We start from the raw sequence: 56,898 nt of genomic DNA, 5'->3' as shown, positions 1-56,898 counted from the left end.
ACAGTTCGCCGTCCAAGATGAGCGATGAGATCCGCAGCCTGGCCAACGGCGGCAGCCCGATCAGCCCGATCATCGCGCGCCAGGTGCTGGCACGTTTCCGCCATGCGCCGAGCGCGCCGGTCAGCCCCGCCGGCGCTGCTGCCGAGGCCACCGACACCGCCGAGGCCACCGAGGCCACGCCGTTGCTGTCGCAACGCGAGAAGGAAGTGCTGGACTACATCACCAAGGGCTTCACGGTGCACGAGATCGCCGGCCTGATGCAGCTGTCGCACTTCACCGTGCGCACCTTTGTACGCCGCATCTACAGCAAGCTCAAGGTCACCTCCAAGGCCGAGGCGATTTATGAGGCGCGCACCCATGGCCTGCTGTCCTGATGGCGCGTCCGCCGCGCCTGCTGGGCAATTTACTGCTGCTGTTCTCGCTTGCCGTGCTGCTGGCGGCGGCGTCGCTCTATCTCGACAACGACGGCGGCCACGGCCCGGCCGCCAGCCTGCACCTGACCCAGGCCGGGTGGCAGGAAACCGTCGCCACCGGCTATACGGCGCCGCCGGCCGAGGTCGACAGCGCCAATCTGCCGCCGGCGTGGCAACTGGTGGCATTGCCGTTCAGCCCGTCGATTGCGCTGCTGCGCCAGGCCGCTGCCGGCGCGGGGGCCGGAGCCACCGGCCAAGTGCCGCCCGGCGTTCGCATCAGCTGGCTGAAAGTCGTGGTGGACGGCTTGCCCGTGCAGGCCCGGCTGCTGGCCCTGTACGGCATCCGCGTCAAGACCGACGGCACCATCGCGGTGTATATCAACGGCAAGCTGGCGCACCAGGCGCAGGCGGAGGGGCCGGCCTGGAACAGCACCCGCACGCCGCTGTGGTGCACGCTGGACCAGCATGCCGGCAGCGCGCCGGTGCGCGAGATCCTGCTGCGGCTGGAACACAGCCCGGCCTCGCAGACGGCGCTGTCATCCTTGCGGCTGAGGCCAGCCAATGTGCTGCAGTCGGCCTATCACGTGCGGCTGTGGCTGCAACAGCAGTTGCCGGCCATGCTCAGCGCCGCCTTCATGGCGGTCGGCGTTTTTTCCGTGTTTGTCTGGCTGCGGCGGCCGCAGGAGATTGCCTACCTGCTGTTCTTCAACCTGGCCGTCACCTCCTTCCTGCGCGGCCTGCATTTCTATGTCGACCTGCCGGTCGAGAATGACTGGTTCGCGTGGCTGACCGTCAATTCGCTGTTCTGGCTGGTATTGGCGGTGCACGTCTTCCTGTGTCAGCTGCACCAGCGGCCGCTGGTCTGGCTGACCCGCGCGCTGGTGGCGGTGACGCTGCTGATCGGCGTGCTGACCTTGCCGGTGCTGGCGGTGCTGCCGAATATGCCGACCGTGACGCCGCTGGTCTACCTGATCGCGCCGGTGATGAGCATGATTACCTGCGTGGCCGGCTGGCGCCATTCGCCGGAAGGCCGGCTGGTGGTCTACGGCCTGTTCGCCTGCACCGCCATGGGCATGTCGGACTGGCTGCTGCAAAACAACATCATCAACGCGGAAGGCTGGTATCTGGGGGCGTATGCACCGGCCGTGTGCTTTATCACCTTCGGCGTGCTGATGTACCGCCGCTATGTCGACGCGATTGCCGAGGTCGAGCGCGTCAACGCCGGCCTGGCCGAGCGGCTGACAGCGCGCGAAGCGGAACTGGAAACCAGCCACCAGCGCCTGCGCGAGATCGAACTGCGCCAGACCATCAGCGACGAGCGCCAGCGGCTGATGCAGGACATGCACGACGGCCTCGGTTCCTCGCTGATCAGCGCGATCCGCTCGGTCGAGCGCGGCAACATCAGCGACGAACGCGTTTCTCAAATATTGAAAGATTGTCTGGATGACCTCAAGCTGACTATCGATTCGATGGAGCCGGTCGAGGCCGACCTGCTGCTGTTGCTGGCCACCCTGCGCTTCCGCCTGGAACCACGGCTGGAAGGCACCGGCGTCAAGCTGCTGTGGGAAGTGCGCGAACTGCCGACGCTGCCGTGGCTAAATCCTTCGAGCGCGCTGCACATCCTGCGCATTGTGCAGGAAAGCATCGCCAACATCCTGCGCCACACGCGCGCCACCGAAATCCGCGTTGCCACCACCCACGGCGTCGACGGCGTGCAGGTGCACATCTCCGACAACGGCAGCGGCTTCGACGTGGCGCAAGCGCTGGGCCACGCAGGCGGCCGCGGCCTGCAAAACCAGCGCCGCCGCGCCGCCTCGGTGGACGGCAAGGTCAGTTGGCAATCTAACGACACCGGCACCCTGTTCACCCTGTGGCTGCCACTGGCGCGCGCAGCCTAGCCCTGCGAGGATATATACAGGGGTGCCCAGTCCACAGCCCTGTGGCAAATCTTCTATTTCCGCCACTATTTTTCACTATTTTCATTTGCATTGAACTATTCCGCGAACTGTCGATCTAAATAGAGGAAAACAGTGAAAAATAGAAGGAGAAATAGGATGAAATCCACAGTGAGTCTGCAAATAGACACCGACACCCTGCTCCGCCTGATTTCGCAACTAAAACTGCGCGGCGGCACGCAAGACCTCTCCGAAGTGGTCACCAGCGCCATCGAGCTCTGGCTGCGAGAACAAAGCAAGCTGGCCGCCGGCAACGACCCGGCCAGCGTGCGCGGCTACCAATGGAAAACGCTATTTCTGCCGGACGGCACCGAGCTGCGCTCGTGGAGCTATGGCGAGTACAACTATGCCCGCGTGGTCGGCGACGAAATCATCCACAAAGGCAGATCGGTGTCGCCCAACCAGTTCGCGCAAGCCTTCGCCCGCTCCTTCCGCAACGCCTGGATGGACCTCTACATCAAGCGTCCTGAAGACAAGCAGTTCAAGAATGCTGGCCGGCTGCGTCAGGAACTGGCCGAGCAAGCAGCCCGCCCGGTCGTCGCCATGCCAGCAGCGCCAGACACCCCCATCACCGCATTGCTGGCCGCCTTGCAACAGAAACTGCAAGCGCCGCCACCGCCGGCGGAACCGCCGCCCCGGCCGCGCGACACCACGCCGGGCGAAGGCTGGACCTCGCCCGAGCGGCGCAAGTTCCGCTTCCGCCTGGAAGACGTCGCGTTTGAATAAAAAAAAGCCCGCTACGAGAGCGGGCTAAATCTATTTCCTTGGAGGAGAATAGAGGAGACAGGTGCAATCATGCCTGCGGCCAAACTATTTATCCAATTTATATTACTGATGCCAGAGATTCACACAACGCATAACGCTCAGAACTTCACATCCAGCTTGACGCTGAAGTAGCGGAATACATCACGCGGCGGCACCCAGCTGCTGGCCGATACCTGCGGCGACGTGGCGGTCGGGCCGGCACGGAACGACGACGGACCGCTGGCGTTCGCATTCGGAATATAGAAGCGATCGAACAGATTGTTGACGCGGAAGCTCAGCTTGTACTTGTCCTGCGGATCGCGCACGCCGAAGCCCACATCGGTAATGCTGTACGGATCGTTGACCGAGTTTGGATCGTTGTTGATATTGGTGTAATACTTACTCTGATAGCGCACATTGGCGTTGACAAAGGCCCGCAGCGGCAGCTTCGGCACATTGAACTCATAGGTGGCACCGATATTCAGCTTGATCTTCGGCGTACCCGGGAAGTTCGAATTGTCCAGATTCTGCACGCCAGTGGTCGACCCTGGCGCAATCGGGAAGCAGGCGCTGTTCTGGCCGGCGATCGAACCGTTGGCCGCCAGCTTGGTGCCGCCCACCGCCACATTGGTCGAATCGCTGTAGCACGGACCATTGGCCCACTTCTCGATGGTCGGCAGCGTGAACGCCAGCGCCGCATTCACATTCAGATCCTTGGCCGCCAGCGCGTTGACATCCAGTTCAAAGCCATGGGTGGCGATGTTCGGAATGGAATTGAGCTGGCTGTAGATGGTCGGATCGTTCGGCAGCACGTAGGTCACGTTCTGCTGGTAATTGAAGAAATCCGACTTGAAATACGTGGCCGCGATCGACATGCGATTGTTGAACAGATTGGCCTTGGTGCCCAGCTCGAAGCTCTGGCTGGTTTCCGGACGAATCGGGAACGCCGCCACCGCCTTCAGGCCCGAGGTCACGTCATACGCCTCGCCCTTGTAACCGGTCGACACCTGCGAATACACCATCCATTCCGGCGTCACCTGCTTCTGCAGGCTGACCTTGCCGGTGGTGGCGCGGTCGTTGTTGCCGGTGCTCTGGAACTGGTCGACGCCGACCGGGCCCGGCTTGAACGAGGCCTCGGTCAGCTGGTCGGTGTAGTAATTGCGCTTGTAGTGGTAGCCGGAAATCTCTTCGTTGACGCGCAGGCCGCCCGTCAGCGTCCAGGTCGGCATGAACTCCCACGACGCCTGGCCGAACACCGCCTTGTTGGTGTTGTAGATGTCGGTGTAGTAGTTGGTCGGGCTGGACGGCGAATTGGCGCTGCACACGGTCGGCGCCACGCAATAGCCGCGAATGAAGTGGCGGTAGATTTCGTTATGCGCCAGCCACAGCCCGGCCACGTACTTGACGCTGCCCGAGTCCGGCGACACGTAGCGCAGCTCCTGCGTCTTCGAGCGGATGTCGTAGGTGCCGAACTGGTTGTTGCCCACGGTCGGAATGGTCGAACCGGCGACGGCGATGGTCGGCACGTCGGTAAAGTCCTGGTCGCGGAAGTCGTTGGCCAGGTATTTGCTCCACGACGAGATCGACATCAGCTGCGCATCGTTCGGCAGCGTCCACGACACCTTGAGGCCGACGCCGCGGTCGCTGGAAATCAGGCCGGTCGGGAAATCGCGCCGCACATTGCGGTTATTCGGATCGTTGACGTTGATGCCGGCCAGCACCGAGGTGGCCGGCAGCAGCGGATTGCCGTTCAGGTACACGCCATTCAGGCCGATCGGCGTCGTCACCACATTGCCGGCCGCCGCCGAACCGGTGCGCAGGTTGAAGCCGTTGACGGCGGTGACGCCGCGCGAATTGTCCTGGAAGTTATAGCGCGGCGACAGGTCCACCTGCAGCGTATCGGTCGGATTCCATTGCAGCTTGGCCATGAAGGTCTTGCCGCCCGAGCCGTTGACATCCTTGCCGTCGGTCAGGTTGTGGAAGGTGCCCGGCAGCCGGCTCTTGCCGGCGTACAGGCGCAGCGCGAAGTGCTCGTCCAGCTGGCCGCCGGCCGAGGCGTTGACGCGCCACTCGTTGTCATTGGTCAGATAGGTGCTGGCGCGGTAGACCATCGGGCCGGAAATCGGCTTGGTGACGATGTTGACGGCGCCGGCCACCGCCGACTTGCCGAACAGCGTGCTCTGCGGGCCTTTCAGCACCTCGATGCGCGACACGTCGGCCAGGTCCTTGAAGGCCTGGAACTGGGTGGCGATCGGGATGTCATCGATGATCACGGCCACGTCCGACTCGACGCCGATACCGACCGAGACGGTGCCGATGCCGCGCATGAAGATGGCGTTGTTGGCGGCGGTGGTGCCCGAGTTCAGGGTCAGCGACGGCATCATCGCCACCACGTCCTCGATTTCGCGGATATTGGTGCGCTGGATTTCCTGCTCGCTCATCACCGAAATCGCCATTGGAACGCTTTCCAATTTTTCGACGCGTTTATTTGCGGTAACGACTACAGTCTCCAGGGTGCCGGGTTTGCTAGTCGATTCTTCTTGTTGCGCGTGGGCGTTCAGGGACAGCAAGGCCAGCGCGAGGGCCGACGCCATCGGCGTCAGAAGGATAGGTTTTTTCATCGTCGTCTCCAGCTTTTTGTTTTAGTTAATCGTTTAACTTGCGTGGTGACAAAGATTAAAGCAGGCTTTTACAGATGTCAACACGAAGTCGACACCTGTGAGAAAGCCGCGCAACAGTTTTACGGAAAACGATTACCTCAGCGCTGGAATAATCACTTGTAACGTGCTAGCTCCATCTTGCCGATCTGCGCCCGGTGCACCTCGTCCGGCCCGTCGGCCAGCCGCAGCGAGCGGGCGCTGGCGTATGCGTGGGCCAGGAAGGGATCGGCCATGCCGCCACCGCCCTGCACCTGGATCGCCCAGTCGATCACCTGGCAAGCCATGTTCGGCGCCGCCACCTTGATCATCGCGATTTCCTTGGCAGCCACCTTGTTGCCGACCGTATCCATCATATGGGCCGCATTCAGCACCAGCAGGCGCGCCTGGTCGATCAGGATGCGCGACTCGGCGATGCGCTCCAGCGTCACGCCCTGCTGCGCCACCGGCTTGCCGAACGCCACCCGCGCCAGACTGCGCTGGCACATTTGCTGCAAGGCCCGCTCGGCCAGCCCGATCAGCCGCATGCAGTGGTGAATCCGTCCCGGCCCCAGCCGGCCCTGCGCGATCTCGAAGCCCCTGCCCTCGCCCAGCAACAGATTGCCGGCCGGCACGCGCACATTGTCAAACACCACTTCCGCATGGCCGTGCGGCGCATCGTCAAAGCCGAACACCGGCAGATGGCGCAGGATGGTCAGACCCGGCGCGTCGCGCGGCACCAAAATCATCGACTGCTGCTGGTGCCGGTTTTCATTGTGCGGATCGCTCTTGCCCATGAAGATGAACACCGCGCAGCGCGGATCGTTGGCGCCGGACGACCACCACTTGCGGCCGTTGATCACGTACGCGTCGCCATCGCGCACGATCGAGCTTTCGATGTTGGTCGCGTCCGACGACGCCACCGCCGGCTCGGTCATGCCGAAGCACGAACGGATACGGCCATCCAGCAGCGGCACCAGCCATTGCTGCTGCTGTTCCGGCGTGCCGTAGCGCGCCAGCACTTCCATATTGCCGGTATCCGGCGCCGCGCAGTTGAACACCTCCGGCGCCCAGTGCACGCGGCCCATGATCTCGCACAGCGGCGCGTATTCCAGATTGGTGAGACCGGCGCCATGCTCCGAGTCCGGCAGGAACAGATTCCACAGGCCCGCCGCGCGCGCCTTCAGCTTCAGCTCTTCCATGATCCTGGTCGCCACCCAGGCGTTGCCGGCGGCGCGGTTGGCGTCCACCTCGGCGTGGAACGCATGCTCGTTGGGATAAATATGCTCATCCATGAAAGCGCGCAGACGCGCTTGCAGTTGCTGTACTTTCGGGCTGTAATCGAAATCCATGAAGTCTCCTGGTCGTTATTATCGGTAGGTGATCGCGCCGGGCTGGCCCAGCCATTCCAGATGCGCGTAATTATTCAGATAGCTCAGCGTGAACTGGCCGGGGCGCTGCATCAGCTTGGTGACGGCGCAATTGGCCAGCGTCCAGTTCAGCTCCATCACCTGGAAATCCTGCAAGCCCAGCAGATGCTGCATCAGCGCCGCAATCACACCGCCGGAGGTGAACACCATCGTGGTCTGCTGGCGGCTGTCGGTATCGAGCCGCTCCAGCGCGCGCACGCAGCGGCGGCGGAAAGCCGGCCAGGTCTCGGCGTAGTCGCCGTCATGTGCGCCGCCCATCCAGCGCTGCATAGCGGCGCGGAACACATGCTCCAGCGCGCGCGGCGGATCGACATGGCTGGCCAGCAGCGCCTTGAACGCCGCCGCATCGGCAAACTCCGGACAATGGCGCAGCAGCACCTCCTGATGATCGAACTCGGCGAAGTCGGCATCGGTCGCCCACTCCGTCTCCAGCAGCTGCTTACGCGGCACCATCGACAGACACGTATCGGCCGTCTGCCGATGCCGCACCATGCCGCCGGTAATCACCTTGCTGAAAGTCTGGCGGGTATTCGCATACCACTGTCCCAACAGGCGCGCCTGCTCAAAGCCCAGCTCCGACAATTGATCATAATTGGCCTTGCCGAACGAGGCCTGCCCGTGACGCACCAGAAAAATTTGTCCCATCTCGCCTCCTCCGTCAGACCTGTAGCTTACCGGGCGGCCTATAATTCATCAAATGAATAGAATTAATTGAAATGGATAAATTCCATGCATCTATCAAAAGTCGATCTGAACCTATTCATCGTGCTGGAAGCGATCTATGCGGAAGGCAGCATCACCCGCGCCAGCCTTAAAATGAACCTGACGCAGCCGGCCATCAGCCACGCGCTGAACCGCCTGCGCCAGCTGTTCGACGACCCGCTGTTCGAGCGCCAGGGCCACGTCATGACGCCGACGCCGCTGACCCGCTCCATCATCGACCAGGTGCGGCGCGCGCTGCGCGGCTTTGAAGTCACGCTGAGCGGCGCCGCGCACTTCGACCCCGCCAGCAGTGAGCGCAACTTCTCGCTGGCGGTGCGCGACGTGCTGGAAGCCAGCGTGCTGCCGGGCCTGATGGCCGGCATCTCGGCGGCGGCGCCGTCGGCCACGCTGAACACCCTGCAAGTGAGCCGGCGCGAACTGGAAAGCGAACTGGCGGCTGGCACGCTGGACGCCGCCATCGATGTGCTGCTGCCGCTGCCGAACGACGTGCGGCGCGCGCAGCTGGCCGGCGACCAGACCGTGGTACTGGTGCGGCGCGGCCACCCGCTGGTCAAGCGCCGCGCGCTGACGCTGGACACCTACCTGGAAATGGAACACATCCAGACCAGCTCGCGCCGGCGCGGGCCGGGACTGGAAGATGTCGAGCTGAGCCGGCAAGGCCTGCAACGCAAGATTCGCCTGCGCTGCCAACACTACTTCGCCGCCTGCCGCGTGGTCAGCCAGACCGACCTGGCGCTAACGATGCCCGACCGGCTGGCGCGCATCGTCAACCAGCAATTCACCAACCAGATCCTGCCGTTGCCGCTGACCATGCCGTCGCTGGACGTCTACCTGTACTGGCACGCCAACGTCGACAACGACCCCGCCAACACCTGGCTCCGCGCCCAAATCACCGCCGCCATGCAGGCCGCCGGATAAACGCCGCCGCCAGCGCCGCCAGCAAGGCAATCGCGCCGGACACGTAACCGATATTGCCTGCGCCCCAGGCGGCAATACTGCCGCCGCCAATCAGGGCGCCCAGCGCGATGCCGCCGTTGGCCGCCGACACATTGATGGTGCCGGCCAGCGCCTGCGCTTGCGTCGCCGCCTGCATCACGCGGATCTGGCATACCGGATACAGCGCCGTATTGGCGATGCCCCACACCGCCAGCGCCAGCACAAACCACGCGCCGCCGCCGCCGGCGCCGTCGGCCAACGCCATGCTCGCCACCATGCCGACGGCCAGCACCGCGCAGAATACCGCCGTCGTCGCCAACGGTCGCCGTCCGGCCCACAAGCCGCCGAGCCAGTTGCCCAGCAGGCCCACGGCGCCAAAGCCCATCAGCCACCAGCCGACCCGCCCCGGCGCCACACCGGCCGATTGCTCCAGCATCTCAGCCAGATAGGTATAACCGGTGAACATCGCCGTAAACACCAGCACCGACAAGCCCACGTTGGCCAGGAAGAAGGGGCTTTTCAATATCTGCAACTGATCCGCCATGCGCACCGGCTCGTGCGCGCGCGCCGTCGGCATACACGCCGCCAGCAGCACCGCAATCAACAACGACAACGCCGCCAGCAGCCCGAACGCGCCGCGCCAGCCGATCGCATCTGACGCCAGCGTGCCCAGCGGAATGCCGAACAGCATGGCGCCGGAAATGCGCAGATACACGCGCGATACCGCGCGCCCGCCCTGGCCCGGCGCGGCGATCTGCGCCGCCGTCTCGCTGGCCGTGCCCCAGAACACCGGCAACGCCAGCGCTGGCAACAGCCGCGCCACCGCCAGCACCCAGCCGTTCGGCGCCAGCGCCGCCAAGCCATTCGACGCCGCGAACAACAGCAGAATCGCAATGAACAAGCGCTTGCGCTCGACATTGGCCAGCCACGCCGTCAGAAACGGCCCACACACCATCACCACCACGGCGAACAGCGTCACCAGCTGCCCCGCCGTCGCCACCGCGATATGCAGATCGCGCGCCAGCGCCGGCAGCAAGCCGACAATCAAAAATTCGGTGGTCACAATCACAAACGCGGCGACCGCCAGCAAAACAGAAGTAAACATGGAGCTTGACCCGGTAAAAAACACCGGACATCATAGACAAGAAAAAATTTCCCATGTTGGATGCTTATTCCAGCAAACCATAGAAAAAAATTCCATGAGCGCCACAGAACGCCTGAAGGGCCTTGAAACCTTCGTCGCCGTTGCCGACGCCGGCAGCTTCACCGCCGCCGCCACCCGCCTGCACCTGACCAACTCCGCGGTCGGCAAAGCCATCGCCCGGCTGGAAGACCGGCTGCACAAACAGCTGTTCGACCGCAGCGCGCGCCAGCTGACACTGACCGATGCCGGCGCCACCTTCTACGCCTCGTGCGTGCGCATGCTCGATGAACTGGCGCTGGCCGAACGCGCGCTGTCGGATCAGGACATCCTGCCGGCGGCCGGTTGCGCATCGACCTGCCGGCCACCTTCGGCCGCATGAACGTGCTGGCGCCGCTGCTGGAATTTGCCGCCCGCTACCCGCACATCACGCCGCACATCACCTACACCGATCGCTTTGTCGACGTCATCGAAGACGGCATGGACCTGGTGGTGCGCATCGGCGGCGACGACGCCTGGCCGGCGGCGGTGGGCTACCGCCACCTTGGCAACGAACAACTGATCTTCTGCGCCGCCCCGGCCTTCATCGCCCGCCACGGCGCGCCGCAGCGCGCGGCCGACCTGCCGGCCTACGACGCCATCCTGTACGGCCGCGCCGACGGCAGCACGCAACCGTGGCGCATCCAGGAAGGCGCCGCCCCGCTGGCGCGCCAGCACATCAACGGCCGCATGGTGTTCGGCCAGGCCGAATCGCAAGTGGCCGCCGTGGTCGCAGGACTGGGACTGGCCCAACTGCCCACCTGGCTGGTGGACCAGCAAATCCGCGACGGCAGCCTGGTCAACATCCTGCCGCAGCTGACCACCCAGGGCCTGCCGCTGCACATCCTGTGGCAGCGCAGCCGCGAACACACGCCGAAAGTGCAGGCACTGCGCGCGCATTTCGAAGCGACGCTGTGCATCAATCCACAGGCCTGCATGGCCGTCGCCGCCGGTGGCGTCCCAGCCGTTTAGCTGGAAAAGGCCGGCTGGACGATCACGCTGTCGCGTTGCTTCATCCGTTCATACCAGGCCCGCAAGGCGCGGCACTCAGCGGGAATCTCCAGTTCGACAATGGCAGCGAACACCAGGCCGCCGATCACCGTGATATCGGCCATCGAGAATTCCGCACCCGCGATGAACGGTTGGCGCTGTAGCACGGTATCGAAGTAATGCATGCCCGGATCGCCTTGTCACGCTGACGGAATCCCCATTCCGGATTCTGGTACAGCTCCACCGACGGCCCCAGGCCTGGTGTGCCATGGTGAAAATACACACTGATCGCGTCCAGCAATTCGATTTCGGCGCGCTTGCTCATCATGTGAATCATCCCCTGCTGCAGCGGCGTCGTGCCGGTAAGGCTGGGCGCACCATCGAGCGTATCAAGATATTGCGTGATGGCGGTGCATTCGGCAATCAGCGTCCCATCGTCAAGTTCCAGCACGGGCAGCGTTCCCGAGTAATTCTTTTGCGCGATAAACTCGGGCGTCTTGTGCTCGCCCTTGTATAAATCGACCATCTTGAACCGGACTTGCGCTTGCAGCTTCTTCTCTGCAATGGCAATCCGCACGCGCGTCGGATAGGGGCCGACCGGAAAATCGTACACCGTCATCGAAGTCATGATTACTCCTGAATAAAAATTGATTAAAACGTCGTCCCGCATTACCTACCTAACGTTTGGTAGGTTAACGATAGTGCGTTATACTGCGCGGTGTCAACACTTTTTAGCGGCTGGAGTGACAGTGAAGATTGAAGCGGAAGCAAATTCGCGGGAAAAGATCCTGATGGAAGCAACCAGGATGGCGCAGGCGCATGGCTATAACGGCCTGAACATTCGTGACCTGGCCAGCGCCGTCGGCATCAAGGCCGCCAGCGTGTACCACCATTTCGCCAGCAAGGCCGATCTCGGGGCTGCAGTCGCCAGGCGCTACTGGGAAGACTCGGAAGCCGCGCTGCAGGCGATACGCGAAGAGGTGGGCGACCCGCTGGCATGGCTGCGCCGGTATCCGGACACTTTTCGCAAAGCCCTCGACCGCGACAATCGCATCTGCCTGTGCAGTTTCATGGCGGCGGAAACGGACGATCTTCCCGATCCGATCAAGCTCGAAGTACGCAAATTCGCCGAGGTGAACATCGCCTGGTTGACACAAGTGCTACTCGCCGCTGACAGCGTCCCGAGCGATCAATCCGACATCCGCGCCCAAGCCATTTTTGCCGCCGTCGCAGGCGCGCAGCTGATCGCCCGCAGCCGATGTGACATCGCAGTCTATGATCAACTGATCGCAGGCTATGTAGCGGCTGGCTTGATACCGTCCTAGCAGCGACCTTCAGCAGCCAGATTTATCGCCGGCGGCCAGCGCCCGCACGGCCTTGGCGATGTCGCTGCCGATGCGAGCCACCGCGCGGCGATGGCCGGCCACCAGCGCGTCATAGCCGGCGCCGACCGTCTCCCGCGCCACGCTGCGGCAAGTCAGCACCTGCGTGCTGCCCACCTGCCGCACGCTCCACACCGCGTCGATCAGCGCATACCGCCCCGGCGCCGATTCAAAGCGCTGCACATTGGTGCTGATGCGGTACACCGTCGCCTGCTCCGGCACCGGCGTGCGGAACGCATCGATGGTGCCCAACTCGCCCGACACCGCCAGCGACAGGGCCTGGCCAATCTCCGCCGCCGGCGGCGCCGACCAGCGCTCCTGCTCCAGCAAGTCCATCCGCCCCTCGCCGGTGGTCACCAGCAGCTGGTTGCGCGTCAGCTGCTTCGGCACCGTCACCGCCGGCATCTCGATGTAATACGCCGCGCGCGCCGCCGGCGCCTGCGCCATGCCCAGCCCATTGCTCAAACTGTAGAAGTGCTCCGGCGGCGAACTCGCGCAGCCGCCCAGCACCAGCACCGCAACCATCACCGGGCCAAATACACGCATCATTTCTGATCTCCTTTTTTATCGACCTTACCGCGTATCAGCGCCTCCGGATGCCGTTCCAGATAATCGGCCAGCGCATCGAGCGACTGCATCGTCTGCGTCACCTGCTGCAACGCCTCCCGCAAGTCCGACTGCGCCGGCGAATCCTTCTGCAGCAGCTCGTCGGCCTGGTGGAAGGTCTTGCGCGCCGCCGCCAGCGTGTCCTTCAACTCCGGCACCACCTGCGCATCCAGACGCTTCATCAGCACATCGGCACTCTTCAGCGTATCGCGCAGGTTCTTGCCGATCTCCTCGAACGGCACCTTATCCAGCTTGCGCGCGATGCTGGAAACCTGCGTCTGCAACTCATCCAGGCTGTTAGGCACGGTCGGCAGCTCCACCACCTCCTGGGTGGTGTCGATCTTGGCCGGCGCCGCGTTGGGGAAGAAGTCCAGCGCCACATACAACTGGCCGGTCAGCAGATTCCCGGTGCGCAGCTGGCCGCGCAGGCCGCGCGCCACCATCCGCTCCAGCACCTGCGTGCCGGCCGAACGGTCCTCGTTGGTGCCGACCGTCTGGGCGAAGCTGCGGCCCAGCCGCGCCGGATACATATCCACCGTCACCGGCATGCGGAAGCTCTTCTTCACCGGGTCGAACTCCACGCCCACCGAACGCACCTCGCCCAGCACAATGCCGCGGAAGTCCACCGAAGCGCCGGCCGACAAGCCGCGCAGCGACTGGTCGAAGTACAGCACCGTGGTCACCGCCACGCCATCCGGCTCGCGCAGCGCGCTGGCCTGGTCGGCCGCCAGCAGAAACTCGCTGCCGCCCGGCGCCGCGGCCGACGGCTTCTGGCCGTTGACCGACTCGAACGCAATGCCGCCCACCAGCAGCGCCGCCAGCGACTGCGTGTTGACCTTGAAGCCCGAAGAATCGAGCCGCACATCGACCCCGCTGGCATGCCACCAGCGCGAGTTCTTGCCCACATATTGATCGTACGGCGCGGCGATAAACACGGACATCTTGACGCCGCGTCCCTTCTCATCGAGATCGAAGCCGGTCACCTGCCCGACCTGGATGCGGCGATAGAAAATCGGCGAACCGACATCGATGGAACCGAGCGACTCGCCGTGCAGCACGAACGACGTCCCCTTCTCGTCGCGCGTTACCTGCGGCGGCTTCTCGAGCCCCGTGAACTCGTGCGTGGTTTCTTCCGACTTGCCGGCATCGACGCCGATATAGGAACCGGACAACAGCGTATTCAAACCCGTCACGCCGCTGGCGCCAATGCGCGGCTTGACCACCCAGAAGCGCGTATCGGACGCAGTAAAGCGTTTGGCCTCCTTGGTCATGTCGATCGTCACCAGCACCTTGGACAGATCGCCGTCCAGCTTAATCGTCTTGACCAAACCGATATCGACGTCCTTGTATTTGACCTTGGTCTTGCCCGGCTCCAGCCCGTCGGCGCTGCGGAAGCTGACCGTCACTGTCGGCCCCTGATCGATCACCATGCGCACCACCAGCATCACACCGATGATCGCCGCCAGCAGGGGAATCAGCCAGACCAGCGACGGCATGCGGCTAGGCTTCTCCACTTCAGGCTCGGGCAACGGCGGCTGGCCGTTCTCGTTATCAGACATGCTTCTCTCCGTGTGTATCGATAGGATCCCAGATCAGGCGGGGATCGAACTGCATGGACGCGATCATGGTCAGCACCACCACCGCGCAAAACGCCAGCGCACCGGGACCGGCCGTGATCACCGCCAGCGACTGGAAGCGCACCAGCGCCACCGTCAGCGTAATGACGAAAATATCCAGCATCGACCAGCGCCCCACAAACTCGACGACGCGATACAACGCCGTGCGCTGCAACGGCTGCCAGCGCGAGCGCCGCTGCGTGGTCCACGCCAGCAGCGCCAGCGCGGCCAGCTTCAGCACCGGCACCACAATACTGGCGATAAAAATAATCACCGCCAGCGCCGGCGAACCGCTGGTCCAGAAGTAGACCACGCCGCTGATGATGGTGTCGTCCTCCTTGCCGAACAGCGAATGGGTATACATCACCGGCAGCAGATTGGCCGGAATGTACAGAATCGCCGCGGCCAGCAAAAACGCCCAGGTGCGGCCGACGCTATCCGGATGGCGCCGATGCAGGCGCGCGCCGCAACGCGCACAATACTGGTGCCGCACCGTGTACTTCAGCGACTCCACCAGACCGCAGGCATGGCAGGCCAGCAGCGGCGCGCCCTTGGTCAGCGCCGCGTAGTGAAACGTCTTCTGCGCCACCCGGCGCGGGCCGGGCAAATGCTCGCCGATATTCCACAAAATCTTGGGATCGAACGACACCACGATCGCCAGCATCAGCGTCAGCGCGCCGAAAGCGAACACGCCCGGCTGCACAATTACCTCGGCCAGACTGGTCATCTTGACGATGGTGATCAGGATGCCGATCATCAGCACCTCGGTCATGCCCCAGCGTCGCGCCAGGCCCACCGCGCGCAGCAGATGATCGAAACCGGGCGGCCGCCGGCCCTTGCGCAAGGACAGCGTCACATACAGCAAAGAGCCCAGTTCCACCGCCGGCAGCACCATCGTAAACAGAAACACCACTGCCGCCACCAGTTCCATATGCTCGGTCCACAACACGCGGATCGCGCCCAGCAGCGTGGCGCTGGTGCTGTAACCGCCGACGTCGAGTTGAACGATCGGGAAGAACTGCGCAATCAGAAAAGTGAACACCGCGCCCATGGTGATGGCCGCCATGCGGCTGGCGTCCGAATAGATGCCGCGATACAGGACCGACCGGCAACGCACGCAGCGCGCCTTCTCGCGCGGGCGTACCGGGCGGCGCATGTGCAGCACGCCGCAATCGTGACAACTGATTAAATCGTATCGGTGCACAGGATAGCTGCTCAGTCAATAATGCTCATATCATACGGCAAAGCCCGATCAGCTATGATAGCCTGCCACGCCGATAAAAATAACGGATACCCCATGCCCCGCCGTTGGTCCGCACTCCTGACCACCACGCTCGCCGCCAGCGCCGCCGCGCAGGGGCCGGACACGCTCATCTTCGGCACCACGCATGAAAGCGAGACGGTCGTCTTCGCATACGCGAGCGATTACCTGCAACGGCTGTGCGCAGAAGTCCACCAGCGCTGCGCGCTGCAAAGCCTGCCCGGTCGGCGCAGCGAAGCCATGCTGGGCGACGGCAGCCTCGCCGGAGAAATGGGTCGGGTCAAGGAATATGGCCACAAGCATCCACAATACCTGCGGATCGACGAGCCGTTTGTGCAGACACACACATATGTCTTCACGCCAAGAGGCCAGCCGGTCATCGACAGCTGGGAACAGCTAGCCGCCAGCGCACGCAGCGTCAGCTACAAGCGCGGCATCTACATCTACCAGACCAGGTTGGAAGCGCTGCAACCGCGCCTGCGGCCGCACGACGTGCAAAACGTGCCGGCCTGCCTGGAAATGGTGATCAAGGGCCGCGACCAGGCCTGCGTCTACGATGACGGCAGCCTGAGTGCCGCCTCGCGCGCCATGCTGTCGCAGGGCGGCACCGGCAAACCGCTGGAAGAACTGAGACTATACATCTACATCGGCGCCGACCAGCGCGCGCTGGTTGCCGGCATCAACGCCGCCGCCCGCCGCCTGAAAGCGCAAGGCGTGAAAGAAGAACTACACCGCAAATATTTCGTCAGGTAGCGGCCAGGAAGTCGAACAGCGTGGCGGCGACCACCTTGGTGGCCTTGCGCAGGTCTTCCAGATTGAGGCGCTCGTCCGCCTTCTTGGCGTTGGATTCGGGGACGGAGCGCGGACCGGCGCCGTATAGCACGGCGGGGATGCCGTGCTCACCGTACAGGCGTGCGTCGGCGTACAGCGGCGTGCCTTGCGCCGGGATTTTCTCGCCGATGAAGGTCTCGGCATTCTGCTGGATGCTGGCCACCAGCTTCTCCGTGCCCGACAGCTCGCGCAGCGCATGCGACAGCAGCAGGCGCTTGATCTCCAGCGTGATGCCGGGCACGCCCTGCACCGCTTCCTCGATCAGCGCGCGCACCTGCGCTTCCACCGCCACCGGATCTTCTTCCGGGATCATGCGGCGGTCCATCTTCAGCACCACTTTGCCCGGCACCACGTTGGTGTTGGTGCCGCCGTCGATGCGGCCCACCAGCATGGTCGGCGAGTCGATGCCGGCGATCTTGGACTTGATCTTCTTCAGCTCCGGCAGCTGGTCGTAGATCGCGTTCAGCACGCGCGTGGCCGCCTGCAAGGCATCGTGCCCGGTCTCCGGCATCGCACCGTGGCCCGACTTGCCGTGCACCGTCACCTCCAGTTGCAGACAGGCGTTGTGCGCGGTGACGATGTTGTAGCTAAAGCCCGCCGCGATCACATAATCCGGCTTGGTCAGTTTCTGCTCCAGCAGCCAGCCTGGCCCCAGCAGGCCGCCGAATTCTTCGTCGTAGGTGAAGTGCAGTTCCAGCCCACCCTTGAGCGGCACGCCCAGCGCTTCCAGCGCGCGCACCGCAAAGATGTAGGTCGCGAAGTCGCACTTGGACACCGCCGCCGCGCGGCCGTAGATAAAGCCATCTTCCACCACGCCGCCATACGGCGGATAGGTCCAGTTATCGCCCGGCGGCACCACGTCGCCATGCGCATTCAGCGCCACGGTCGGTCCGCCCGCCGCGTATGGGCGGCGCACGATCAAATTGGTGATGCTCTGCATGCCGTAATCGTGGACCGCCTGTTCCGGCACCACGTGCTTCTCGGCCGTCCAGCCATAGGCCTTGACCAGATCCGCCACCATCTCCGCGTGCGGCGCATTGTTACCGGGCGGCGTATCGGTCGGCACGCGCAGCAGTTGTTGCAGCACGCCGACTTCCTCGTCAAAGTGGGCGTCGATCCATTCGGCCAGCTTTTGCTTGTTCATTGCTTGTTCCTTCATTTTGCACCGGACTCGTACCAGGCCGCGATCTGCGTCCGTTCCGCGTCCGTCATATTGGTCAGGTTAGCCAGCGGCATCGCCTTGGTCTGCACGACCTGTTTGTAGATTTTTTCCGCGTTCTGATGAATCTCGGCGGCGTTATCAAACGCCACGCCCAGCGGTGCGGCCGCAAAGCCGGCCTGCGTTGGATGCGCTGAATGGCACGCCACGCAGCGCTGCGCCACCACCGCCTGCACCGTGGCGAAAGCCGCCGCCGGATCAGCCGCCGGCGCCACCGCCACCGGCTTGGACGGCGCAATCGCCACCGCCACGCCAGCCAGCAACAGCGCGCCAATCGCCGGATAACGCCACTCCACGCGTCCTTTGTGACGCAGGTTGAAGAAGTGGCGAATGAACACGCCGGCCGCCATAATAAAGGCAAGCACCAGCCACGCGCGGTCGTTCCGGTAGGTCATCGCGTAATGGTTGCTGATCATGATGAACAGCACCGGCAGCGTGAAGTAGTTATTGTGCACGCTGCGCTGTTTGGCCTTCTGCCCATGGATCGGGTCCGGCGTGCGGCCGGCCGACATCGCGTCAACCATCTTGCGCTGGCCCGGAATGATCAGCATCAGCACATTGCCGACCATGATGGTGCCGATCAGCGCACCAATGTGAATATACGCCGCGCGTCCACTCAGCACATGCGTCAGTCCATACGCCGTCGCCACGATCAGCACAAAGATCACCACGCCGAACCACAAATCACGCTTGCCCAGCGGGGAGCGACACAGCAGGTCATACACCGTCCACCCGACCACCAGGGTGCCGATGCCGATGCCGACCGCCTGCCAGCTGCTGATGTCAGCAACCGACCTATCGATCATCATCGCCTGGGCGTTGAAGTAGTAGGCAATGGTCAGCAGCGCAATGCCGGACAGCCAGGTGGAATACGCCTCCCACTTAAACCAGTGCAGTTCCTTCGGCAGTTCGGCCGGCGCCACCAGGTACTTTTGCGGATTGTAGAAGCCACCGCCATGCACCGCCCACAACTCGCCCGACACGCCCTTCTTCGCCAGATCCGATCCCGGCGCCGGCGGCCGGATCGAATTGTCCAGCCACACAAAGTAGAACGAGGCGCCTATCCAGGCGATGCCGGTGACGATGTGCAGCCAGCGCACCAGCAGGTTCGCCCACTCAAGGCCATACGGGATCAGATATTCCATGTAATTTTCAAGGTCAAAATGTGGCTAATTTACAGAAGATAAACGGATTTGATTCCGGCTACATGAACATTAGAGTATATTGGACATATCCATTCCCGTATAAACGAAACAAACTCATGTCCGCTTTGCCGCAACACCTGGACCTTCACCTGATCCGCATCCTCTACCTGCTACTGGTCGAGAAAAACGTCTCCCGCGTCGCCCTCAAACTGAATCAGCCGCAGCCCTCCATCTCCGCGTCCTTGCGCAAACTGCGCGAGCTGACCGGCGATCCCCTTTTGGTGCGCGGCGCGCGCGGCATGGTGCCGACCCAGCATGGTGAAAGCCTGCTTGCACCAGCAAAGCGCATTCTCGACGAAACCGAGAACCTGTTCCTCAAGAAGGCACCTTTCGTGCCACAGGACGAAGCGCGCACCTTCCACGTCGCCGCGCCGGATTATCTGGACAGCCTGTTCCTGCCCAATCTGGTGGCACTGCTGCGGCGCGGATCGCCCAATAGCCGCATCAAGATCCACAGTCTGGGCGCCGGTTCCGACTATGTGCGCCTGCTGTCGGACGGCGATATGGACCTGGTCATCGCCAACTGGGACGAACCGCCCGAGCACCTGCACATGTCCAAGCTGTTCGAAGACCCGATCATCTGCGTGATGCGTGCCGACTGCCCGTATGCACTGCGCACGCCGGCCGACAAGATGTCGATGGACGACTACCTCACGCTGCCGCATGTGGCGCCGACCCAGATCCTGCCCGGCTACGTTGGCGTCATCGACGACTACCTGGAGCGTCAGGGCCTGCAACGCAACGTGGTGGTGGAATCGGCCTACTTCGGCCTGATTCCCAACATGCTGGCGCAGACCGATTTGGTGCTGACCACCGGCAGCCAGTTCGTGCGCCACTACGAAAAGCAGATGCCGCTGAAGACCTACAGCGTGCCGGTGCAGTTCCCGCCGATGCGTTTCTACCAGCTGTGGCACGAGCGCGTGCACCAGGCGCCGGAACACAAATGGCTGCGCGAGCAGGTAGGTGCGGCCGCCAAGGCGCTGACGCAGAAGTAAGCGCAGTCATATAAACCGTACCGCATACCGCATATATCGCAGCGCTGCTGGCGCGTTATGATGGAGCCATGATGACCACACTCCCAGATCTGAACAGCTGCGACAGCGCCACCTTCGTCGAACGCCTGCGCGGCATCTACGAGCACTCGCCATGGATACCGGAACGCGCCGCCGCGCGCCGTCCGTTCGCCAACGTCACCGCCTTGAAGCTGGCCTTGCAGGATGTGGTCAGCGCCGCCACGCTGGACGAGCAACTGGGCCTGATCCGCGCCCACCCGGAACTGGCCGGCAAAGCCGCCGTCGCCGGCCAGCTGACGGCGGAATCGACCAGCGAACAGGCCAAATCCGGCCTGCACCTGTGCAGCGCCGAGGAATTCGCCACGCTGCACCAGCTGAACGCCGACTACAACGCCAAATTCGGCTTCCCCTTCATCCTGGCCGTCAAGGGCCCGACCGGACAAGGGCTCACGCGCCAGAGCGTCATCGCCACCTTCGCGCGCCGCCTGAAAAACCAGCGCGCCGACGAAATCGCCGAATGCCTTCGCCAGATCAAACGCATCGCCGAGATTCGCCTCAACGACCTGCTGGCCGTGCAACTGGACTTCGGCCCCGCCATCATGCAGTGGAGCGAAGACCTGGCCGCATGGAGCGATGATGAAAATGCGCTGACCTGCGCCTACATGACGCCCGCCCACCGCCAGACCGCCGCCCAGTTGCTGGAATGGATGCGCGAAGCGGGAATGGATGCGCACATCGACGCCGTTGGCAATGTCGCCGGCGTCTACCGCTCAGATTCGCCCAACGCCAAAACACTGATCACCGGCTCGCACTACGACACCGTGCGCAACGGCGGCAAGTACGACGGCCGCCTCGGCATCCTGCTGCCAATCGCCATCGTCCGGCACCTGCACCAGCGCGGCGAAAAGCTACCCTTCCATCTGGAGGTGATCGGCTTTGCGGAAGAAGAAGGCGTACGTTTCAAGAGCACCTTCCTCGGCAGCACCGCGATCACTGGCCGCTTCGACCTGTCGCTGCTCGACCAGACGGACGCCGACGGCGTCAGCATGCGCGACGCCCTGCTGGCCGCCGGCCACGACGTGGCGCGTATCCCCGACATCGCCCGCAATCCGTCCGACTTGCTCGGCTTTGTGGAAGTCCATATCGAACAAGGGCCAGTGCTGTTGGAGCGCGACCTGCCACTTGGCGTCGTCACCGCCATCGCCGGCAGCTCACGCTACCTGCTCGAGCTCACCGGCCTGGCCAGCCACGCCGGCACCACGCCGATGAACATGCGCAAGGACGCCGCCGCCGCCGCCGCCGAAATCGTGCTGCTGGTCGAACAGCGCTGCGCGCAAGCGCCGTCGCTGGTCGGCACGGTCGGCCAGCTGCAAGTGCCGAATGGCTCGGTCAACGTCATCCCCGGCGCCTGCAAACTATCGCTCGACATCCGCGCCGCCGACGATGCCGTGCGCCTGGCCGCCGTCAAGGACGTCATGGACGGCATCGCCGCTATCTGCGCGCGCCGCCAGATCGAATTCACGCTGCAACCGCTGCTGAACGCCAGCGCCGCGCCGTGCGCGCCACGCTTGATGCAGCAATTCGGCGACGCCATCGAACGCGCCGGCCTGCCGCGCTTCGACCTGCTGTCCGGCGCCGGCCACGATGCGATGGCGATGGCCGCCATCACCGACGTCGCCATGCTGTTCACGCGCTGCGGCAACGGCGGCATCAGCCACAATCCGCTGGAGACAATGACTGCCGACGATGCCGACATCGCCGCCCGCGTACTGCTCGATTTCCTGCGCAGCTATCGCGACTAAGCTGCCGCCTGATCGCGCACATACTGGCGCGGCGAGCAGCCCATCACGCGCTTGAAGGCCGTGCTAAAGGCGCTGTCGGACTCATAGCCCAGCGCCTGCGCAATCACCGACACCGGCTGGCTGGAATGTACAAGCCGGTCGCCGGCCAGCAGCATGCGCCATCGCGTCAGGTATTCCATCGGCGACGCGCCAACGGTCTGCTTGAACTTCAGCGCCAGCGTGGAGCGCGACATGCCGACATGCTGCGCCAGCGTCTCCAGCGTCCAGCGCTGCGCCGGGTCGCTGTGCAGCGCGCCGATGGCGCCGCCGATTTGCGGATCGGCCAGCGCATACAGCCAGCCGACGCCATTGCTCTCCTCTTCCGCCAGCACCAGCCGCAAAGCCTGCACCAGCATCATGTGCGCCATGTGCTGTGCAATCAGCACGCAACCCGGCCGGCGTTCCTTCAACTCCTGCACCAGCTTCTCCAGCGACCAACGCAGCGATTCGCGGTCCGACTCCTTGTGCACGTGCGAGATCGGCGGCAGCGCCTCCAGCAGGATGCTGGTATGGCGGCCGTTGAACACGAAGTGGCCGCCAACCAGCATGCAATCGCCGCCGCCATTGATGACGCCCACACCGGCCTCGCGCCGCCGGCGCAGCAGCTCCAGCGCATCCTGCGGCGGCAGCGACAGATCGCTGGCCAGACGGAACGGCAGGCCGCGCGGCAGCAGAAAGCATTCGCCGGCCTTCAGCAGCACCGGTTCGGCCACGCCCTGCACCGCCAGCCAGCATTGGCCAGAGACCACGGCGTAGCACTTGATGCCCTCATGTTTCTGGAATTGCAGCGACCAGTCACCGCCGGCGTCGAAGCCGCCGGCCATGTAGCTGCGCGGTTTGAGCAGAGAGAGTACGTCTGATAAGGGATCCATGATTCGGACGATCGCAAAGAAAATACGGATTCTATAGCATGGATCGTCCGCCGCGCATCTTCTATCATGCATGCCATCGACACAAGGGAGATGCACATGAAAGTATTCGTCACAGGCGCCACGGGCTGGGTAGGCTCGGCCGTCATTCAGGAACTGCTGGGCGCGGGCCATGAGGTATTGGGACTGGCGCGCAGCGACGACGGTGCCGAGAAGTTGCGCCAGCGCGGCATCGCCGTGCATCGCGGCGAACTATCGGACCTCGACGCACTGGCTGCCGGCGCACGGGCTTGCGATGGCGTGATCCACACCGCCTTCATCCACGACTTCAAGGACTTCAACGCCGCCGGCGAGACTGACCGCCGCGCCATTGAAGCCATGGGTGAAGCGATGGCCGGCAGTGGCAAGCCGCTGATTACCACCTCCGGCAGCGCGCTGCTGCCACATGGCCGCGTAGGCACCGAAAACGACGCACCTGATCCAGCAGGCCCGGCGCAGCACCGTACCGCTTCCGAGCAGCTCACGCTGGCGTTGGCCGCGCGCGGGGTGCGCTCATCGCTGGTACGCCTGCCGCCGTCGGTACACGGCGATGGCGATTACGGCTTCGCGCCAAGACTGGTGGACATCGCCCGCGCCAAAGGCGTATCGGCGTACATCGGCGAAGGCAGCAACCGCTGGCCAGCCGTGCATCGCTTTGATGCGGCGCGGCTTTATCGGCTAGTGCTGGAACATGGCGTGGCTGGCGCGCGCTATCACGCCATCGGCGAACAAGGTGTCGCCACGCGGGAGATTGCGGAGGTGATCGGCAAGGGGCTTGGGGTGCCGGCCGTGAGTCTGGCGGCGGAAGAAGCGCCGGAGCACTTCGGCTTCCTGGCGCGCTTCTTCGGCGCGGACTGCCCGGCGTCCAGCCCGCAAACGCGGGAGCAACTGGGCTGGCAGCCTGCCGGTCCGGGACTTATCGAGGATCTGGCGCAGCACTACTTCCGAGGCTGACCAGCGCCGCCGCCACCCGCTCGATGACCGGCGACCAGCCGCCACCGCGCGGCTGGCGGAACAGGCGCATGGACGGATACCACGGCGTATCGTCGCGGTCCGCCATCCAGCGCCAATCGCAGCGATAGTCGGGCAGCAGCAGCCAGCAAGGCTTGCCCAACGCGCCGGCCAGATGCGCCACCGCCGTGTCCACGCTGATCACCAGATCGAGATTGGCGATCAACGCCGCCGTCTCCGCGAAGTCCTGCAAGCGCGACGCAAGCGGATGCACATACATGCCCACCGGCGGCGTCAATGCTTCGGCTTCGCCTGGGCCCTTTTGCAGGCTGATAAAATTCGCCGCACCAGATGCTGCACCCAGCGGAGCAAGCGCCATCAATGATGGCAGCGAGCGGTCCGCGTCGTTCTCAAAGTTGGCGTTGCCGCGCCATGCCAGGCCTACGCGCAGTCCCTGCTGCGGCAGCGCGTCGCGCCATTGCGCTACCAGTTCCGGCTCCGCGTGCAGATACGGCACGTCGGACGGAATGCTGGCTATCTCGGTGCCAAACAATCCCGGCAAGCGCATCGGCCGCGTCCAATAATCCCAACCACCGGACAGCGCCTCGCCCAGCGCATGCACGCTATCCACGCCCGCCAGCGTGGCGAATAACCGCTGCAAGCCCGGATGACACACCACGTCCACCCGCCTGGCGCCGCGCGCCTTGAGCATCAGTGCGTAACGGCAGAAATGAATCATATCGCCATGCCCCGCCTCCAGCCCAATCACAATCGACTTGCCCTCCAACGGCTCGCTATTCCAGAACGGACAATCAAACGACAACGGGAAATGATCGAACTGCCAGCGCGCTTCCAGCATGCGCCAGCCTTCTTCAAAGCGCGCCTGACGCAGCAGCAGATAACTGAGATTAAACTGCGCCCGCGCATGCTCAGGGTCGAGCGCCAGCGCCTGCCGATAGCAAGCCTCCCCTTCCGGCTCCCGATGTGCACACACCAGCACCGCGCCAAGCTGGCTCCACGCGGTAGGGGAATCCGGCGCCAACTGCACCGCCGTGCGCAATGCCGCTTCCGACTCCGCCAGCCGCTTCTCCTTGAACAGCAGCGCCCCCAGATTCTGATGCAGCTGCGCGTGATCCGGGATCAGCCCAATCGCCTGACGATAATGGAACTCCGCCTCCGCCACCGCACCCTGCTGCTCCTTCAGATACCCCAGATTGGCGCGCGCCGCGACATGCCACGGTTGCAGCGCCAGCGCTTGCAGATAACAAGCCTCAGCGCCGGCGTCGTCGCCGGCGGCCATCATGTGATTGGCATCGAGATAGGCTTGCTGAGGGTCGGTGTGCATGCGACGCAGTATGCCCTCAGCCCGGCCACCGGTCAAACGATGCGGGCGCGCTCCAGCATCGCATGCAACAGCACATTGCAACCGGCTTCCAGATGCTCGGCCTTGGCATCCTCGATCTCATTGTGGCTGATGCCGTCCTTGCAAGGCACGAAGATCATGCCCGCCGGCGCCAGACGCGCGGCGTAGATAGCGTCATGGCCGGCGCCCGACACCACGTCCATGGTCGAATAGCCCAGCTTCGCCGTGGCGTTGCGTACAGCATCCACGCACTCCGGATGGAACGGGCATGGCGGATAATAAGACACGCGCTCGATCTCGATCTTCAGTCCCGACTCGCTGCGCACATTGTCGATAAACGCCAGCATCTCCTCGTGCATGGTGTTCAACAGCTCATCGTTCACATTGCGCAGGTCGATGCTGAATTTGACCTCGCCGGGTATTACGTTGCGGCTGTTCGGGAACACCTGCACCATGCCCACCGTGCCGCGGCCATATGGCGGATAGCGGTTGGCGATGGCGACGACTTCCTGCATGATCCTGGTGGACACTTGCAGCGCATCCTTGCGCAGTCCCATCGGCGTTGGGCCGGCATGGGCTTCCATGCCGGTGACCACGCAGTCGTACCACGACAATCCCATCACCGCCGGCACCACGCCGATCACCTTGTCGGCATCTTCCAGCACCGGCCCTTGTTCGATATGCGTTTCAAAGTAAGCGCCGATCGGATGATCGCCCGGCACCTGCGGGCCTTTGTAGCCGATGCGTTCCAGCTCGTCGCCGACGGTCTTGCCATCGACGTCTTTGGCCGCATACGCCGTCTCCAGCGAGAACGCGCCGCAGAACACGCCGGAACCCATCATCACCGGCACGAAGCGCGAGCCTTCTTCATTGGTCCAGAAAGCCACCTCAATTGGCGCCTCGGTCTTGATCTGCAAATCATTCAGCGTGCGCACCACTTCCAGTCCGGCCAATACGCCATAGTTGCCGTCAAATTTACCGCCGGTCGGCTGGGTGTCGATATGACTGCCGGTCATCACCGGCGGCAGCGCGTTGTTGGTGCCGTCGCGGCGCATGAAGACATTGCCGATCTGGTCGATCGTAATCGACAACCCCGCGTCCTTGGCCCAGCCGACCACCAGATCGCGGCCCTGCTTGTCCAGATCCGTCAACGCCAGGCGCTTGACGCCGCCCTTTTCCGTCGCGCCGATTTTCGCCAGTTCCATTAGCGATGCCCACAGGCGGTCACCATTAATCTTCATATGCTGCTCCTTAACCTTGGCGTGCCGACGTCGCCTTGAACGCCGGACGATTGATATAGCGGCCCGCTCCCTCCACCGCCATCAGCACGCCGCGATGGAACACGACGTTACCGGCAGACAGCGTGGTGCTGGGAATTCCTCGTACAGTGCGGCCTTCAAACACATTGAAGCCGCCCTTGGCGAATTGCGTCAATGCCGAAATGGTGCGCGTTCCCTCCGGGTCCCACACCACCACGTCCGCATCCGCGCCCGGCGCAATCACGCCCTTGCGTGGATAGATATTGAAAATCTGCGCCGTATTGGTCGACGTGATCTTGACGAACTCCGATGGCGTCAGCATGCCGCTGTTGACGCCCGCGTCCCACACCACCGACATGCGATCTTCCACGCCGCCGCAGCCATTCGGAATCTTGGTGAAATCATCCTTGCCCATCGCCTTCTGCTCGGCGCAGAAGGTGCAGTGGTCGGTCGCCGTAGTATGCAGGTTCCCGCCGCGCAGTCCTTGCCACAAGGCCGCCTGATGATGCTTGCTGCGGAACGGAGGACTCATCACGTGGCCCGCAGCGAATTCCTGGTCATCGCTCTGGTACACGCTGTCGTCGATCACCAGATGACCCGCCAGCGCCTCGCCATACACGCGCTGGCCATGCGCGCGGGCGCGGGTGATGGCTTCCAGCGACTCGGCGCACGACACATGCACGATGTAGACTGGTGTATTCATCACGTTGGCAATCGCGATCGCGCGGTTGGCAGCTTCCGCTTCCACCTCCGGTGGCCGCGACAGCGGATGCGAACTTGGCCCGGTCAGGCCGCGCTTGATCAAGTCCTGCTGCAGCTGATACACCAGCTCACCGTTCTCCGCATGCACGGTCGGCATCGCACCCAGCTCCAGGCAGCGGCGGAAGCTCTTTACCAGTGTTTCGTCGTCGGCCATGATGGCGTTCTTGTACGCCATGAAGTGCTTGAAGCTGTTGACGCCATGGTCGCGCACCAGGATCTCCATGTCGCGGTGTACCGTCTCATCCCACCACGTAATCGCGACGTGGAAGGTGTAGTCGCCGGCCGACTTCCTGGCCCACTCGCGCCACTGGTGGTAAGCCTCGATCAGGTTCTGCTTAGGCGCCGGAATCACGAAATCAATGATGCTGGTGGTGCCGCCGGCCAACCCTGCGGCGGTGCCGGTGTAGAAGTCATCCTGCGTCACCGTGCCCATGAACGGCAGGTTCATATGCGTGTGCGGGTCGATCCCACCCGGCATCACATACTGGCCGCCGGCGTCGATCACCTTGGCGCCGGATGGCACTTCCAGATTCTCGCCGACAGCGACGATCTTGTCGCCATCGCACAGCACATCGGCGCGGAAAGCGCGGTCGGCGTTGACGACTGTGCCGCCACGGATGATAGTTTTCATAAAGCGTCTCCTTACGGGTGGGCCGCTGTCCGCACTGCGGACACGGTCTTCCCTTTCATCAGAACCCCATACACCACGGCCGAAATGGCGATGCCAACGAACCATGCATAGGTATAAATCGTTTTAAACGTTTCCGACACACCGGGGAAAGACGCCGGGAACGCCGCGTTGAGAAAGCCAGGAATATTCGGCAACACACCAATCACAAACGCCACCAGCGCCGCCGTATTCCAGCCCTTGCCATACGAGTATTGACCATCTGCGCGATACAGGTCGCCGACATTCAGCTCCGTCTTGCGCACCAAGTAGTAATCGACGATCAGCACACCGGCGATAGGACCGAGCAGCGCCGAGTAGCCAATCAGCCAGGTGAACACATAGCCTTGCGTGGATTCGAGTATCTTCCACGGCATCATGAGAATGGCGATGGCGGCGGTGATGTAGCCGCCGGTTTTGTAGGTGATCTTGTTGGGCGCCAGCGCAGAGAAGTCATACGCCGGGCCAACCAGATTGGCGGCCAGGTTGACCGACACCGTATCGATCAGCAGGATCACCAGCGCCACCAGCACCGCTACGCCAGTCATGCGGCTGGACAGTTCGACCGGGTCCCAGATCGCCTTGCCGTATAAGACCACCGTGGCCGACGTCACGATCACCGCCATCGCCGCCAGCAGGCCCATAGGCACCGGCAGGCCGACGGTCTGGCCGATCACCTGGTCGCGCTGGGTTTTGGCGAAGCGCGTAAAGTCGGGAATATTCAGCGCCAGCGTGGCCCAGAAGCCCACCATCGCCGTCAGCGAAGGCCAGAACGTGGTCCAGAACTGGCCAGCCTTCTTGCCGCCTTCGACAAACTGCGATGGCGCCGACAGCAGGTCGCCAAAGCCGCCGGCCTTGCTGTGCACCCAGCCAAGCAGCACGAAGCAGATGGCGATTTTCAGCGGCGCGGTATAAGTCTCCAGCTTGCGGATCGACTCCATGCCGTGCACGATGTAGTAGAACTGGATGGCCCAGAAAGCCAGGAAGCAAAGCAGCTGCGCAGCATTGATGCCAAGACCAGCGATCTTGCCGCCGCCAACTTCCCCCCCCATCATCACGCCGATCAGCGTGTAGATCATCGAGCCGCCGAACCAGGTCTGGATGCCGTACCATCCGCAAGCGACGATGGCGCGCATCAGCGCCGGCAGCTTGGCGCCGGAAGTGCCGAACGACGCCCGCGCCAGTACCGCATACGGAATGCCGTACTTGGTGCCGGCGTGGCCGATCAGCAGCATCGGCAGCAGCACGATGGCATTGGCCAGGAACACCGTCAGCACCGCCTGGTATCCCGACATGCCGCCTTCGATCAAACTGGCGGACAAGGTGTAAGCCGGAATGCACATCACCATGCCAACCCACAGCGCCGAGAAGTGATACCAGCGCCAGGTACGCTGTGCCGCCGTGGTCGGCGCGAGGTCTTCGTTCCAGAGTTGCGTGCTGCCAGGGGATTCAATGCTCACGAGGCGTTCTCCAAAGGGTTGATGTCTCCGTACACCACTGCAAGTTTCGTACCTTGAGGCTTGCGTTCACCCCGCACTGCGCTCCGCCGGGGTCTGACCCCGCACGGGGTCAGACCCCTTTCTGCTTTGGGGTACGCATGCGCCGCCGTTACGCAGCTTCTACAACCTTTTCCGCGCGCGGATTGCGAGGGTCCTGCGTCCAATTCATGTATGGCTTGCCGGTATCCTGCGGCACCATCGTGATGCAACCCTGCACCGGACAGGTGATCTCGCACAGATTACACCCAACGCACTCCTGTTTGTTTACTTCATACGTGCGCACGCCAGTCACCGCATCGATCAGCTGATTGATCGACTGGTGCGACGTATCTTCGCACGCCACGTAACAGCGGCCGCATTTGATGCAATCGTCCTGGTTGATCTGCGCGATCACCTGATAATTCATGTTCAGGTATTTCCAGTCCGTGGTATTAGGCACCGCCTTGCCAACGAAATCAGCGATGCTCTTGTAGCCCTTCTGATCCATCCAGCGCGACAAGCCGTCCTTCATCTCTTCAACGATACGGAAGCCATGCAGCATCGCCGCCGTGCACACCTGCACGCAGCCCGACCCCAGCGCCATGAACTCCGCCGCATCGCGCCAGTTGCCAATGCCGCCGATGCCGGAAATCGGCAGGCCCGCCGTCTGCGGATCGCGCGCAATCTCGGCAACCATATTCAGCGCAATCGGCTTCACCGCAGAACCGCAGTAACCGCCGTGCGTGCTGGCGCCGCCGACAATCGGAAACGCCACCATCTGATCGAGGTCAAGATGCGTGATCGAGTTGATCGTGTTGATCAGCGAAACCGCATCGGCGCCACCGGCTTTGGCCGCGCGCGCCGGTGCCCGGACGTCGGTGATGTTCGGCGTCAGCTTGACGATCACCGGCAGCCTGGTATTTTGCTTGCACCAGCGCGTGACCATCTCCACGTACTCCGGCACCTGGCCCACCGCCGCTCCCATGCCGCGCTCCGGCATGCCGTGCGGGCAGCCGAAATTCAGTTCGATGCCATCGGCGCCGGTAGCTTCCACCAGCGGCAGGATGTCAGCCCACAGGCGTTCCTCACAAGGCAGCATCAGCGACACGATGATGACGCGGTCCGGCCAGTCCTTCTTCACCTGCGTAATCTCTTCCAGGTTCAGCGCCAGCGAACGGTCGGTAATCAGCTCGATGTTGTTAAAGCCGAGGACTTCGCGGTTCTTGCCGTAATGCGCCGAGTAGCGCGACGACACGTTGACGGCCGCCGGATCTTCACCGAGCGTTTTCCACACCACGCCGCCCCATCCCGCTTCAAATGCGCGCACCACGTTGTAAGCCTTGTCAGTTGGCGGCGCGGAGGCCAGCCAGAACGGATTGATGGATTTGATGCCGCAGAATTCTATGCTCAGGTCAGCCATTATGCAGCCTCTTTCAAACCGTTGATGTCTTGATGGATGGCGTGCGCCGCCAGCTTGCCGTGTTGGACCGCCTGCACCGTCAGATCCTGCCCCGGCGCCACGCAGTCACCGCCGGCGTATATACCCGGCAGGACGGTGCGGAACTGGTCGTCGACATAAATCTTGTCGCCATCGCGCTTCAGCGTTGTCGCCAGCGGATCGCTGATGCTGGCTTCATCCATGCTCTGTCCAATGGCCTTGAAGATGGCGTCAGCCGCAATCTCGAACGTTTCGCCGGTGCCGGCCAGGCGGCCATTCACCACCGCCGTTTTCTCGAAGCGCATGCCGCGCACGCGGCCGGCATCATCCAGCAGCACCTGCTGCGGCTGCGCCCAGGTACGCATGCGGACTTGATTCTCTTTCGCGATATGCTGTTCGTGCTCAGTGGCGCTCATCGCCTCGAAGCCGCGACGATAGACCAGCGTCACTTCATCGGCGCCGAGGCGTTGAATCTGCACCGCCATATCGATCGCCGTGTTACCGGCGCCGATGACGATGGCGCGCGATGGCACCGGCAGCTTGCTCAGGTCATCGGACTGCCGCAGCTCGGCGATGTAATCGACGGCAGCAAGCAGGCCAGGCGCATCCTCTCCGGTCAGGCCCATTTGCTTGCTGGCGCCGAGGCCCAGGCCGAGGAACACCGCATCGTAACTAGCATGCAGATCGCGCAGTTGCACATTGACGCCCAGCGCCTGCCCATGCTTGATGGTGATGCCGCCGATCTCCAACAGGAAATCGACTTCCTTCTGCGCGAAGTTATCGGTCAGCTTGTACTTGGCGATGCCGTATTCATTGAGCCCGCCGGATTTTTCGCGTGCCTCGTAGACCACCACATCATTGCCCAGCATCGCCAGCCGGTGCGCGCACGACAAGCCGGCAGGACCAGCACCCACCACGGCGATCTTTTTGCCGGTGGCGGCGAAGCGCTTGAACGGATGCTCTTCCAGCTGCATATTGTCGATGGCGTAGCGTTGCAGCAGGCCGATTTTCACCGGCTGCCCTTCCGCATCGTGATTGCGCACGCAGGCGTCTTCGCACAGGATTTCGGTCGGACAGACGCGCGAGCAGCTGCCGCCGAGGATGTTCTGTTTGAGGATGCCGACGGCGGCGCCGTTGATATTCTCATCGTGGATGTTACGGATAAAACTGGCGACATCGATCTCCGATGGGCAGATGCGCGTGCATGGAGCATCGTAGCAATACAGGCAGCGCGATGCTTCAATCGCAGCCTGCCGCGCAGTCAGCGCCGGAGCCAGGTCGGTGAAGTGTTTAGCCAATGATTCATTGGCTTCCTTCGATGTCGGCAGATAGCTAATCGATTCGATCATGGTGTCCTCGGTGGAGAATTATTTCATCTGTGGGAATGCAAATTCCGCGCCAGCGCTGGCGGTATTTGGCCAACGCTGCATCACCGCTTTGTGGCGCGTGTAGAAGCGCACGCCTTCCGGACCATAGGCATGATGATCGCCGAACAGACTGCGCTTCCAGCCGCCAAAACTATTGAACGCCATCGGCACCGGCAGCGGTACATTCACGCCCACCATGCCGACCTGAATCTGCCGCACGAATTCGCGTGCCACACCGCCGTCACGCGTGTAGATCGCCACGCCGTTACCATACTCATTGCGATTGATCAGCTCTACCGCCGTGCCGACATCCGGCGCGCGCAGCATGCACAGCACCGGGCCGAAAATCTCTTCCTTGTAAATCGTCATATCCGGCGTAACGTGATCGAACAAGGTGCCGCCGATGAAGAAGCCGTTCTCGCGCCCGACCACTTTGTGATCGCGTCCATCGACCACCAATTTGGCGCCTTGCTCGACGCCCTCCCCAATCAAGCGCTCTATACGCTGCTTAGCGGCGCTGCTGACTACCGGCCCCATTTCGGCATCCGACGCCATGCCGTCGCGCACTTTCAGTGCAGCGGTGCGCTTTGCCAGTGCATCGACAATCTTGTCGCCCGCATCGCCGACGGCGACCACCACGGAAATCGCCATACAGCGTTCGCCGGCCGAGCCGAAGGCGGCGCCCATCAGCGCATCCACCGTCATCTCCATATCCGCATCCGGCATTACCACCATATGGTTCTTTGCGCCACCCAAAGCCTGCACGCGCTTGCCCGCAGCGCAGCCGCGCGAGTAGATGTATTCCGCAATCGGCGTCGAGCCGACAAAGCTGATTGCCTGCACCACAGGATGATCGAGCAGCGCATCGACGGTGACCTTATCGCCCTGCACCACATTGAATACGCCATCCGGCAAACCGGCTTCCTTCAGCAAGCGCGCATGCAGCAGCGATGCCGATGGATCGCGCTCGGAAGGCTTGAGAATAAAGGTGTTCCCGCAAGCCAGCGCCACCGGGAACATCCACATCGGCACCATCACCGGGAAGTTAAAAGGTGTAATGCCCGCCACCACACCCAACGCCTGGCGCATCGACCACGCATCGATGCCGCGTGAAATCTGGTCGGTGAATTCACCCTTCAGCATCTGCGGAATGCCGACCGCAAACTCCACCATCTCGATACCACGCGCCACTTCGCCCTTTGCATCCTCAAAGGTCTTGCCATGCTCGCGCGTGATCATCGCCGCGAATTCGTCCACATGCTGCTGGCACAGTTGCAGGTACTTGAACAGCACCCGCGCGCGCGTCAGCGGTGGCGTGGCGGACCACGAAGGAAATGCCTGCTCGGCGGCGCGAACGGCGGCGTCAACTTCTTCCGCCGTGCCCAGCGCCACCCTGGCTACCGGTTCGCCCAATGCGGGATTGAACACGTCTGCGTGGCGGCCGCTTTGCGTATCGACGGTAACGCCGTTGATGAAATGGGTGATGGTATCCATGATGCTCTTTCAAGTGTGCGGCTTAACCTAGCAGGCTGTCCGCGTCTACGTAGTGATAACCAAGGCCGTGCGCCACCGCTTCATAAGTGACCTTGCCCTGGCAGACATTCAAACCATTCTTCAGATGCGGATTGGCTTTCAGCGCTTTCTGCCAACCCTTGTCGGCCAGCGCTACCGCATGGCCTATCGTTGCGTTGTTCAATGCGAAGGTCGAAGTGCGCGCCACTGCGCCGGGCATATTCGCCACGCAGTAGTGCACCACGCCGTCCACCACATACGTCGGCTGCTCGTGCGTGGTGGCGTGCGACGTTTCAAAACAGCCGCCCTGGTCGATCGCCACATCCACCACCACCGCGCCCTGCTTCATGCGCGCGATCATGGCCTTGGTGACCAGCTTGGGCGCCGCCGCTCCCGGCACCAGCACGCCGCCGATCACCAGGTCCGCATCCAGCACCGCTTCCTCAATCGAGTGCGCATTGGAATACATGGTGGCGACGCGGTTGCCGTACACGAGGTCCAGCTGGCGTAGGCGGTCCACGTTCTTATCGAGGATGGTCACGCGCGCGCCGATGCCCACCGCCATCTGCAAGGCATTGGTGCCGACCACGCCGGCGCCGATGATGGCGATATGGCCTGGCGCCACGCCCGGCACACCGCCTAGCAGCAACCCCATTCCGCCCTTGGATTTCTCCAGATGCGCGGCCCCGGCCTGGATCGACATGCGTCCCGCCACTTCGCTCATCGGCGCCAGCAGCGGCAAGCCGCCGTTAGGACCGGTGATGGTTTCGTACGCGATGCAGACAGCGCCCGACGCCACGAGAGCCTTGGTCTGCTCCGGGTCCGGCGCCAGGTGCAGATAGGTGTACAGAATCTGCCCTTCGCGCAGCATCGCGCATTCCTGCGGTTGCGGTTCCTTCACCTTGACGATCATCTCCGCGCGCGCAAAAATTTCTGCGGCGTCGGCGACGATGGTGGCGCCGGATGCTTCATACATCGCGTCCGTCAGGCCGATGGCCGCGCCGGCGTTTTGTTGTACCAATACTTGATGACCACGCAAAATGAGTTCCTTCACGCTGGCCGGGGTAAGGCCAACGCGGGACTCCTGGTTCTTAATCTCTTTTGGGACGCCAACCAGCATGGTGTTTCTCCTCAGTCCAGGTTTTTAAGTACTTCCCTCAGCTTTCCGAACAACTCATCGATGTGTTTTTTCTCCAGCACCAGCGGTGGCGACAAGGCGATGATGTCGCCCGTCACGCGAATCAAAATGCCGTCCTCGAACGCCTGCTTGAAGGCGGCGAATGCGCGCGCGCCAGGCTTGCCCGCAATCGGCGCCAGCTCAATGCCGGCGATCAGGCCGATGGTGCGGATGTCGATCACGTGCGGCAGGCCTTTCAACGAATGCACGGCGTCGGCCCAGTATTCGGCCATGCCGGCGGCGTGCTCCAGTATCTTCTGCTCCTTGAACACTTCCAGCGTCGCCAGCGAAGCGGCGCAAGCCACCGGGTGGCCCGAGTAGGTATAGCCGTGGAACAGTTCAATGCCGGCCGGCGCGTCCATGAAGGCGTCGTGGATATGCTTTTTGCTGAACACCGCGCCCATTGGAATGGTGCCGTTGGTCAGGCCTTTGGCGGTAGTCATCAGGTCCGGCTCGACATCGAAGTAGTCGGCGGCGAACGGCGTGGTCAAACGGCCGAAGCCCGTAATCACTTCATCGAAGATCAGCAGGATGCCGTGCTTGGTGCACAGCTCGCGCAAGCGCTTCAGATAGCCCTTCGGCGGAATCAGCACGCCGGTCGATCCGGCCACCGGTTCGACGATGACTGCAGCGATGGTCGAGGCGTCGTGCAGCGTGACGATGCGTTCCAGTTCGTCGGCCAGGTTGGCGCCGTGTTCCGGCTCGCCGCGCGTGTAGGCGTTCTTCTCAAGATTGTGGGTGTGCGGCAGGTGATCGACGCCCGGCAGCATCACGCCATACGGCTTGCGGTTGCCGGCGATGCCGCCCACCGAAATGCCGCCGAAGCCGACGCCATGGTAGCCGCGTTCGCGGCCGATGAAGCGCGTGCGGCTGGCTTCACCGCGCGCCTTGTGATACGCCAGCGCGATCTTCAGCGCCGTGTCTACCGCCTCGGAACCGGAGTTGGTGTAGAACACGTGGCCGAAGCGATGGTTGGTGTATTCCATCAGCGCTTCCGCCAGGTCGAAGGCGGCCGGGTGGCCCATCTGGAAGGTCGGCGCGAAATCCAGCTGGCCGACCATCTCGCGCACGGCGGCGACGATCTTCGGCTGCGCGTGGCCACATGGCACGCACCACAGGCCGGCGGCGCCGTCCAGGATGCTGCGGCCGTCCACGTCCTTGTAGTACATGCCTTCCGCCGACACCAGCAGGCGCGGATGCGCCTTGAAATCGCGGTTGTTCGTAAATGGCATCCAGAAGGATTCCATCGATACTGGTCGAGACTCGTTCATGCACCTCTCCTATGAAACAACTGCTTTCGGATTTTTTTGACAGACCGTAAAAAAATTTACCAGTTGGCAAAATGATGATGCAATAATAGACAGCGCAACAACTATGGCACAGATACACAATTCATCAAACTGTCCAACCGTACTGGCAACAAAAACACTACAGTTTCACTTTCGCTGCGTGGAGTCAAGGATGGAAGAGGCAAGTGCTGTCATCGATCAAACCGGCGGGCCGGCAAGCTGGCCCTGCGTCGCCATCGAACGCCGGCACAAAGACAGTCTGGTGGAGCAAATCGTGGCCGCCATCAGCAGCATGGTCGGCAGCCGGGAGTTGCGCGTGGGAACTAAGATGCCGTCGGTACGGCAGTTCGCCAAGTGTAATGGCGTCAGCACCTTTACAGTTGTCGAGTCCTACGACCGCCTGGTGACGCTTGGCCTGCTGTCGTCGCGGCGCGGTTCCGGCTATTTTGTCGCCCGCCAGGACCTGCCGGCCACGCTGCTGCAGGCTGCTCCCAGCGCCGCGCCGCTGGCCATCGACGCCCTCACGCCCGAACTGTATTCCGGCGTCTCGGAAGCGCTGCCGGTAGGCGCCGGCTGGCTGCCGCCCGAGTGGTATGGCGAAGACACCATCCTCGACGCCGTGCGCCAGGCCATGAAGATTCCGGCCAACCGCCTGCGCGGCTACGGTCACCCGCTCGGCTTCCCCACGCTGCGCCAACACATGGCCGCCACGCTGGGCGACGAACTGTTCCCGGTCGAAGCCGAGCAAATCCTGCTGACCCACGGCGCCACCCACGCCTTCGACCTGATCCTGCGCACGCTGACCAAGCCGGGCGACACGGTATTTGTCGAAGATCCCGGCTACAGCAATCTGCTGTCGTTAATTCGCCACCATGGCTGCATCGCGGTTGGCATTCCGCGCGGCGAAAACGGGCTGGATCTGGACCTGCTGGCGCAGCAGGCCGCGCTGACGCAACCCAAGCTCATGTTCGTCAACACCGTGCTGCAAAACCCGCTGGGCACCTCGCTGAGCGCGGCGCAGGCGCACCGGCTGCTGGCGTTGGCCGAGCAGTTTGACTTCTGGCTGGTGGAGGACGACATTTACCGCGAACTGGCGCCACGCGGCGAAGCCTCGCTGGCGGCGATGGACGGCTTGCGACGCGTGATCCGCGTCGGCAGCTTTTCCAAGACGCTGTCGCCGGTGCTGCGGGTCGGCTCGATCAGCGCTTCATCGTCGTTGATCCCCGAGCTGCTGCGGGTGAAGATGCTGACCGGCCTCACCACCTCCGAGATCAACGAACGCGCCGTCTACCATGCCATCACCGCCCGCCCCTACAGGCGCATGGTGGACAAGCTAGTGACGCAGTTGGACGCCGGCCGCGAACGCGCCATGGCCAGCCTGCGCGACGTCGGCATGACCTTGCTGGCGCGGCCGCGCGGCGGCATGTTCGTCAGCGCCGGCTGGCACGACGCGCCCTCGCCCGCGTGGAACGGCAAGGTGATCGCCGACCTGGCGCTCAAGCACGGCATCCTGCTGTCGCCGTGCGACTTCTTCATGCTGCGCGCGCCGGAGGCGATCTGGTTCCGCTTCAACGTGGCGTATGCCGACCATCCGCAACTGCTCAACTTCCTGAGACTGATATGCCGACAGTAAAAATCAACCGTCGCCTGCTCAACCGCGACAAGCTGGAAGCCGAGATCACCGCCGAAGCGGTGCGCGTGTTTGCCGAATGCGGCTACGAAGGCACCTCGATCGCCACGGTGGCGGAAAACGCCGGCCTGTCGAAGCAGAACCTGATGTACTACTTCCCCACCAAGCAGTCGCTCTACCAGCGCGTGCTGGACGAAGTGCTGGACGACTGGCTGGCGCGCATGGAAAGCCTGGCCGCCGCCGACCAGGAGCCGCGTGAAGTGCTGCGCACCTACGTCCAGGCCAAGCTGAAATTCTCGCGCGAGAATCCGTGGGCGTCGCGCGTCTACGCGATGGAGGTGATCAGCGGCGCGCCGCTGTACGGCGGCCAGATACAGAACCGCGTGGTGCCGCTGGTGCGCAAGGATATCGAGGTGTTTGAACGCTGGATCAGCGAGGGGAAAATGGCGCCGCTGAACGCGACCCATCTGCTGTTTGCGATCTGGGCGATGACGCAGTCCTATGCGGACTTCTCGGCCCAGATGGCGCTGGTGCTCAACCGCAAACAGCTGACCAAAAAAGATTTCGACGATGCCGAGAAGGTCATCGTCGATATGGTGCTGGCGGCGATTAGCGTGCCGCAGCCGCCTGCCGACGGCGACGGCCGATGAAGCCCATCATGCCCAGGCCAGCCAGCAGCATGGCGTAGGTCTCCGGTTCCGGCACCGTCGCCGCCAGGGTCACCTGGTGGATTTCGCCGGTCGAGATCACGTTCTTGGCATACACGCCGCCGTTGACGTTGGCGCTGAGATTGCTGAAGGTGCCATTCGCCACCAGGATCTGGCCGTCAAAGGTCTTGTCGGCGGTTACCGTGCTGGCGCCGGCGAAGTTCCACACCAGCTTGCCGCCGAGGTCGGCACGGTTCGTATTGACGTTCAGGGTCAGGTCCGCATCGTTGGTGTTGAACACCACGCCGGAGGCGCCATTCAGGTTGAACTTGAAGTCGGTAACGGTACTGTTGAAGATGTCGCTTTCGATGTTGGTCAGATCAAACACCGCTACGCCATTGACGTCGGCCTTGGCGTTGAACGTGACGGTGTGCTTGTCGCTGCTGAAATCGATGGTGCCGCCAGTGGACTGAAGCAGGCTCAGGTAGGCCGAGTAGCCCTGCACAATGTTAGCCATATCGTTGGTATTGCTGACGCCGGTGCTCTGGGCCGCATCCTTGTAGCCGGTTTGCAGCGCATTGGCGGTGCCCGACTGTTGCTGGTTGCGGTTGCCGCCGCTGACGGTGCCGCCGGCGTAGTAGTTGCCACTGCCGTTGTAGCTGGTATTGGTCGAATTGCCCTTGATGTAGGACGAGCCATTGTTGATGATTGAATTGCTGATGCTGCCGGCATACACGCCGCCGTTTTCAATCGTGGTGCCGCTGATGCTGCCGATCACGGTCACACCGGCAAACGCCGATGCCGGCATCTTGCCGGATTCCTGGCTCAGCACGGCGCCGTTGCCGATCAGGTTGTTACCGACGAAGGTACGACCCTGCACGTGCGAGGTGGTGGTGTAATCGTTCCAGGCGATAACGTTAAACTGCGTCACCGCATCCTTGGCGGTCAGCGCGGTAGTGGCGTGTGCGGAACCAGCCAGCAGGGTGGCTGCGGCGGCGGCGATCAGAGTCAGGCGGCGTGCGGTCATGTTCGTCCTTGGGAGAAAACAGCGTGGATTTACGATGAATTACTCAAACATAAATTTAATTGCATTAAGTGTATCATGAGATTCCCCAGAGAAAAATACATTTTTAGCATTTTATCGTCGATCCAGAGTAAAAACCCACCGGCATTTCCCATTAGGAAACTTTCAGCAATCAGATATCCACAGCATCATCTATGGCCTGCTGGCAAGGGAGTGGAAAGCCGCCATTCATCCTGCGCAATAACCGGCCATGCCCGGGAAACCGCAGTTGATCGGAATCCACTACGCGGCGTTGCAGGGCTTTGTTACAGTGCTCTCATCGCAACGCCTTTATGGAGACAACCAAATGAACAAAGCCACCGCTCTCATCGACGAAATTTTCCAGGCCCTGACCAATATGCTGCGCTACGCCGGACGCCTGATCGGCCGCATGTCGCCGCCGGCCCTGCTGGGGGCGGCGCTGGTGCTGGCCTTCCTGTTCTCGATCCTGCCGTTGGCGCTGGTGCTGTTCGTGGCCTTCATGCTGATCAAGGTGGCGGTCGGCGCCTGCGTCGTCGGCGGCCGCCGCGCCAAACGCGCCCAGGAGCACGTTGAATGAAAAAGCACCGGCTGGCCCAGGCCGGCTATAAAAATGCCAAGAGCCTGCTGGACATCGTCCGCGAAATCGGCGAAACCGCAGTCAGCGTCTGGTGGCATTTCTTTGACTGGCTGGCGCAGGTGGAGTGGCGCAAGCTGGTCATCATCTGGCTGCTGTTGCTGATCCTGTCGGCCTCGCTGTTCCACATGAACGACCAGACCTGGGGCTTCATCCTGGTGTCGTTCGGCCTGAAGGTGCTGGCCGGCGGCAAGCGCAAGGCCGAGCTGGAAGCGCGCAACGCCGAATCGCACGCCGACGAGGAAAGCATCGAACGGCGCGTGGTCGAGGCGCGCATGGCGGCCTTGCAGGCGCAGGTCGAGCCGCATTTTTTATTCAACACCCTGGCGCTGATCGGCCAGCTGATCGAAACCGATCCGCCGCAGGCGGCGCGCATCCACCAGAACCTGATCGACTACCTGCGCGCCACGCTGCCGCAGATGCGCGCCAAGGGTTCCGGCACGCTGGGCCGGCAGATCGAAATGTCGCGCGCCTACCTGGCCATCATGCAGGCTCGCATGCGCTCGCGGCTGGCCGTGTCGATCGACGTGCCGGACGAAATGCTGAGCGCCACCTTCCCGGTGATGATGTTGCAGATCCTGATAGAAAACGCCATCAAGCACGGACTGGAACCAAAGATCGCCGGCGGCCGCATCGATATCCGCGCCGCAGTCGACGGCCAGATGCTGCAGGTGGATGTGTGCGACGACGGCGTCGGCTTCAACGCCTTCGCCGGCGACGGCCTCGGCCTGGCCAATGTGCGCGAACGCCTGCGCATCCAGTACGGCAACCGCGCGCAGTTGGTGATCGAAGCGCCGCTGACCGGCGGCACGCGCGCCAGCATCCGTGTTCCCTACGCCCCCGATATTTTTGCCGCGAGTTCCAAATGAATGCACCCACCGCCCTGATCGCCGACGACGAAGAAGGCATGCGCCAGCAGCTGCGCAGCCGCTTGCAGGAAGCCTGGCCGGCGCTGAACATTGTCGCCGAAGCCGAGAACGGCATCGAAGCGGTAGCGCTGGCCGGCAAGCACCAGCCGGACATCGTCTTCCTCGACATCCGCATGCCGGGCCTGTCCGGCATTGAAGCGGCGCGCATGCTGTTCAACCGCTGCCACCTGGTGTTTGTCACCGCCTACGACCAGTACGCAATTGAAGCGTTTGAACAGGGCGCGCTGGATTATCTGCTAAAGCCGGTCGGCGGTGAGCGCCTGAAGACCACCTGCACGCGGCTGCAATCGCTGATCGGCCAGCAGCCGTCCAACATCGAGCGGCAGCTGAGCCAGTTGCTGTCGCACCACAGCAAACCGGCGGCGGCCAAGACCGATTACCTGCGCTGGATCCAGGCCGTGGTTGGCGCCAACCTGCGCATGATCTCGACGCGCGAAGTGCTGTTCTTCCAAGCCGATGAAAAATACACGCGGGTGCAGACCGAGCAATCGGAAGTCCTGATCCGCAAGACGCTCAAGGAGCTGGCGGACGAACTGGACCCGGACGAATTCTGGCGCATCCACCGCTCGACGCTGGTGCGCGTGGATGCCATCGAAGAAGTCACGCGTGACTTGCGCGGCCGCCAGATGGTGCGCATCCGCAACCATCCAGAACTGTTGGAAGTGAGCCGCGGCCACACCCATTTATTCCAGCAAATGTAATCGCATCGGCGAGCCATCGGCGTATACTGGATTGCTTCACTCAAGGGAGGGAACGATGTCCAGCATACCCAAGCAAACGCATTGCGGCGTCATACCATGCCTGCGCTACCGCGACGCGCCGGCCGCCATCGACTGGCTGTGCAGCACCCTCGGCTTTGAAGTGCAGTTCGTGGTACCCAACGAGGACGGCAGCATCGCCCACGCCCAGCTCACCTTCGGCAACAGCATGGTCATGCTGGGTTCCGTGTTCGACACCGAATACGGCCGCCTGCTCAAGCAGCCGATGGAAACCGGCGGCTTCGTCACGCAGAGCGCCTATCTGGTGGTCAATAGCGCCGACCATGTGTACGGCCGCGTGCTGGAAGCCGGCGGCCAGATCGTGCTCGACATCAAGGACGAAGACTACGGCGGCCGCGGTTTCACCTGCCGCGACCCCGAAGGTCACATCTGGAGCATCGGCACCTACGATCCCTACGCTTAAGACAGCGCGTTGACCAGCGCGACGTCAGCCACTTGCGTCGGCTGGATGCGGATGATGTTGCGGTAGAGGGGTGGCATGGCGGCGCACAGGGCGGCCAGTTCGGCGGGCGGCAGCGAGGGCAGCACGTACTGGAACTGGGTAGGATTCTCCAGTGGCAGCGGGCCTTCCATGGTGGAGCCGTAGGCGCCCAGGTTCATGTAGCTGACGGCGCTGGCGTCCGGCCCTTTGGCGAAGACGAAGGTGCCGTCTTTCGGATGGCCGAGGTAGTGGCGCACATCGTCCTGCTGCGCGGCCGAAGCGCCGTTCAGCAGCTTGTAGCGCAGCTGCGCGTAGGCGCGCGTGGTTTCCATGAAGGCGCTGCGGATGCCCGACTGCGTCATCCGGCCCGCCATGCATAACAGCAGATTGCCGAACGAATCCAGCAAGGCCACCGCATCCCCTGCCCCGCCATGTTCGCGGTCGCGCGCCATGGCTTGCAGCAGGAACGGCGCCAGGCCAGCATTGGGTTGGTGCGGCGCGCAGCGGTAAGTCAGCGCGTCCGGATACTGCTGCTTCAGCGCGCGCACGATGGCGTGATCGGCTGGCAGCGTGGCAGGATCTTTCAGCGCTGGCTGCGGCAGGTCGTTGTTCAGCATCGCCATCACGTCGGCCGATGTGGCCTCGAACACCAGCGAGCATAAGGCCTGCGTCGGTTCGGAGATGGTCTTACCGATGAAGAAAGACTTCGGCGCGGCGCCGGTCGCGGCGCGCGCGTACAGCGACGAGCCGAGGATGGCCGGGTAGCTGAAGCTGTCGCCGGCCTGCGCGCGCAGCGCTTCGGGCAGCACCTTGAAGGCGGCGCTGTTGTCGTAATTGATGCCGGACGCCTGGTCCGGTGCGGCCACCACCACGTTGAAGCCACCGGCCAGAATCGCGCCGCTGCACATGCAGCACGGGTCGAGCGAGGTGACGATGGTGATGTCCTGCGGCGCCGGCAGTTCGCGGCCCTTGGCGCGTTCGGCGTAGTACCAGTCGATCAACTGGCGCTCGCCGTGCGCGGTAGGGTCGAACACCAGGCCGTCCTTAATGACGTTGTTGTGCAGCGACTGCAGCACGTTGCCGTGCTGGTCGAGCATCAGACCGCCGACGCCGAACGTGCCTTGCGTCTTGGCGGCGATGGCTTCGGCCGCCGCAATGGCGACCGCTGCCTGCACATCAATCGTCTTCTTGTGGGCCATTACTTCTTCTTGAGGTCCGCGCCGCCGAAGGCGTTCGGCAGTTGTTCCGCTGCGGTGGTTTCGAAGATGTCGCCTTCCAGGTTGGTCAGCAATACCGGCAGCTCGTTGCCGCCCAGTTCCAGGATCACCTGGCGGCAGGCGCCGCATGGCGCGATCGGGCCGTCGGTCTGGCCGATCACCACCAGCTGCTCGAAATCGCCCTGCTTGTAGCCGTGGGCGAAGGCACTGAAGAACGCGGTGCGTTCGGCGCAGTTGCACAGCCCATAGGCGGCGTTTTCCACGTTACAGCCGTGGAACACCTTGCCGTCGTTGGTCAGCAGCGCAGCACCGACCTTGAAGTTGGAGTAAGGCGCGTAAGCCTTCAGGCGCGCGGCGGCGGCTTCGGCGATCAGTTCTGGTTTGTTCATGGTTTGATGGTGCGGTAGATGACTGGGTTGGCGGCAGGCGCGGCATCGGCGATCTGGTACGCCGCCTGGATTTCGCGAATGGCTTGTTCGGCCGCTTGCTGCGTGCGCGCGTGCACCATCGCCAGCGGCTGGCCGGCTTCGATCTTGTCGCCCAAGCCCGCCAGGTCGGTCAGGCCGACCGCGAAGTCGATCGGATCGGCGGCGCGGCGACGGCCACCACCCAGCGATACCACCGCCAGGCCGATTTCGCGGCAGTTGGCCGCAGCGGCATAACCAGAGACCAGCGCCGGTGCCGGCACGATGATCGGCGAGCGTTCCAGATACTTGTCCGGATTGTCCATCAGGTCCGCAGGACCGCCCAGCGCCGTCACCATGCGCGCAAAGCGTTCGGCCGCTTCGCCGCTATCCAGCGACGCTTGCAGCTTGGCGCGCGCTTCTTCTTCGGTCGCCGCCAGTTTGCCCAGCACCAGCATCTCGGCGCACAGCGCCATCGTTACTTCGTGCAGACGCGCAGGACGCGACTTGCCGGTCAGGTAGTCGATCGCGCCGCGCACTTCAACGGCGTTGCCGGCGTATGGCGCCAGCGATTCGTTCATGTCGGTCAGGATGGCGGAAGTCATCATGCCCGCGCCGTTGCCCACCTTGACGATGCTCTCGGCCAGTTCCACCGATTTGTCGTAGGTCGGCATGAAGGCGCCGCTGCCGACTTTAACGTCCATCGCCAGCGCATCCAGGCCGGCCGACAGTTTCTTCGACAGGATGGAGCCGGTGATCATGGCGACCGATTCCACCGTGGCGGTCACGTCGCGCACGCCGTAGAAGATCTTGTCCGAAGGCGCCAGCGACGACGTCTGGCCGATAATGGCGACGCCGACTTCTTTCACGACCTTGCGGAACAGCGCATTGTCCGGCACCGTGGTGTAGCCGGGGATGGAGTCGAACTTGTCGAGCGTGCCGCCGGTGTGGCCCAGGCCACGGCCGGAAATCATCGGCACGTAGCCGCCGCAGGCTGCGACCATAGGGCCGAGCAGCAGCGAGACGACGTCGCCGACGCCGCCGGTGGAGTGCTTGTCGACCACCGGGCCGTTCAGGTCCAGCGAGCGCCAGTCCAGCACTTCGCCGGAGTCGCGCATGGCCAGCGTGAAGGCGACGCGTTCGTCCATGGTCATGTCGTTGAAGTAGACCGCCATCGCCAGCGCGGCGATCTGGCTTTCGGTCACGCCGCCGGAGGTGATGCCGCCAACGAAGAACTGAATCTCCTCGGCCGACAGAATGCCGCCGTCACGCTTTTTGCGGATGATCTCTTGGGGTAAATAGGACATGGAATTCTCCGTGAAACTAAAGTGATAACGCCGCAGTGGAGGCACGCGGCACCCGCGAACCCCGCACTGCGGCGGCGCCAGGGTCTGTCCCCGGACGGGGTCAGACCCTTCTGTCCGGGGTCCTAGACGCCGTAAGGAATCCAGATATTTTTGACTTGCGACGCATGCGCCAGCACGGCGCGGCCGCCCGCTTGCGCGGTGCTGTACCAATCGCGGCCTTTTGCGCCGCCCACCCAGGTACGCTTCAGCGTCGATGCCGACAGGCGCTCCACTTCAGCGCAGCCTTCGGCCGAACCGTCGTGACGCCACACCGCATCGATATCGCCGTGCGTTGCCAGCGTGCGCGCCAGTTCATCAGCCGAACCGGTGATGATATTAACCACGCCAGCCGGCAGGTCCGACGTATCGAGCACCTGATACAGATCAGTGGCCGACAGCGGATGCGCTTCCGACGGCACCACCACCACGCGGTTGCCCAGCGCGATGGCCGGCGCCACCAGCGAGATAAAGCCCAGCAGCGGCGCCTCGTTCGGGCACACGATGCCGATCACGCCCAGCGGTTCGTTCAGCGCCACGGTAATGCCGTGCATCGGCGGCTGATGCGCCAGGCCGTCGTACTTGTCGGCCCACGCCGCCCAGTAGAACAGACGCTCGATCGATGCCTGCACTTCCCTCTCGGCGTTCTTGGTGCCGGTCATGGCAGCGATACGTGCCGCGAATTCTTCGCCGCGCGCGGCCAGGTTTTCCGCAATGTAGTACAGCACTTGCGCGCGGTTATGCGCAGTGGCCTTGGTCCAGCCGGTGGCCTTGTGCGCAGCTTCCACCGCGTTGCGGATGTCCTTGCGGCTGCCCTCGCCCACTTCGGCGATGAAGGCGCCATCAGCACCGTGAATCGCGCGGCTGTAGGCGCCATCAGGGCGGGCCTGTTTGCCGCCGATGTACAGCTTGGCCGTGCGGTCGATGGCGAACGGGCTGCCGGCCGGCACGGCGGCTTTGGCCTTGGCCTTCACTTCCACCACTGGCGCAGCAGGACGCGCATCTTCCGACAGCGCGGTCAGGTACTCGTACATGCCTTCGCGGCCGCCTTCACGGCCGTAGCCGGATTCGCGGTAGCCACCGAAGCCGCAAGCGGCGTCGAACTGATTGGCGGTGTTAATCCACACCACGCCAGCCTTGATCGCCGGTGCGACGTCCAGCGCCAGCGAGATGTTCTCGGTCCACACGCATGCGGCCAGGCCGTAGACGGTGTTGTTTGCCAGCTGCACGGCTTCCGGCGGAGTGCGGAAGCTCATCGCCACCAGCACCGGGCCAAAGATTTCGGCCTGCGCCACGGCGGCGGCGGTCGAAGCGCCGGTAATCAGGGTTGGCGGGAACCACGAACCGTCGGCCGGCAGTTCGCAGGCTGGCTGGTACACGGTGCAACCTTCGTCGCGCGCCGATTGCACCAGGCCTTCGATGCGCTGCTTCTGCACTGGATCGACCAGCGCGCCGATGTCCATCGACTTGTCCAGCGGCGAGCCGAGGGTCAGCTTGTCCATGCGCGCGCGCAGCTTGGCCAGGAATTTATCCTGTACCGATTCCTGCACCAGCAGGCGCGAACCTGCGCAGCACACCTGGCCCTGATTGAACCAGATCGAATCGACCAGGCCTTCAACCGCAGCGTCCAGGTCCGCATCTTCAAACACGATGAACGGCGACTTGCCGCCCAACTCCAGCGACAGCTTCTTGCCACTGCCGGCCGACGCTTCGCGGATCAGGCGACCGACTTCGGTCGAACCGGTGAACGCCAGCTTGTCGATACCTTCGTGCTTGACGATGGCTTCGCCCACGCGGCCGTCGCCGGTGATGACGTTGACCACGCCCGCCGGCACGCCGGCCTGCACGCAGATGTCAGCGAACAGCAGCGCGGTCAGCGAGGTGAATTCGGCCGGCTTGAAGACCACGGTGTTACCGGCGGCCAGCGCCGGGGCGATTTTCCACGCCAGCATCAGCAGCGGGAAGTTCCACGGCACGATCTGGCCAACCACGCCCACTGCGCGGTAGTCCGAGAATTCTTCGGCTTGCAGTTGCGCCCAGCCAGCGTGGTAGTAGAAGTGACGCGCCACCAGCGGCAGGTCGACATCGCGCGTTTCGCGGATGGTCTTGCCGTTGTCCAGCGTTTCCAGCACGGCGAACAGGCGCGCGTGCTTTTGCATCAGGCGCGCAATCGCATACAGCACCTTGGCGCGGCCATGGCCGCCCAGTGCCTGCCAGCCCGGTTGCGCGGCGCGCGCGGCGGCGACGGCGCGGTCGACATCTTCCGCGCTGCCTTGCGTCAGGTCGGCCAGCTTGGCGCCGCTGGCTGGATTGATGGAAGCGAACAGCTCACCGGCTTCGCTCCATTCGTTGTTGATGAACAGGCCGAATTGGCGGCCGCGTTGTTCCAGCCACGCTTGCGCTTCTTTCGTGCTTTCCGGTGCTGGGCCGTATTCCATGGTGTTCAGGATCTCTTTGATGGTTGGCATGACGTGTCCGTAATTAAGGTTGCGCGTGGCGGTGTGCGGCCGAGTAGTTACCGGTCACGTAGTGCTCCAGCTGACGCTCGATGTCGGTCAGCAGGCTGGAAGCGCCGATGCGGAACAGGTGCGGCTCCAGCCACTCGTTGCCCAGTTCTTCCTTCATCAGGGTCAGGTACTGCAGCGCGGCCTTGGCCGTGCCGACGCCGCCCGCCGGCTTGTAGCCGATCTTGAAGCCGGTCTGCTCGTGGTATTCGCGAATTGCGCGCACCATCGTCAGCGACACCGGGATCGTGGCGTTGACCGGCTCCTTGCCGGTCGAGGTCTTGATAAAGTCCGCGCCAGCCATCATGCACACCCACGACGCCTTGGCGACGTTTTCCAGCGTGACCAGTTCACCGGTCGCCAGAATCGCCTTGACGTGCGCTTCGCCGCACGCTTTGCGGTAAGCCAGCATCTCGTCGTACAGCGCTTGCCAGTTGCCGGTCAAAACGTGCTGACGGGTGATGACGATGTCGATCTCGGAAGCGCCGGCGGCGACCGACAGTTCGATCTCGCGCACCTTGGTTTCCATGCTGGTCAGGCCGGCCGGAAAGCCGGTCGACACTGCGGCGATGGGCAGACGCCCTTGCAGCACTTCCACCGCAGGCTTGATCATCTCGTGGTACACGCAGACGGCGCCGGTGGCCAGCTTGACGTCTTGCAGGCCCAGTGCTTCCACCAGGTCGGCGCGCAGTGGACGCAGCGCCTTACGGCACAGGCGTTCAACGCGGCCCGGCGTATCGTCGCCGGACAGCGTGGTCAGGTCGATCAGGCCGATGGCCTTGACCAGCCAGGCGGCCTGGTATTCCTTCTTCACCGTGCGGCGGTTGGCCAGGCTGGCGGCGCGGCGGTCGGCGGCGCTCTTGTTCACGTGGATGTGATTGATCCAGCCCAGGTCCAGCGGGACGGCTTCATTGCGTTTGAAATCGGTAATGATGCTCATAACAGATTGGTTCCGTTTGCGAGTGGTTTGACGCCGAGGTGATGGGCCAGGGTCTGGCCGATATCGGAGAAGGTTTCGGAAATGCCCAGCGACTGCGCTTTCACATTCGGGCCGAAGAAAATCATCGGGATGTGTTCACGGGTGTGGTCGGAGCCTGGCCAGGTTGGATCGCAGCCATGGTCGGCGGTGATCACCACCAGATCGTCCGGTTGCAGCTTGGCGATGAACTCCGGCAGACGCGCGTCCATCTCGTGCAGCGCATTCGAGTAGCCGTTGACATCGCGGCGATGGCCGAAGGCCTGGTCGAAGTCGACGAAATTCACGAACGTCAGCGACTTGTCGCCGGCTTCGTCGGCCACTTTCAGCAGCGCGTCGAACAGCGCCATATTGTCCTTGCCCTTGACCAGGCGCGAAACGCCTTGCGTGGCGAAGATGTCGCTGATTTTGCCCAGCGCGATCACTTCGCCGCCGTCGTTCTTGACGTGGTCCAGCAGCGTCGGCGCCGGCGGTGCCACCGCGTAGTCGTGACGGTTGGTGGTGCGGGTGTAATTGCCGTTGGCGCCGGTGAATGGACGGGCGATCACGCGGCCGATGTTGTACGGCTCAACCAGTTTAAAGGCGATCTCGCACACTTCGTACAAACGCTCCAGGCCAAACGATTCTTCGTGCGCGGCGATTTGCAGCACCGAGTCGGCGGAGGTGTAAATAATCGGCTTGCCGGTGGCGACATGCTCGTCACCGTGCTTGTTGATGATCTCCGTGCCCGAGGCGTGGCAGTCACCGAGGAAGCCCGGTACGCCGGTCAGCTCCTGCAGCTTGGCGGTCAGCTCGGCCGGGAACGACGGCACGGTTTTCGGGAAGTAGCCCCAGTCGAATTCCACCGGCACGCCGGCGATTTCCCAGTGGCCGGACTGGGTGTCCTTGCCGGTCGAACGCTCGCGCGCGGCGCCATAGGCGGCGGTGAAGCCTTCGCGTTGCGTAAAGCCGGTGGCCCACTCGCCGCTGGCCAGATGGGCGGCGGCGGTCAGGCCCAGTTTTTCCATGGTCGGCAGCGACATCGGCTTGCCGCTTTTGGCGACGCTGGCCGCGATGTGGCCGAAGGTATTGGCGCCGACGTCGTTGTACTTCGCCGCGTCGGGCGTGGCGCCCAGACCAAACGAATCGAGCAGCAGGATAAATGCGCGTTTCATAATGAACTCCTAAAAGCAAAAAGGGGCGGACCGCGCCGCCCCTGTCGGATTCTTAAGCTTGCGGCGTTTTCGCCACATTGCCCAGGAAGCCCAGGATCACTTCAATCAGCGACGTCGCTGCGATCGCTGCATATTTCAAGGTCTGGTCATGCGACAGCGGGAACGGCGACAGGCCTTCGGCCAGGTTGGTGATGGCCGACACGCCCACCACTTTCAGGCCGCAATGACGGGCCGACACCACTTCCGGCACCACCGACATGCCGACCACGTCCGCACCCAGCGTCTTGAACGCGCGGATTTCCGCAGGCGTTTCAAAGTTAGGACCGGCGTAGGCGATGTACACGCCTTCATGCAGCGTGACGTTTTTCTCTTTGGCCGAGGTGTGCAGCAGCGCGCGCAGCTCCGCATCGTAGGCGTTGGCCATGCTGAAGAAACGTGGACCGAAGCGCTCATCGTTCGGGCCCATCATCGGGGTGCCCGGCAGGTAGTTGATATGGTCGGTCAGCGCGACCAGCGCGCCGGCGTCCACTTCGGTACGCAGCGAACCTGCGGCGTTGGTCACGAACAGCATTTCGCAGCCCAGCAGCTTCATGGTGCGCACGGCGCTGGTCATCACGCCCAGGCCGTAGCCTTCGTAGACGTGGCCGCGGCCCTTCATGCACACCACCGACACGCCCGACAAGGTGCCGATCACCAGTTCGCCGGCGTGGCCGTGCACGGTGGAGATCGGGAAGCCCGGCAGTTCGTCGTAGCCGATGGTGACCGCGTCGGTCATCTGTTCCGCCAGCACACCGAGGCCGGAACCGAGAATCATCGCAACGCGCGGCTTGAAGCCTTCTGGAAGACGGGCGCGAATGATGTCGGCTGCCTGGAATGGGGAGTTATTAGACATGGAAATCCTCGAATTTTTTGATGTGGCTGGGGAAGCTGGCACTATGCATCATCGTGCATATGTATGGCAAATACCATTTTTCTTAGCTATTTATATAAAAGTGATATAAATCGCGGGTATTATAAACCAAGCGAAACTTAGCCGTGGACGCGCGATTGACTCGATTCAAACTAATGTTTACCATTCAAGACAATTGTTTAACAGGGCCACTACCGTGACCGACATCTCGAAGAAGGAACAGCTCTACCAGCTGATCCGCGCCAACCCCTTCATCTCCCAGCAGGACCTGGCGGTGGAACTGCGCCTGTCGCGTTCCGCCGTGGCCGGCCATATCGCCGGCCTGATCCGCGAACGCCGCCTGCTCGGCCGCGCCTACGTACTGCCGGACAAGCGTCCGGTGATGTGCATCGGCGCCGCCAACCTGGACCGCAAGCTGCGCACCATTGAAACAATGCAGCTGGGCACCTCCAATCCCGCCACCGCCGAGGAAGTCTACGGCGGCGTGGCGCGCAACATTGCCGAAAACCTGGCCCGTCTGAACCTGCCGGTGGCGCTGCTGACCGCCGTCGGCGACGACAGCGCCGGCCGCAACCTGCAAGACCACGCGGATGCGGCTGGTATCGATACCCGTGGCAGCCTCAAACTGCAGGACGTCGCCACCGGCACCTACACTGCCATCCTCGACGACAAGGGCGAACTGGTGCTGGCCCTGGCCGACATGGCACTGTACGACCGCATCACGCCGGCCTTCCTGGCCAGCCGCCTGCCCCAACGCTCAGCCGCCGCCATGACCGTGGCCGATCTCAACCTGCCTGCCGACAGCATCACAGCGCTCCTGGAAAGTGCGCGCACCGACAACGTGCCCCTGGTGATAGTTGCCGTCTCGCAGCCGAAGATGGCCCGGCTGCCGGCGGACCTGGGCGGCCTGCGGCTGCTGATCCTGAATCGCGGCGAGCTGGATACCCGCGTCGGCCGCGCCTTGCCGACCGAGGCGGACGTGCGCGCCGCGTGCAATGAAGTGTGCGCGCAAGGCGCCAGGGACGTCATCGTCACCTGCGGCAGCCAGGGTGTGTATCACACGCGTGGCAATGAGCTGGTGTGGCTGGCCGCGCACCAGGTGGAGGTGGTGGACGTCACCGGCGCCGGCGATGCGTTTTCGGCCGCCGTCTGCTGGTCGCTGTACCAAGGCAGCGACGATCTGACGCTGGCCTGCCGCCGCGGCCTGAAAGTCGCCGCCATGACGCTGGAAAGCCCGGAGACCGTGTCGCCGGTGCTGGCCGCCGACATCCTCGACGAAATACATGATTTTGATCTCAGCGCTCCGCTGTTCCCAAGTAAAGGATAAAGCCATGCACCAATACCTGCTGTTCTCGCCGGAAGTGGCTGCCGCCCGCGCCGCCGGCAAACCGATCGTCGCGCTGGAATCGACCATCATCTCGCACGGCATGCCGTATCCGCAAAACGTGCAGATGGCGCGTGAAGTGGAACAGATCATCCGCGACGGCGGCGCCGTGCCGGCCACCATCGCCATCATCGGCGGCAAAATCTGTGTCGGCCTGTCGGACGAGCAGCTGGAGTTGCTGGGCACCGCCGGCGACGCCATCAAAGTGAGCCGCCGCGACCTGCCCTACGTATTGTCGCAATCCAAACTGGGTGCCACCACCGTGGCCGCCACCATGATCTGCGCCGAACTGGCCGGCATCCAGGTATTCGTCACCGGCGGCATCGGCGGCGTGCACCGTGGCGCGGAGACCAGCTTTGACATTTCCGCCGACCTGCAGGAACTGGCGCAGACGTCGGTGGCGGTGGTATGCGCCGGCGTCAAATCCATCCTCGACATCGGCTTAACGCTGGAGTACCTGGAAACCCACGGCGTGCCGGTGGTGAGCGTCGGTCAGCGCGGCTTCCCGGCATTCTTCACCCGCGAGAGCGGCTTCAATGCCGACTTCCAGCTCGATACGCCGGACGAGCAGGCGGCCTTCATCGCCACCAAGTGGGCGCTGGGCCTGAAGGGCGGCGTCGTCGTCAGCAATCCGGTGCCGGCCGCCGAGGCGATGCCGAAAGAAGAAATCGACCGCATCACCGAACAGGCCTTGCAAGAGGCGGATCAGCAAGGCGTCACCGGCAAGAACGTTACGCCGTTCCTGCTGGCGCGCATCAAGGCGCTGACCGAAGGCCGCAGCCTGGTGACCAACATCGCGCTGGTGAAGAACAACGCCCGTTGCGGCGCCGCGCTGGCGGTGGCCATGCAGTCCCCACACTAGCCGACATCAGGCGCCGCCATGTCCATCGATCTGAAACAACTCAAGTATTTTCTCGCCGTCGCTGAAGAAAAGAGTTTCAGCCGCGCCGCTGAGCGCCTGCACATCTCGCAGCCGCCATTGAGCCAGCAGATCATGAAGCTGGAGAGTGAACTGGGCGTCAAACTGTTCGCCCGCACCACCCGCACCTTTGAACTGACGGTGGCCGGCAAGGCGCTGATGAACGAAGCGGCCGAGCTGCTGGCCAAGATGCGCATGACCATCGATACCATCCGCCAGATCGACCGCGGTGAAGTGGGCCGGCTGCGGGTGGGCATCGTCGGTTCTGCGATGTGGGGACCGATTCCCAGCCTGCTGGAAGAATTCCAGACCAAGTTCCCGCGCGTGACGTGGACCCTGCACGAACTGGGGCCAACGCTGCAATACGACGCGCTGCGCGCCAAGCAGATCGACGTCGGCTTCTGGCGCGAGCCCAGGCTGGATGAGGATGGACTGAGAAACGACAACCTGCGCCAGGAACTGTGCTTCCGCGAAGACGTGTGCGTGGCGCTCAACGAGCATCACCCATTGGCCAAGCAGGATGCGATCGAGTTGATGGACATCGCCGACCAGCCGATGCTGACGCTGGCCCTGGACAAGTCGGCCTTCCCGCGCTATCTGATCCAGTGCTGCGTGAAGGCCGGCTTCCAGCCGACGATTTTCCAGGAGGCGTCCGAACCGCAAACGCTGCTGGCCATGGTCGGCGCGGGACTGGGCGTGGCGCTGATGCCGGAGACCACCAGCCGCATCGGCTGGCCGGGCGTGGTGTTCGTGCCGATCCGCAGCAATCCGCCCTCGGCCAACCTGTACATCACCTACACCACCACCGATGATGCGCCGGTAGTGCGGGCTTTCCTGAACATCCTCAATCCGCCGTCGCGGGAGACTTAAACATGACCGTTCTGTCCACCGCCCGGCTGGAATTGCAGCCCTTCGACGACCAGCACTACGATGGCCTGCGAGCGCTCAACAGCGACCCGCAAGTCATGCGCTACATCACCGGCAGGCCGGAGACGCCGGAAGAAACCACGGCCTTCATCGCCAGGGTCAAGGCCGCGTGGGCCACGCTGGGTTATTCGTGGTGGGCGTTCATTGAGCGCGATTCCGGGCGGCTGATTGGCGCCGGGTGCATCCAGCATATCGAACGCAATCCTGACAACCCGCTGGAACTTGGCTGGCGCCTGATTCCCGATGCGCAAGGCAAGGGCTACGCGAAGGAAGCCGCGCAAGCGATGGCCAGCTTCGCCTTCGATACGTTGAAGAGCCAGCAACTGGTGGCCGTCTGCCACGTGCAGAATACCAATTCGGAAAAAATCATGCGGCGGCTGGGCATGACCTATCGCGGCGTCGAGCGGTGGTACAACACCGATACTACGGTGTACGCCGTAACTGCCTATGAGTGGCACTCATAGGATAACAACACGCCTTCTTCGCCCTGATTGATCTCCATACACTGGTCTCACTTAACCAACTTTGGAGAATCAACATGAACACCATGACCCGCATCGCAGCAGCCCTCGCCCTGACTTCCGCAACCATCGCCGCTCCCGCCGCCATGGCGGCACCGGTCAAGAACATCGTCCTGGTCCACGGCTTCTTCGCCGATGGTTCCGGCTGGCAGGGTGTGGCCGACATCCTGACCCGTGACGGTTTCAACGTCGCCGTGGTGCAGCAACCGGAAACCTCGCTGGCCGAAGACGTCAAAGCCACCAACAGCATCGTCAACGCGCTGGATGGCGACAGCATCCTGGTCGGCCATAGCTATGGCGGTGTGGTTATTACCGAAGCCGGCAACAACGCCAAAGTCAAAGGCCTGGTCTATGTCGCCGCATTCGCGCCGGACGCCGGCGAAAGCCTGCTGACGCTGGTCAAAAAAACGCCGCCTGCAAGCGAAGGCGTCAAAGCCACGGCCGACGGCCAGCTGTACTTCGACCACGCCCTGTTCCACGCCGACTTCGCCGCCGACCTGCCGGCCGCGCAAGCCAACTTCATGGCCCGCGCACAAGTCCTGCCGGCAGTCCAAACCGCCGCCGCGCCGATCACCCAGGCCGCCTGGAAAACCAAGCCGAGCTGGGCTATCGTATCGACGGCTGACCGCACGGTCAATCCAGACCTGGAACGCTTCATGGCCAAACGCGCCGGCAGCAAAATCACCGAAATCAATGGCAGCCACGCGACCTTCATCGTCCACCCAGCCGAAGTAGCCAAAGTGATCGAACAAGCTGCGGGCGTTACCGGCAACAACTAAAAGCCCGAGAAGCCTGCTGCGCAAAGGGTACGCGCAGCAGGCATATGGTGTGTAGGCATGGTATTGTGTTCACCATAAGCGCATCAATTTTAGTGAGGCTCATATGAGCATTCCTGCCAAAATCCCGAAGCGAAAGTTGCGAAAAATTGCAGCTCAAACCATTGCCGACAGCCCAAACGCAGCAGCTGCCCTGCACGTCCCAAACAATGCCAATCAAGAAAAGCGCATGCAGGCGCTCGACTTGGTCTTTGGCATGTGGAAAGATCGTGATGACGTGCCAAAAGACGGCCTCGCCTTTCAGCAGGAGATACGCAAGGAATGGTGACCAAGGTACTTGTTGAAACGAATATTCTCATCGACTTGATGAATGGCGTGCCGAAGGCTAAGGTAGAACTCGGATATTTTTCCGACTTCGCTATCAGCTCGCTTACCTGGATGGAGGTAATGGTCGGGTGCAAGACCCAGGCCGACACCTTAAAGTTCGAAACGTTCTTGAAAATGCTGAACGTCCAGGTTGTACACCCGGACGACGCCATCATGGCGACAGCAGTAACTATTCGTTCAGCCGGCCTCGCTAGAACGCCCAAGCGCAAGATCAAGGCGCCCGACGCGATTATCGGCGCTACAGCCAAAGTACTTGGCCGCGTGGTGATCACGCGCAATCCAGCCGACTTCGAACCAAGCCAGCTACGCGTCCCTTACAAGCTAAAGTATCAGAAGGACGACAACAGCAACATCACAGGCTGGATCGCGTCTGATGTTGCAGACGCGCCCGAATGAATCTCTTCTACAAACCGCAGTCTTAGTGCGTCAAGCCGCCCGCCTCGCGCACATCGACTGTGTGGGCGAGTGTGGTGCGGACGGCGATGCGCAGGCCTTCCACGACGTCTTCCAGTTTCATGCTGGCGGTGCCGGGATGGCGGGCCGCCTGCTGCGGCAGATACGGAATATGTATGAAGCCTGCGCGCATGGTGGTGCCCCACTCGTGCGCCTGGTGCATCAGCCCATAGAACACGTGGTTGCACACAAAGGTGCCGGCCGATTGCGATACCGATGCCGGCAGCCCCGCTTCGCGCAATTCGTGCACGATGGCCTTGATCGGCAAGGTGGAGAAGTAAGCCGCCGGACCGCCATTCACAATCGGCTGGTCAATCAGTTGCCGCTGCTGGTTGTCCGCATACGGCGCATCGTCGATATTGATGGCGATGCGCTCCACCGAAATATCCACCCGCCCGCCCGCCTGCCCCACCGAGATCACGATACTCGGCTGCAGTTCTTCCACCGCCTGGTGCACCGCCTTCAGCGCGCGACCAAAGACGCATGGCAGCTGCCGCGCATGGACCACAAACTCGCCCTCGTGCCAGCCATCCAGCTGCCGCACTGCTTCCCAGGACGGGTTAATGGTCTCCTTGTTAAATGGCTCAAAGCCAGTTAACAATATTATCTTTTTCATCTTGACTACTCCGAGAATCCTGTATCTAACCCGGAAGACTCTCACAGATTCATCAAAAAATAAAGCAGTGCTACATTCACTAACAATAACGGCAACGCCGTCGGCACCTGCATTTTGACCACGGCGTTTTTATCCGGCAGCTCCAGCAGCGCAGCGGGAACGATGTTGAA

53 protein-coding genes and 1 pseudogene (2 of these 54 running past the window's edge) are annotated in these 56,898 nt (G+C 62.9%); 24 read left to right on the top strand and 30 right to left on the bottom strand.

The genetic code is table 11. The features are described from left to right. From HH213_RS16935 to HH213_RS16925, 3 genes are all read left to right on the top strand, one after another. Positions 1–374 carry the 3' portion of a response regulator transcription factor gene (locus tag HH213_RS16935; protein WP_169112977.1) on the top strand. It extends 343 nt beyond the left edge of the window, so the window shows 374 of its 717 coding nt (coding positions 344–717); its start codon lies beyond the left edge, outside the window; it ends in the stop codon at positions 372–374. Beyond that, positions 374–2,311 (top strand): sensor histidine kinase, encoded by a 1,938-nt coding sequence (locus HH213_RS16930; RefSeq protein WP_169112976.1) that lies wholly within the window; start codon positions 374–376, stop codon positions 2,309–2,311. Before HH213_RS16935 ends, HH213_RS16930 begins: the two co-directional genes overlap by 1 nt. A gap of 156 nt (positions 2,312–2,467) precedes the next feature. Next, the gene (locus HH213_RS16925) at positions 2,468–3,094 is read left to right on the top strand and encodes a hypothetical protein (protein WP_169112975.1); all 627 of its coding nucleotides are present in this window, start codon (positions 2,468–2,470) and stop codon (positions 3,092–3,094) included. Between the two features lie 137 nt (positions 3,095–3,231). Here HH213_RS16925 and HH213_RS16920 read toward each other — a convergent pair whose 3' ends face one another. The 3 genes from HH213_RS16920 to HH213_RS16910 form a co-directional block, all read right to left on the bottom strand. Further along, the gene (locus tag HH213_RS16920; RefSeq protein ID WP_169112974.1) at positions 3,232–5,733 is read right to left on the bottom strand and encodes a TonB-dependent receptor; all 2,502 of its coding nucleotides are present in this window, start codon (positions 5,731–5,733) and stop codon (positions 3,232–3,234) included. 152 nt (positions 5,734–5,885) lie between these two features. Continuing rightward, the gene (locus tag HH213_RS16915) at positions 5,886–7,100 is read right to left on the bottom strand and encodes an acyl-CoA dehydrogenase family protein (RefSeq protein WP_169112973.1); all 1,215 of its coding nucleotides are present in this window, start codon (positions 7,098–7,100) and stop codon (positions 5,886–5,888) included. Between the two features lie 18 nt (positions 7,101–7,118). Next, positions 7,119–7,823 carry a histidine phosphatase family protein gene (locus HH213_RS16910; protein ID WP_169112972.1) on the bottom strand — a complete coding sequence of 235 codons (705 nt, stop codon included), beginning with the start codon at positions 7,821–7,823 and terminating at the stop codon, positions 7,119–7,121. 84 nt (positions 7,824–7,907) lie between these two features. On the opposite strand from HH213_RS16910, the gene HH213_RS16905 reads away from it, so the two are divergent. Beyond that, a complete protein-coding gene (locus HH213_RS16905; RefSeq protein WP_169112971.1) occupies positions 7,908–8,819 on the top strand; it encodes a LysR family transcriptional regulator in 912 nt (303 codons plus the stop codon). Here the strand turns inward: HH213_RS16905 and HH213_RS16900 are convergent. Further along, a complete protein-coding gene (locus tag HH213_RS16900) occupies positions 8,791–9,942 on the bottom strand; it encodes an MFS transporter (protein ID WP_169112970.1) in 1,152 nt (383 codons plus the stop codon). The genes HH213_RS16905 and HH213_RS16900 overlap by 29 nt on opposite strands. Before the next feature lie 94 nt (positions 9,943–10,036). Between HH213_RS16900 and HH213_RS30560 the strand changes: the two genes are divergently transcribed. After that, a complete protein-coding gene (locus tag HH213_RS30560; protein WP_308494498.1) occupies positions 10,037–10,360 on the top strand; it encodes a LysR family transcriptional regulator in 324 nt (107 codons plus the stop codon). Further along, positions 10,324–10,989, top strand: coding sequence for a LysR substrate-binding domain-containing protein (locus tag HH213_RS16895; RefSeq protein ID WP_308494497.1), 666 nt, complete (start codon positions 10,324–10,326; stop codon positions 10,987–10,989). Before HH213_RS30560 ends, HH213_RS16895 begins: the two co-directional genes overlap by 37 nt. On the opposite strand, the pseudogene HH213_RS16890 reads toward HH213_RS16895, so the two are convergent. Beyond that, positions 10,986–11,626 (bottom strand): annotated as a pseudogene (locus HH213_RS16890) (glutathione S-transferase). The gene HH213_RS16895 and the pseudogene HH213_RS16890 overlap by 4 nt on opposite strands. A gap of 130 nt (positions 11,627–11,756) precedes the next feature. Between HH213_RS16890 and HH213_RS16885 the strand changes: the two are divergent. After that, positions 11,757–12,332 (top strand): TetR/AcrR family transcriptional regulator, encoded by a 576-nt coding sequence (locus HH213_RS16885; protein ID WP_174864416.1) that lies wholly within the window; start codon positions 11,757–11,759, stop codon positions 12,330–12,332. Between the two features lie 9 nt (positions 12,333–12,341). Here HH213_RS16885 and HH213_RS16880 read toward each other — a convergent pair whose 3' ends face one another. Genes HH213_RS16880 through HH213_RS16870 form a run of 3 tightly spaced genes read right to left on the bottom strand, consistent with a single transcriptional unit; the run spans position 12,342 to position 15,815 of the window. Beyond that, on the bottom strand, positions 12,342–12,938 hold the full coding sequence (locus tag HH213_RS16880) for a PqiC family protein (RefSeq protein WP_169112969.1): 597 nt from the start codon (positions 12,936–12,938) through the stop codon (positions 12,342–12,344). Further along, the gene (locus HH213_RS16875; protein WP_110847170.1) at positions 12,935–14,554 is read right to left on the bottom strand and encodes a PqiB family protein; all 1,620 of its coding nucleotides are present in this window, start codon (positions 14,552–14,554) and stop codon (positions 12,935–12,937) included. The genes HH213_RS16880 and HH213_RS16875 overlap by 4 nt, the downstream gene beginning before the upstream one ends. Then, complete coding sequence (locus tag HH213_RS16870; RefSeq protein ID WP_110847171.1) at positions 14,547–15,815, bottom strand: paraquat-inducible protein A; 1,269 nt, start codon at positions 15,813–15,815, stop codon at positions 14,547–14,549. The genes HH213_RS16875 and HH213_RS16870 overlap by 8 nt, the downstream gene beginning before the upstream one ends. Before the next feature lie 93 nt (positions 15,816–15,908). Between HH213_RS16870 and HH213_RS16865 the strand changes: the two genes are divergently transcribed. After that, positions 15,909–16,625 carry a substrate-binding periplasmic protein gene (locus HH213_RS16865; protein WP_169112968.1) on the top strand — a complete coding sequence of 239 codons (717 nt, stop codon included), beginning with the start codon at positions 15,909–15,911 and terminating at the stop codon, positions 16,623–16,625. Here the strand turns inward: HH213_RS16865 and HH213_RS16860 are convergent. Beyond that, positions 16,618–17,847: a M20/M25/M40 family metallo-hydrolase gene (locus HH213_RS16860; RefSeq protein ID WP_169112967.1), complete on the bottom strand. Its 1,230-nt coding sequence runs from the start codon at positions 17,845–17,847 to the stop codon at positions 16,618–16,620. The genes HH213_RS16865 and HH213_RS16860 overlap by 8 nt on opposite strands. An 11-nt stretch (positions 17,848–17,858) precedes the next feature. Beyond that, on the bottom strand, positions 17,859–19,067 hold the full coding sequence (locus HH213_RS16855; RefSeq protein WP_169112966.1) for a urate hydroxylase PuuD: 1,209 nt from the start codon (positions 19,065–19,067) through the stop codon (positions 17,859–17,861). Positions 19,068–19,183: 116 nt separating this feature from the next. Between HH213_RS16855 and HH213_RS16850 the strand changes: the two genes are divergently transcribed. After that, positions 19,184–20,122, top strand: a complete 939-nt coding sequence (locus HH213_RS16850; protein ID WP_110847175.1) for a LysR family transcriptional regulator — start codon at positions 19,184–19,186, stop codon at positions 20,120–20,122. Between the two features lie 71 nt (positions 20,123–20,193). Continuing rightward, positions 20,194–21,942 carry an allantoate amidohydrolase gene (locus HH213_RS16845; RefSeq protein ID WP_169115236.1) on the top strand — a complete coding sequence of 583 codons (1,749 nt, stop codon included), beginning with the start codon at positions 20,194–20,196 and terminating at the stop codon, positions 21,940–21,942. On the opposite strand, the gene HH213_RS16840 is transcribed toward HH213_RS16845, so the two are convergent. Next, positions 21,939–22,853, bottom strand: coding sequence for an AraC family transcriptional regulator (locus HH213_RS16840; RefSeq protein WP_110847177.1), 915 nt, complete (start codon positions 22,851–22,853; stop codon positions 21,939–21,941). The two genes, HH213_RS16845 and HH213_RS16840, sit on opposite strands and share 4 nt — an antisense overlap. Positions 22,854–22,949: 96 nt before the next feature. Here HH213_RS16840 and HH213_RS16835 point away from each other — a divergent pair, with 96 nt between their 5' ends. After that, positions 22,950–23,843, top strand: a complete 894-nt coding sequence (locus tag HH213_RS16835; protein ID WP_169112965.1) for an SDR family oxidoreductase — start codon at positions 22,950–22,952, stop codon at positions 23,841–23,843. Here HH213_RS16835 and HH213_RS16830 read toward each other — a convergent pair. From HH213_RS16830 to aptA, 9 genes are all read right to left on the bottom strand, one after another. Then, entirely contained in the window at positions 23,806–25,185 is a 1,380-nt protein-coding gene (locus HH213_RS16830) for a tetratricopeptide repeat protein (RefSeq protein WP_169112964.1), read from the bottom strand. The two genes, HH213_RS16835 and HH213_RS16830, sit on opposite strands and share 38 nt — an antisense overlap. Positions 25,186–25,217: 32 nt before the next feature. Beyond that, positions 25,218–26,444, bottom strand: a complete 1,227-nt coding sequence (locus HH213_RS16825; protein WP_169112963.1) for a Zn-dependent hydrolase — start codon at positions 26,442–26,444, stop codon at positions 25,218–25,220. 10 nt (positions 26,445–26,454) lie between these two features. Continuing rightward, positions 26,455–27,855, bottom strand: a complete 1,401-nt coding sequence (hydA, locus tag HH213_RS16820; protein ID WP_169112962.1) for a dihydropyrimidinase — start codon at positions 27,853–27,855, stop codon at positions 26,455–26,457. A gap of 11 nt (positions 27,856–27,866) precedes the next feature. After that, positions 27,867–29,351: an NCS1 family nucleobase:cation symporter-1 gene (locus HH213_RS16815; RefSeq protein WP_169112961.1), complete on the bottom strand. Its 1,485-nt coding sequence runs from the start codon at positions 29,349–29,351 to the stop codon at positions 27,867–27,869. Between the two features lie 148 nt (positions 29,352–29,499). Further along, positions 29,500–30,789: an NAD-dependent dihydropyrimidine dehydrogenase subunit PreA gene (gene preA, locus HH213_RS16810; RefSeq protein WP_110847183.1), complete on the bottom strand. Its 1,290-nt coding sequence runs from the start codon at positions 30,787–30,789 to the stop codon at positions 29,500–29,502. Then, the gene (locus HH213_RS16805) at positions 30,789–32,156 is read right to left on the bottom strand and encodes an NAD(P)-dependent oxidoreductase (protein WP_169112960.1); all 1,368 of its coding nucleotides are present in this window, start codon (positions 32,154–32,156) and stop codon (positions 30,789–30,791) included. Before HH213_RS16805 ends, preA begins: the two co-directional genes overlap by 1 nt. A gap of 18 nt (positions 32,157–32,174) precedes the next feature. After that, positions 32,175–33,668 (bottom strand): CoA-acylating methylmalonate-semialdehyde dehydrogenase, encoded by a 1,494-nt coding sequence (locus tag HH213_RS16800; protein WP_161043643.1) that lies wholly within the window; start codon positions 33,666–33,668, stop codon positions 32,175–32,177. Positions 33,669–33,690: 22 nt separating this feature from the next. Then, the gene (gene ald, locus HH213_RS16795; RefSeq protein ID WP_110847186.1) at positions 33,691–34,806 is read right to left on the bottom strand and encodes an alanine dehydrogenase; all 1,116 of its coding nucleotides are present in this window, start codon (positions 34,804–34,806) and stop codon (positions 33,691–33,693) included. Between the two features lie 11 nt (positions 34,807–34,817). Continuing rightward, on the bottom strand, positions 34,818–36,134 hold the full coding sequence (aptA, locus tag HH213_RS16790) for an omega-aminotransferase AptA (protein WP_110847187.1): 1,317 nt from the start codon (positions 36,132–36,134) through the stop codon (positions 34,818–34,820). A gap of 190 nt (positions 36,135–36,324) precedes the next feature. On the opposite strand from aptA, the gene HH213_RS16785 reads away from it, so the two are divergent. Both HH213_RS16785 and HH213_RS16780 read left to right on the top strand, forming a co-directional pair. Next, entirely contained in the window at positions 36,325–37,785 is a 1,461-nt protein-coding gene (locus tag HH213_RS16785) for an aminotransferase-like domain-containing protein (protein ID WP_169112959.1), read from the top strand. Then, a complete protein-coding gene (locus tag HH213_RS16780; RefSeq protein WP_169112958.1) occupies positions 37,773–38,432 on the top strand; it encodes a TetR/AcrR family transcriptional regulator in 660 nt (219 codons plus the stop codon). Before HH213_RS16785 ends, HH213_RS16780 begins: the two co-directional genes overlap by 13 nt. Here HH213_RS16780 and HH213_RS16775 read toward each other — a convergent pair. After that, entirely contained in the window at positions 38,392–39,456 is a 1,065-nt protein-coding gene (locus HH213_RS16775; protein ID WP_169112957.1) for an FxDxF family PEP-CTERM protein, read from the bottom strand. The two genes, HH213_RS16780 and HH213_RS16775, sit on opposite strands and share 41 nt — an antisense overlap. Before the next feature lie 343 nt (positions 39,457–39,799). On the opposite strand from HH213_RS16775, the gene HH213_RS16770 reads away from it, so the two are divergent. The 4 genes from HH213_RS16770 to HH213_RS16755 are packed head-to-tail and all read left to right on the top strand — an operon-like array spanning position 39,800 to position 42,219. Further along, a complete protein-coding gene (locus tag HH213_RS16770) occupies positions 39,800–40,051 on the top strand; it encodes a hypothetical protein (protein ID WP_110847192.1) in 252 nt (83 codons plus the stop codon). Beyond that, positions 40,048–40,977 carry a sensor histidine kinase gene (locus HH213_RS16765; protein WP_110847193.1) on the top strand — a complete coding sequence of 310 codons (930 nt, stop codon included), beginning with the start codon at positions 40,048–40,050 and terminating at the stop codon, positions 40,975–40,977. Before HH213_RS16770 ends, HH213_RS16765 begins: the two co-directional genes overlap by 4 nt. Beyond that, entirely contained in the window at positions 40,974–41,738 is a 765-nt protein-coding gene (locus HH213_RS16760; RefSeq protein ID WP_110847194.1) for a LytR/AlgR family response regulator transcription factor, read from the top strand. The genes HH213_RS16765 and HH213_RS16760 overlap by 4 nt, the downstream gene beginning before the upstream one ends. A 55-nt stretch (positions 41,739–41,793) precedes the next feature. Beyond that, entirely contained in the window at positions 41,794–42,219 is a 426-nt protein-coding gene (locus tag HH213_RS16755) for a VOC family protein (RefSeq protein WP_110847195.1), read from the top strand. Here the strand turns inward: HH213_RS16755 and HH213_RS16750 are convergent. The 7 genes from HH213_RS16750 to xapA all read right to left on the bottom strand — a co-directional run bounded on the left by HH213_RS16750 (position 42,216) and on the right by xapA (position 50,727). Beyond that, positions 42,216–43,436, bottom strand: coding sequence for a nucleoside deaminase (locus HH213_RS16750; RefSeq protein WP_169112956.1), 1,221 nt, complete (start codon positions 43,434–43,436; stop codon positions 42,216–42,218). The genes HH213_RS16755 and HH213_RS16750 overlap by 4 nt on opposite strands. Continuing rightward, a complete protein-coding gene (locus HH213_RS16745; protein WP_110847197.1) occupies positions 43,436–43,843 on the bottom strand; it encodes a cytidine deaminase in 408 nt (135 codons plus the stop codon). Before HH213_RS16745 ends, HH213_RS16750 begins: the two co-directional genes overlap by 1 nt. Further along, entirely contained in the window at positions 43,840–45,165 is a 1,326-nt protein-coding gene (gene deoA, locus HH213_RS16740; protein ID WP_169112955.1) for a thymidine phosphorylase, read from the bottom strand. The genes HH213_RS16745 and deoA overlap by 4 nt, the downstream gene beginning before the upstream one ends. Before the next feature lie 122 nt (positions 45,166–45,287). Beyond that, positions 45,288–47,669, bottom strand: a complete 2,382-nt coding sequence (locus HH213_RS16735; RefSeq protein ID WP_371875676.1) for an aldehyde dehydrogenase family protein — start codon at positions 47,667–47,669, stop codon at positions 45,288–45,290. A gap of 13 nt (positions 47,670–47,682) precedes the next feature. After that, the gene (gene deoC, locus HH213_RS16730; protein ID WP_169112954.1) at positions 47,683–48,645 is read right to left on the bottom strand and encodes a deoxyribose-phosphate aldolase; all 963 of its coding nucleotides are present in this window, start codon (positions 48,643–48,645) and stop codon (positions 47,683–47,685) included. Continuing rightward, positions 48,642–49,835 carry a phosphopentomutase gene (locus tag HH213_RS16725; RefSeq protein WP_110847200.1) on the bottom strand — a complete coding sequence of 398 codons (1,194 nt, stop codon included), beginning with the start codon at positions 49,833–49,835 and terminating at the stop codon, positions 48,642–48,644. Before HH213_RS16725 ends, deoC begins: the two co-directional genes overlap by 4 nt. Positions 49,836–49,887: 52 nt before the next feature. After that, complete coding sequence (gene xapA / locus HH213_RS16720; RefSeq protein ID WP_169112953.1) at positions 49,888–50,727, bottom strand: xanthosine phosphorylase; 840 nt, start codon at positions 50,725–50,727, stop codon at positions 49,888–49,890. Between the two features lie 214 nt (positions 50,728–50,941). Here xapA and HH213_RS16715 point away from each other — a divergent pair, with 214 nt between their 5' ends. The 7 genes from HH213_RS16715 (at position 50,942) to HH213_RS16685 (ending at position 56,055) form a co-directional block, all read left to right on the top strand. Next, the gene (locus HH213_RS16715) at positions 50,942–52,072 is read left to right on the top strand and encodes a carbohydrate kinase (RefSeq protein ID WP_169112952.1); all 1,131 of its coding nucleotides are present in this window, start codon (positions 50,942–50,944) and stop codon (positions 52,070–52,072) included. 4 nt (positions 52,073–52,076) lie between these two features. Beyond that, positions 52,077–52,991: a pseudouridine-5'-phosphate glycosidase gene (locus tag HH213_RS16710; protein ID WP_169112951.1), complete on the top strand. Its 915-nt coding sequence runs from the start codon at positions 52,077–52,079 to the stop codon at positions 52,989–52,991. A gap of 18 nt (positions 52,992–53,009) precedes the next feature. Beyond that, positions 53,010–53,918, top strand: coding sequence for a LysR family transcriptional regulator (locus tag HH213_RS16705; protein WP_110847203.1), 909 nt, complete (start codon positions 53,010–53,012; stop codon positions 53,916–53,918). A gap of 2 nt (positions 53,919–53,920) precedes the next feature. Next, positions 53,921–54,439: a GNAT family N-acetyltransferase gene (locus HH213_RS16700; RefSeq protein WP_169112950.1), complete on the top strand. Its 519-nt coding sequence runs from the start codon at positions 53,921–53,923 to the stop codon at positions 54,437–54,439. Between the two features lie 74 nt (positions 54,440–54,513). Next, positions 54,514–55,275, top strand: a complete 762-nt coding sequence (locus tag HH213_RS16695) for an alpha/beta hydrolase (RefSeq protein WP_169112949.1) — start codon at positions 54,514–54,516, stop codon at positions 55,273–55,275. Between the two features lie 103 nt (positions 55,276–55,378). Beyond that, a complete protein-coding gene (locus HH213_RS16690; RefSeq protein WP_110889084.1) occupies positions 55,379–55,600 on the top strand; it encodes a hypothetical protein in 222 nt (73 codons plus the stop codon). Beyond that, entirely contained in the window at positions 55,594–56,055 is a 462-nt protein-coding gene (locus tag HH213_RS16685; RefSeq protein ID WP_217363443.1) for a PIN domain-containing protein, read from the top strand. Before HH213_RS16690 ends, HH213_RS16685 begins: the two co-directional genes overlap by 7 nt. A gap of 22 nt (positions 56,056–56,077) precedes the next feature. Here the strand turns inward: HH213_RS16685 and pcp are convergent, their stop codons facing one another. Beyond that, the gene (pcp, locus tag HH213_RS16680) at positions 56,078–56,728 is read right to left on the bottom strand and encodes a pyroglutamyl-peptidase I (RefSeq protein WP_110847206.1); all 651 of its coding nucleotides are present in this window, start codon (positions 56,726–56,728) and stop codon (positions 56,078–56,080) included. A 41-nt stretch (positions 56,729–56,769) separates the two neighbouring features. Continuing rightward, a protein-coding gene (locus HH213_RS16675) for a DUF979 domain-containing protein (protein WP_169112948.1) crosses the window boundary here: on the bottom strand, positions 56,770–56,898 show its 3' portion. The gene runs 828 nt beyond the window's last position; 129 of the gene's 957 nt are visible here — the last part of the coding sequence; its start codon lies beyond the right edge, outside the window; it ends in the stop codon at positions 56,770–56,772.

Source organism: Duganella dendranthematis (assembly GCF_012849375.1).
GTDB lineage: Bacteria > Pseudomonadota > Gammaproteobacteria > Burkholderiales > Burkholderiaceae_D > Rugamonas > Rugamonas dendranthematis.
This window is presented reverse-complemented; position numbering and strand designations above follow the sequence as displayed.

Bases quoted from the DNA above. Each gene is read 5' to 3' on its own strand.
- HH213_RS16930 (WP_169112976.1), top strand. From the start codon at position 374: ATGGCGCGTCCGCCGCGCCTGCTGGGCAATTTACTGCTGCTGTTCTCG.
- HH213_RS16925 (WP_169112975.1), top strand. From the start codon at position 2,468: ATGAAATCCACAGTGAGTCTGCAAATAGACACCGACACCCTGCTCCGC.
- HH213_RS16920 (WP_169112974.1), bottom strand. From the start codon at position 5,733: ATGAAAAAACCTATCCTTCTGACGCCGATGGCGTCGGCCCTCGCGCTG.
- HH213_RS16915 (WP_169112973.1), bottom strand. From the start codon at position 7,100: ATGGATTTCGATTACAGCCCGAAAGTACAGCAACTGCAAGCGCGTCTG.
- HH213_RS16910 (WP_169112972.1), bottom strand. From the start codon at position 7,823: ATGGGACAAATTTTTCTGGTGCGTCACGGGCAGGCCTCGTTCGGCAAG.
- HH213_RS16905 (WP_169112971.1), top strand. From the start codon at position 7,908: ATGCATCTATCAAAAGTCGATCTGAACCTATTCATCGTGCTGGAAGCG.
- HH213_RS16900 (WP_169112970.1), bottom strand. From the start codon at position 9,942: ATGTTTACTTCTGTTTTGCTGGCGGTCGCCGCGTTTGTGATTGTGACC.
- HH213_RS30560 (WP_308494498.1), top strand. From the start codon at position 10,037: ATGAGCGCCACAGAACGCCTGAAGGGCCTTGAAACCTTCGTCGCCGTT.
- HH213_RS16880 (WP_169112969.1), bottom strand. From the start codon at position 12,938: ATGATGCGTGTATTTGGCCCGGTGATGGTTGCGGTGCTGGTGCTGGGC.
- HH213_RS16875 (WP_110847170.1), bottom strand. From the start codon at position 14,554: ATGTCTGATAACGAGAACGGCCAGCCGCCGTTGCCCGAGCCTGAAGTG.
- HH213_RS16865 (WP_169112968.1), top strand. From the start codon at position 15,909: ATGCCCCGCCGTTGGTCCGCACTCCTGACCACCACGCTCGCCGCCAGC.
- HH213_RS16860 (WP_169112967.1), bottom strand. From the start codon at position 17,847: ATGAACAAGCAAAAGCTGGCCGAATGGATCGACGCCCACTTTGACGAG.
- HH213_RS16855 (WP_169112966.1), bottom strand. From the start codon at position 19,067: ATGGAATATCTGATCCCGTATGGCCTTGAGTGGGCGAACCTGCTGGTG.
- HH213_RS16850 (WP_110847175.1), top strand. From the start codon at position 19,184: ATGTCCGCTTTGCCGCAACACCTGGACCTTCACCTGATCCGCATCCTC.
- HH213_RS16845 (WP_169115236.1), top strand. From the start codon at position 20,194: ATGACCACACTCCCAGATCTGAACAGCTGCGACAGCGCCACCTTCGTC.
- HH213_RS16840 (WP_110847177.1), bottom strand. From the start codon at position 22,853: ATGGATCCCTTATCAGACGTACTCTCTCTGCTCAAACCGCGCAGCTAC.
- HH213_RS16835 (WP_169112965.1), top strand. From the start codon at position 22,950: ATGAAAGTATTCGTCACAGGCGCCACGGGCTGGGTAGGCTCGGCCGTC.
- HH213_RS16830 (WP_169112964.1), bottom strand. From the start codon at position 25,185: ATGCACACCGACCCTCAGCAAGCCTATCTCGATGCCAATCACATGATG.
- HH213_RS16825 (WP_169112963.1), bottom strand. From the start codon at position 26,444: ATGAAGATTAATGGTGACCGCCTGTGGGCATCGCTAATGGAACTGGCG.
- hydA (WP_169112962.1), bottom strand. From the start codon at position 27,855: ATGAAAACTATCATCCGTGGCGGCACAGTCGTCAACGCCGACCGCGCT.
- preA (WP_110847183.1), bottom strand. From the start codon at position 30,789: ATGGCTGACCTGAGCATAGAATTCTGCGGCATCAAATCCATCAATCCG.
- HH213_RS16805 (WP_169112960.1), bottom strand. From the start codon at position 32,156: ATGATCGAATCGATTAGCTATCTGCCGACATCGAAGGAAGCCAATGAA.
- HH213_RS16800 (WP_161043643.1), bottom strand. From the start codon at position 33,668: ATGGATACCATCACCCATTTCATCAACGGCGTTACCGTCGATACGCAA.
- ald (WP_110847186.1), bottom strand. From the start codon at position 34,806: ATGCTGGTTGGCGTCCCAAAAGAGATTAAGAACCAGGAGTCCCGCGTT.
- aptA (WP_110847187.1), bottom strand. From the start codon at position 36,134: ATGAACGAGTCTCGACCAGTATCGATGGAATCCTTCTGGATGCCATTT.
- HH213_RS16785 (WP_169112959.1), top strand. From the start codon at position 36,325: ATGGAAGAGGCAAGTGCTGTCATCGATCAAACCGGCGGGCCGGCAAGC.
- HH213_RS16780 (WP_169112958.1), top strand. From the start codon at position 37,773: ATGCCGACAGTAAAAATCAACCGTCGCCTGCTCAACCGCGACAAGCTG.
- HH213_RS16775 (WP_169112957.1), bottom strand. From the start codon at position 39,456: ATGACCGCACGCCGCCTGACTCTGATCGCCGCCGCCGCAGCCACCCTG.
- HH213_RS16770 (WP_110847192.1), top strand. From the start codon at position 39,800: ATGAACAAAGCCACCGCTCTCATCGACGAAATTTTCCAGGCCCTGACC.
- HH213_RS16765 (WP_110847193.1), top strand. From the start codon at position 40,048: ATGAAAAAGCACCGGCTGGCCCAGGCCGGCTATAAAAATGCCAAGAGC.
- HH213_RS16760 (WP_110847194.1), top strand. From the start codon at position 40,974: ATGAATGCACCCACCGCCCTGATCGCCGACGACGAAGAAGGCATGCGC.
- HH213_RS16755 (WP_110847195.1), top strand. From the start codon at position 41,794: ATGTCCAGCATACCCAAGCAAACGCATTGCGGCGTCATACCATGCCTG.
- HH213_RS16750 (WP_169112956.1), bottom strand. From the start codon at position 43,436: ATGGCCCACAAGAAGACGATTGATGTGCAGGCAGCGGTCGCCATTGCG.
- HH213_RS16745 (WP_110847197.1), bottom strand. From the start codon at position 43,843: ATGAACAAACCAGAACTGATCGCCGAAGCCGCCGCCGCGCGCCTGAAG.
- deoA (WP_169112955.1), bottom strand. From the start codon at position 45,165: ATGTCCTATTTACCCCAAGAGATCATCCGCAAAAAGCGTGACGGCGGC.
- HH213_RS16735 (WP_371875676.1), bottom strand. From the start codon at position 47,669: ATGCCAACCATCAAAGAGATCCTGAACACCATGGAATACGGCCCAGCA.
- deoC (WP_169112954.1), bottom strand. From the start codon at position 48,645: ATGAGCATCATTACCGATTTCAAACGCAATGAAGCCGTCCCGCTGGAC.
- HH213_RS16725 (WP_110847200.1), bottom strand. From the start codon at position 49,835: ATGAAACGCGCATTTATCCTGCTGCTCGATTCGTTTGGTCTGGGCGCC.
- xapA (WP_169112953.1), bottom strand. From the start codon at position 50,727: ATGTCTAATAACTCCCCATTCCAGGCAGCCGACATCATTCGCGCCCGT.
- HH213_RS16710 (WP_169112951.1), top strand. From the start codon at position 52,077: ATGCACCAATACCTGCTGTTCTCGCCGGAAGTGGCTGCCGCCCGCGCC.
- HH213_RS16705 (WP_110847203.1), top strand. From the start codon at position 53,010: ATGTCCATCGATCTGAAACAACTCAAGTATTTTCTCGCCGTCGCTGAA.
- HH213_RS16700 (WP_169112950.1), top strand. From the start codon at position 53,921: ATGACCGTTCTGTCCACCGCCCGGCTGGAATTGCAGCCCTTCGACGAC.
- HH213_RS16695 (WP_169112949.1), top strand. From the start codon at position 54,514: ATGAACACCATGACCCGCATCGCAGCAGCCCTCGCCCTGACTTCCGCA.
- HH213_RS16690 (WP_110889084.1), top strand. From the start codon at position 55,379: ATGAGCATTCCTGCCAAAATCCCGAAGCGAAAGTTGCGAAAAATTGCA.
- HH213_RS16685 (WP_217363443.1), top strand. From the start codon at position 55,594: ATGGTGACCAAGGTACTTGTTGAAACGAATATTCTCATCGACTTGATG.
- pcp (WP_110847206.1), bottom strand. From the start codon at position 56,728: ATGAAAAAGATAATATTGTTAACTGGCTTTGAGCCATTTAACAAGGAG.